Origin of the sequence: Sphingopyxis sp., from assembly GCF_035998905.1 — a bacterium.
Lineage (GTDB): Bacteria > Pseudomonadota > Alphaproteobacteria > Sphingomonadales > Sphingomonadaceae > Sphingopyxis.
The window spans coordinates 1-44,444 of sequence record NZ_DASYHG010000011.1 but is presented as its reverse complement, the minus strand read 5'-3'; the positions used below and the strand labels follow the sequence as shown (position 1 = coordinate 44,444).

The following is a 44,444-nucleotide window of genomic DNA, read 5'->3' as shown; positions in this document are numbered from 1 at the left end:
CGAACCACTGTCTCCACGATCAACATCCCGTTCTCGCCAACTGATCAAAACCAGTCGGCCGACTAAATCCCCGGGATGAAGGGGTCCTTTTTGCACGCCGATCACCCCACGAAGGGGGTGCCTATTGCACGCTGATCCTCACCGAGGAGACGGGAGAGGCGAACGACAGCTTCAGCGCCGCCTTCGACACCGATCTCGAACGCAGCAGGCTTGGGAAAAGCGAGGAGGAACTGACGTGCGATATGCCCGATGCGATGCAGGTGCAGCTTGCCGTCGAACTGATGATCACGACCGTGTTCGACGTGCTGCGCGACACGCGCATCGAAAGCGCGGCCGAACGGATCGCATGGGGGATCGTCCACAGCTTCCACCGCGTCGCAGGACAGTTCGCCGGACAGTCCGACCGGGCGGCGCAGGAGGTGCGCGAGTTGCTGCGCTCGGCCGACGGCAGCGAGATCCACGGCGTCGAACTTGAGGAACAGCAGCAACTCCTGGAATCGCTCGATGAAGCGAGCGATGCCATAGCCTGCATGCGCGATCATGCAGCGGACATCTTCCATGCCGAAACGGGGCGTCCGTGGTCGGCGCCGAAAGCGACGCTGGTATCGTCGAAGCGCACCGCGTCGGTTATCGCGGGGACCGATTATCTCGCGGCGCGCCGCCAGCGCCGCCTCGCGCAGCATTTTCCGGCGGGGCCGCTGGTGGTCTTCTCCGGGGGCGCTCGCTGGGCCGACCATCGCCCGATCTACAAGGCGCTTGAGGAGATGAAAGCGGCGCGCCCCGACATGGTGCTGCTGACCACCGCGCAGGACAGGGGCGCCGATGCCATCGCCGCGGCGTGGGCAGCAAGAACGAAGACGCCGCTGGTCGCGCTGGGGATCGACAAGGCGCGCTGGGGGAACCGGGCGGGGTTCGTCCGCAACGACCAGATCGCGCGGTTGCAGCCGGTGGGTGCCGTGGTCGCCGAGGGTACCGGGGTGCAGGCGCAGCTCGTGCGGGTGCTGCGGGCGGCGGGGGTAGACCCGGTGCTGCTCCCGCATCACGATATGCCGCGCGAACGGGTGCGAGCATAGAAAGGCGAGGGGATCGGTTCGGGCGCAAGCTCGGACCGATCCCCTTTTTTATGTCGAGCGTCCTGTCGCCACCCTCAGGGAACCGGACGCGGGAGCGCCCGGTCCCGTCGGGCGGCGATGCGGTGCGGCGCACCGGCCTCCTGCGCGCGGCTTCGCCGTGCTCGTCGCTGGGACCATCCCTTCGGGATGGGCGTCATTTGTTCGGGGCCATCCCCGAGAGGGCTTTTAGCGCCGCGACAGATGCAGTCCCTCCAGCACGGATCGCAAGATCGACGATCTCCCGAAATTCACGCTCGGTGAGCGTCTCGACAGGGAGCTCGGGCACGATCGCGGCATATTTGCCGCGCAGCGCGCGGCGGGCATTTTCGACATCGTCTGCGACCTTGCGCTGGCGCGCTTCGAGGTCGGCGAGGCGCTCGCGTTCACTCTTCTTGGGCATGTCCATCTTCCTTTCGATGGTCTGCCCGCCACGCACTTTCCTATCGAATGGATACGCCATGAATCAAGTCTCCCGAGAATATGCCCGGCGGGCCGCCGGGAAGGAAGAAATCCCCCTGGCGGGGGAGCCCGCGCGCCTTCCGGCACGAGGCTGCGCAGCGACATGGTCGCTGCGGTGGGCGGACGCACGCCGTTGGCGTTTGTAATGCACCCTACGCACGGGTGCTGCGCCGCGCTCTGGCCCGCAAAATCGAGGATTTTCGCGCGAATTCGCGAGATCCTCGTTGGGCGTCATATGTCGGACATGTCGGACAAGACCGGCGGACTTTGTCCGACAGCGCCGCTAACCCCTTGATCCATAGCGCCATCTTCTGCCCGACGCGTCGGACGCATTAGGCCATTGGAATATTGGAGCTTTGCGGCTATAGTCGAGCCGCTTCACAACCTCATGTCCAAAGGCTCCACTTTTTTGGAGCATCACTTTGGCAAAATTATCTCTCCGGCTCGACGACGCTCTCTATGATCGTCTGCTCGCCTCGGCGGACGCGGCGGGCATGACCCCGTCCGCTTATATCCGCGAGGCACTCGAACAGCTCAATGGCGCCGATCCCTTCGGTTTCCACGCCCGCTTCGATGAACTTCATTCGACCGTCATCCAGATACTCGCGATCCTCGCGTCGGACGTTGGTGCGCGCGACCCCCGGGCGCTCGCCAAGGGGATGGAGGACACCCACCGGCTGCTCCGCGAACGGGGGCTGCCGACCGGCGATGCGCTTGCTCGCCAGGGGGGAGGGCGGATGTCATGAGCATCTTTCGCAACGACACCCTCGGAAGCTGGACGCGCGGCGGCCAAGCTATCGTCCACAATGTCCGCATGACCACCCAGGTCTTCTTCCAGACCGTGATGGCGGGAACCGCGATCTGGATCATCGGCGCCATCTGGTACGCGCTCGAAAAGTCGGGCGATTATCAGCGCTACCTTCTCCTCAAATATGCCGAGGCCCTGTTCAAGTCCGATACGGCGCGAGGGACCACCGACCCGGTGCTGTTCCGCAGCCCCGAGGGGCGTGAATATTGGACCTCGGCCGACCTGCTCATCGGCGCGCCGATCATGAAGGAAGCGCTGAAAACGCTCGAGAGCGACATCATCACCGGGGCGATCCTCTCCGGTTTCTTCGCGCTCGGCGCGCTCCTCGTCGCCTGGTTCTATTTTACCCGGATGGGGCGTGGACTCGGTTCGAACGAATATCTGCGCGGCGCGCGCTTCGGGTCCGTCTGGCAAATCCGCCGCGCGCTCTGGCGCGAACGCAAGGGGAGTTTCGCGATCGGCGGCGTCAAGGTTCCGCTTGCTTTCGAGCCCGAACATATATTGATCTGCGGGGCTCCCGGCACGGGCAAGACCAACATGATCGTCAAGATGCTCGCCGGCATCCGCGCCTCGGGCCGGCGCGCGATCGTCTATGATACCGCCGGCACCTTCGTCGAGAAATTCTACCGGCCCGGGAAGGACATCCTCCTCAATCCGCTCGACAAGCGAACCGCCATCTGGTCGCCCTGGGTCGATGTCCCGCGCGACTATCATTATGACCAGATCGCGGAATCGATGATCCCGGACAAGCATGGCGACCCCTTCTGGTCGAAGGCCGCGCGCGGGACTCTGGTCGCAGTCATGCGCAAGCTCGCGGCCGAGAAGCGCACCTATGTCTCGGCGCTCCTCGAGACCATCGTGCGTTCGCCGCTGAAGACCCTCGGCGCCTATGTCGCGGGGACCGATGCGGCGGCCTTTGTGTCGTCGGAAGGCGAGCGGACCTCGGCGGGGGTGCAGGCCGAGCTTGCCTCGGTAATGCGCAGCTTCGCCTATCTCGACGATACCGACGATGGTCTCTCGATCCGCGACTGGGTGACCACCGAGGGGGATGACAGCTGGCTTTTCATCACCGTCAAGGCCGACCAGCTTCCGTCGCTCCGCCCCCTGATCACCGTCTGGCTCGACATTGCGATCAGCGCGATCATGAGCCTTGAACCCGATCAGGCCCGGCGCCTCTATTGCGTGATCGACGAGCTGCCGAGCCTCCAGAAACTGCCCTCGCTTTCGGATTTTCTCGCCCGCGCCCGCAAATATGGCGGCTGCGGCATTTTGGGGTTCCAGTCCTATCCGCAGCTGAAAGCAACCTATGGCCAGGAGGAAGCCGCCGCCGTGACCGGCTATTGCTCGACCTGGGTCGCACTCCGGGGGAACGACGGCGACACCGCCGATCTCGTCTCGAAGAATCTGGGACAGGTCGAGCAGGTCGAAGCCAATGAGGGGATGAGCTACGGCGTCAATGATATGCGCGACGGGGTCAATCTCTCGCGCATCCAGGTGACGCGGCCGCTCGTCCTCCACACCGAGGTCACGAACCTGCCGAACCTTGCAGGCTTCTTGCGCTTCGGCCGCGGCTTGCCGGTGATCCGGTTCGACGATCGCTACAACCGGACGCCGTCCTCCGCGGAGGCTTTCATCGAGCGGAGCGATCCCCCGCTGCGCACCGTGTCGACCCCTTCGCTGCCTGCTCCCGCTGCTCCATCCAAACCGCCTGCCACGCGCAAGCGCCCGCCGAAACAGGCCGCCGGTTCGGCGGCGCCCGAACTTCCTCTGGGTCCGGTCGCCACCGCTGGCGATGGCGACAAAGGCGACGGAAAGGCACCGATCGATCCTGCCGGTGGTATCGGGGGACATGACCCCGATGCGCCGATTGCACGCCTCGAGATCATCGCCACGCCGTGGACGCACTCGCTTCGCCAGCACGGTCGCCCGGGCGGCCGCCGCAGTCCCGCGAATCCGGCATGATCCATCCGCGCCGCCTCGGGGGCACGCCCGCTAATGTCGCCCGCTATTACACCATCGGCGACTATTATACGAAGGGAGGGAACGAGCCCTCGGCATGGGGCGGGCGGATCGCTACCGAACTCGGGCTCGAAGGTGCGGTCGAGCGCGGGGCGCTCGAGATGCTGCTCGCCGGCAAGGTCGGCGAGCAGCATCTCGGCCGTCGCCGCCATGGCACCATCGAGCATCATCCCGGCTGGGACTTCTCGGTCAACGCGCCGAAATCGGTGTCGATCATGGCGCTGGTCGCGGGCGACGAGCGTATCGTTGCAGCCCATGAGAAAGCGGTGGGTACTGCGATCGGCTGGATCGAGGAAGATGCCGCGCTTCGCCGCCGCATGAACGGCGACATCGTCCACGAGACGACCCGCCAGCTTCTCTACGCGCGCTTCACCGAACATGCCTCCCGCGAGCTCGACCCCCATCTCCACACCCATGTCGTCATTCTCAACATGACCCGGCACGCGGGGGATGAACAAATGGTCAGCCTCGAAACCCGCGCCATGTTCGCCGAGCAGATGACCGCCGGGCAAATCTACCGCAACGATCTCGCGCATCGCCTGCGCGGACTCGGATATGATATCGACTTCGACCCGCGGCGGGGGCTCTTCGAGATACGCGGCGTACCGCAGGACATGATCGCCGACATGTCGCGGCGCGCCGAACAGATCGACGCCCACGCCAAGGATCATGGCCTCGAGGGGCAGGCGGCACGCACGAGATCCTTCTTCGAAACCCGCCGCGCGAAGCAGAAGGTCGGGCTCGAAGGCCTTCATAGCCAATGGTCGGTGCGGTCCGCGGCGCACGCTCCAACTCTCGACGCAATTCGCAGCCGCGCGGACGAGCGCGGCGAACGGGAAATAGGCGTCGATCGGGCGACCGCGAGCCGGGCATCGCTTTACGGACTTCGCCAGTCCGAGACGCGCGAGGCCGTCAACAATCTCGGGCGGCTCATTCGGACCGGGCTCGCCTCGCATGTCGGCGAGGTGCGGCTCGAAGATGTCCGGCCCCTCTTCGAAGCGCATGAAGAAAGGTTCAAGCTGCTGCGGACCAGGGAGCAAACGGGCGACGGCGTACTGACGCGCGGACGGACCTCGCGCCGTACCGCGCGCCTCGAGATCGCGCTTTCGGGCCAGATCTCGCTCAGTCTCGACGACACTATACCCTTAGCTTCACCAGAACGGATCGAGGGATCGCTTCGGGGCAGCATCCTCAATGACGATCAGCGCAAGGTGCTAAGCTGGCTCGCATTGTCGAGTGACCGGGTCGTCAGCGTCGATGGGGTTGCGGGCTCGGGCAAATCGACGCTGGTCCAGCAATTGAAGGCGGCCGCCGATCCCGATTGGACGTTCGTCGGTTTGGCGCCCACCTCGTCGGCAGCGGGCAAGCTCGGCGCCGATGCCGACATTGAATCGCGAACCGTCGCGGCGCTGCTTGCCGGCGGCGGTCATGACGTTACCGACCGCCATGTGCTCGTCCTCGACGAGGCTGGCCAGCTCGGCAGCCGGCAGGCGCTCCGCGTGCTGCAAATCAGCCGCGACACGGGCGCCCGCGTCATCTTGCTCGGCGACAACAAGCAGACCGGGGCGATCGAGCAGGGAAAACCCGCCTGGCTCATGCAGCAGCTCGGTCTTCCGACAGCGCGGCTGAAGGTCGCGGTTCGGCAGGAAACCAAGTCGATGAAGGCTGCCGTCGCAAACGCGCGGCGCGGCGATTATGCCGCGTCGCTCGATGCGCTCGACAAGGTGGTTAGCGGCCAGCGCGCCGACAAGCTTGCGGAATCGTTGGTTGGCGAATGGACGCGGCTCAAACCCGGCACCCGCGAGACGACCAACATTCTCGTTCTCGACAATGCGACGCGGCTGATCGTCAACAGCCGGATTCGCGAGGTGCTGAAACGGGAAGGCGCAATTGGGCTTGAGGATCTGCGGCACTCCGTCCTCACATCGTCGGGCATGACCAACGAGGAGAAACGCTTCGCCCGCTTCTATTCGTGCGGGCAGGTCGTCCGGTTTGCGCGCGATGACGCAGCGCGCGGAATTGCCAAGGACCATGAATATCGCGTCGCCGGCATCGAGCCCGATAGCAAGGGTCGCCAATGGGTACGGCTGGCGGGCGAGAATGGCGGTCAGCTTCTCTGGAACCCGAGGCTGGGACGGGCATCCGAGGTCGCCGTCTTTCTGGAGGACACACGCGACGTGGCAGCGGGCGACCGCATCCAGTGGCGCCTGGCAGCGAAGGAGCTCGATCTTAAAAATGCGGAACGTGGGACCGTGGAGCGGATCGACGGCTCGGTCGCGACAATCCGTTGGGATCGCAAGGCCGAGCCGCAAGCTATTGATTTAGCGCTCCATCGCACCTGGGATCATGGCTATGCCGAGACCGTCTATTCGGCGCAGTCGAAAACCTACGACCGCGCCTATGTGCTGGCGCCGCTCGGATCGGGCCTCGTCAATGCCCAGAATTATTACACCGCGATCACGCGCGCGCGCTTCGGCGTCAAGCTCTGGACCGAGGATCCCGAGCGCCTCGTCCGGAAGCTCGAGGCGAACTCGGGCGAGAAGACATCGGCGCTGGAGGGGCTGGGGCGCCTCGCGCGCGACAGCCACCGAATACGGAGCCTGCGCCACCCGGGCGCAATCGAACGCGAGCGCGCTGCAATGTTGCAGTCACGAACTGAGCGCGCGCAGCGGCGGGCGGACCGAGAACGCGCTTGGGCGGAGATGTTCCGTCCGGCCAGCCTCGCCGAACGGCTTGCCGGGCGCGCCCACCGTGCGGCAGGCCAATTCGATGACTATCTGCACGGGCTATTGGGTGCGGGCAAGCAAGCGGCACCCGAGCCGGTACCCGAACAGCGGCGCCACCAGGAACCCGATCGCGGAGGCCATGATCGATGAAATCCGATGGTCCCGGACCGGACCACGAAGACTGCGGATCAGCGAGCGGAAGTCACGTCGGACCGATGGCGTTCGAACCCATCGACATCGACACCCTTTTATTGTCGGAGCGACGAGCCCCATGATGAAATTCCCTATTGTCTGCCGTTTGCTGACCATCATTGTCGCGGCTTCAACCTTTGCCGGGTACGCAAGCACGGCATCGGCCAAGCCTCCGGACGCGCAGCAGGAAGTCGAACTCGCCACCTGCATTCGCAAGGCCTCAAAAGGCAGGGCCTGGCTTGAGCGCACCCTGTGGGGACTCCGCGATCAGGAGGGCGGCTGGATCGGCGCCGCGGTCGCCAACAGCAATGGCACACATGATCTCGGACCCCTTCAGGTCAACAGCTGGTGGGTTCCGAAAATCGCCAAACTCGTCGGACGTCCCGAGGATCATGTCCGATCATGGTTGCAGAACGATGCCTGCTTCAACGCCGAGGCCGCGCGCTGGATATTTCTGTCCGGGCTGGCCGTCACAGGCGATTATTGGAAAGCGGTCGGCGTCTATCATAGTCCAACGGGGTGGAGGCAGGCGCGATATGCAAACAGCGTCGCAGTCCATTTACGGCGGCGCTTTGGACGATCGATATGGTGACACCGATATTGCGGAGATGACCCGCGCTTGGGTGGCTCAGCGGAACCACGGCCCGCTGAATGGGTCGGCGAGATACTGCTGCGCGGCCTTCACTAGCCGCTGGACGCGCGAGCGGTAGGATGCACTTTCAATTCGCCAACGACGCGCCGTGACACTCTCACCGAACAGGACCTCGGCGATTCTCTTCTGCGATGCGCCCGCGGCCAGCGCATCGGCGGTTCGTAGCTCGAGTATCCAGCGCGCGGCCCGGCTTTCGCGCGGACGCAGCGACGCCGGCATTTCGCCGCGCGCCGTCAATGCCAGAAACTGTTGCAACGCCGCGATCTTTGGGGCCGCTGAATCCACGCCTTCGATCTCATGCACGAGAAGAGTGGATCGGCCGAGCAAGGTGCCATCATGGTGCATAAGCCGGATCAGCCAGCGACCGTCCGAAATGAGCCAATGTTCTCTGTTCGCCTGATCGACCGAGATCGAGACATAGTCGGCGAGCGCGAGGACATCGAAATTATCGCCGGGACCAGGCGCGCGGCGTCCGGCGCGCGTCTGGAGAACTTTGGGGTCGACGTCAGGCGACCAGATGGGGCGAGCTTCGGGTGCGGAAATGGCGGGGTCGATCCAGGCAAGCAGACCGACCCTTATCGGTGCATCGATCGGGAGCCGGTCCCGGGCCGCCCATAGGCGGCGATACCGGGGTGTTCGCCGCAGCCACACGCCGACCGCGCCGTCCTGCATCGCAAGAAAGTGGAAGCCTTTCGAATCCGCGTCCCATATGGGCGCATTCTCGATCAGCGTGCCGGCAAAGCTGAACCTCGCCGCGCCTCCATCCGCGACGCGGCGATGGTCGCCGCCATTGACCCCAACGATATGCCAGCCAAGTGCAACGCGGTTTTCGGCCACCGAAGGCTCGCTCACACGATAGGCAGCCCAGCGGCCGTCGGGCGATATGGTGACGCCGCTGATGTCGCGTGTCGCCACAATATCCTCGACGGTGACGAGCGGCGTGGCGGCGGCCATCGCCGCCGCCAGCATCACCATGTTACGATCCCCTGCAGCGCGATCGTTCGCCCTACAGCGCTCGCCTGCTCGGGGTCATAGCCGAGTACCGAGGTCGCCGTTCTGAAAAGGACATAAGGCGGGTCCCGATCGAAGAGATTGTTGACGTTGAGTGCCAGGCGGAAGGCTCGCCCACCTGGAGCGCCAGCGATGCGCGCGCCGAGCTGGAGGTCGAATGTCGTCCAGCTCTTCACCTTTTCGGCAGGCGTCGCGGTCTGGTTGCGATAACCCGACATATGGAGCAGCGACAGCCCGCCGTCGAAGGGCCCCGCCTCGAAGCCGAGGCGACCGCGCAGGCGGAGCTTCACGGGATTGCCAAGCGTCCCGACCGCGTTGATCGCTGGCGCGGAGCGCGTGACCTGCTGGTCGATGCTGAACAGGCGAGATCCGCCCAGCGAAAGCGTGAGCGCGCCATTCGGAATGGAATGGCGGTAGGAAGCGTCGAAATCCAGGCCGCGGATCGTCACCCGCGACAGGTTGAAAGTTCGCGCATCGGCGATGACCTCGATATCCGAAGCTTGGACACCGAGCGGATTTCTGAGGTTCGGATTTGCGAAATAGGCAGCGACCTCCGCCGGGTCGGGCGTCTCGTCGACAAGCTCGCCATAGACATCCCGCCGTGCGAGGAAGTTGAAAATATCGAAGGAGGCGCTCGCGATACGGTCGCGATAGGCAATGTCGAACCAGGTGGCTGAAAGCCTCAACCCCGGCAGGGCGACGGGTTCGAGGTCGACGCCCGCCGTCCAGCTCGTCGCCTTCTCGGGGCCAAGGTCGGGACGGAAACCAAGTAGCGCGAGCGCCAGCGTCTGGCCGGTCGGCGATTGAGGATCGGGCAGATAGACGGGCTGGTAGGTCGCATTGGCGGCGCCGACCAGTTCGGTGAAGAAGGGTGCCCTGAAGGAATGGCCATAGGAGGCCCGGACCACCACGCCCCGAACGGGCGTCCAGCGCAGACCCAGCTTGGGGTTGCTCGTGCTGCCGACGTCCGAATAATCCTCATGGCGTCCGGCGAGCGACAGCTGCAGCGCACCCGGGAGGCTCGTCCCTGCATCGAAGATGGGAATTACCAACTCGCCATAAAGGGCTCGAACCGTGCGCTTGCCCGGAAGCCCGGGCAGGCGCGAGGTGGTTGTGCTGTTACCGAAGAGGTCAAAGACCGACGTATAGTCGAGGCGTTCGCCGCGAATCTCGGCGCCGGCGGCGAGTTTCACTGTGCCGGCGGGAAGATCGAACAAACTGCCGTCCGCGCGCAGAGCCGCCGTCCAGACTCGCGAGCGCACCCGCGAGACAAGGCCGCCGCGAAGTCTGCCGACAAGCGCCGGATCATTGACCGCGCCGTCTCCGAACACGTTCAGCGCTGTTGCCGGGTCGGATAATACGAGCGCCTCGGAGCGGCGCGTGATGTGGATGATATTGATGTCGTCGGCGCGCTCGCGCTGCAGGCCGTAGCCGCCGCTGATCTCGAGCGACCAGTCGCCAACATTGGCGCGTGCCCCGCCTGAGAGGTTGAGGGCGCGCGCTCTACCGCGCGCGCCCTCGGGACCGAAATCGGCCGACGGGTCGTAGAATACCGTGATCGGCTGACCGGTGCCGATCGGATCGACATAATAGGGATTGGCGCTCGTGACGGTGACGGGAACGGGTCCGAACCGGCGCTGGTTCACACGGTAACGCCTGTCCGCATAGAGACCCCGCGCAAAAAGGGTGATCGCCCCGATCTCCTGTTCGGCTGAGGCATAGAAGCTGAGGCTGCGTTGGCGCGGCAGGATGTCGACGAGCCGCTGCGCGTCGGCGCGATTGAAGCTCCCCTCGATCAGATCGGCCGCGGTGAGGCCCCGCCCGTCCTGTCCAGGGGGAATTGCGAAAACGCGGCCATTGGCGGCAAGGATCGTCCCGGGATTGGCGAAATTCGACCGAAGGTCGGGGCCGCCTACGGGGCGCAGATCTTCGCTGGTGAAGCGCCGCTTCGTTGCGGGCAGGTTGCCGCGGCTGTAATATTCGGCGGCGAGTACGAGGTGACCGCTGTTCCATTTTTTGCCGAGCAGCTGGGCGATCTGCATCTCGCTGAAATCGCCGTCCGCCGTCCCGGCTCGCATGCGCGTCTCCGCACCTTCGAAGCGATTGCGGAAGCGAAGATTGACGACGCCTGCTACCGCGTCCGAACCGTAAATGGCCGACGCCCCGTCGGTCAGTATCTCGATACGGTCGATCGCGGACGAGGGGATCAAGGAGAGATCGGTAAACGCACCCCAGGCACCGCCCATGGCCGGGCGAACGCCGTCGAACAGGGTGAGCGTAGAGGCGCTGCCAAGACCGCGCAAATTGATCCCCGACCCGAAGTTGAGATTTGTGTTCGCATTGCCTCGCGCGGTCGCGCCAAATGTGGCCTCACTGGGGCCGCCCGAGAAATTCTGCGGGATGGTTTGAAGATAGTCGGCGAGCGTCGTGCGCCCGCTCCGGTCAAGCGCATCGCGATCCACGATCGTCACGGGCGAGCCGACCGGGCCGGCTCCGCGAATGCGGGTACCGGTGACAATGATCTGCGCGTCATCACTCTGCGCGGTCCCGCGATTTGCCGAGCTTTCGGCGAACCTGTCGCCCTTTCCCTCGCGGATAACGAGCGTTCCGTCCACGCTTTCGGCGACCAGTTCGGTGCCGGCCAGAAGCTGCGCCAGGGCCGCATCGGCGTTGAAGGTGCCGCTGACCCGGGCGCTTTTCTTGCGCGCGACAACGTCCGAATTGGCGATGACGTCCCGGCCCGAAAGTTCGGAATATTGCCGCAAAGCGTCCGCCAGATCCTGCGGCGCGATGTCATAGCTTTGTTGGCCCGTCTCAGCCGAGGCGGCGGGCACTGGAAGCCCAATCGTCGCAGCCGTCGAAGCCAGGATAGCTGCCAGAAGTCTCACTCTCATCTTTCCCTCCCGCGCGGCCGTGATGGCCGTCTGGAAGGGCGAGACGAGGCCGGCTGAATTATCCCCCCGTTTTTTTTCGGGACAGGATGATGGCGCCGTCACTCTCTTGGGCCGAAAGTCCGAAAACCGCGCTGAGTTTTCGCGCGAGCGACGCGCTGTCGGTGACATCGAACCGGCCCGTGACCTCAAGCGATCCGAGCGCGGGGTCAGCCAGCCGGATTGACTTGCTGTTCACCCGGTTCGCTTGATCGATGACCTCGCTGAGCGGCAACTTGTCGGCGACGACCCGAGATGTCGGTTGGACGTTTGCCACGGGTAGCGTCATTGCCGTGTCGGGCGTCGACCGAGCGGCGTCGCCGCGCGGCAGATGAAGCGGTTCGCCGCCCTGTACCTCGACCGTGTCGCCGGGGTTCAGTCTGACCGTGCGTCCGCCGGGCGCTGTCGCCCGCACATCGACAGAGCCGCTGACCAGCCGGACGCTCGGATTGCGTCGTGTCAGATCGACTTCGAAGATGGTGCCGAGTGCGACAATTTCGGATCCCCCGGCGATGACACGAAAGGGCCGGGAGGCATCGTGCGCTACGGTGAAACGGGCACGGCCGCCGGTCATGACGACCTCCCTGTCACGCTCCGAAAATCTGGTCTCGATCTTCGCTCCGTCGAGGAGTTCAACCAATGTGCCGTCGACCAGCCGAACGGCTTCGCCCTCGACGGACCGGGTCGCGATTTGCGGACCGGTCCCGGCACGCCCGGCATACCAGGCGCCTCCGAGGGCAAGCATGACGACGAGCAGGAAAGCCGTTGCCCAGCGTAGCCGGTTTGATCCGGAAGGGCGCAGCGCACGCGCCCTGATCCGGCCCGCGACATTCACATCGAGAGCCGCCCAGCGCTTTTCCGCCTCGGCATAGGCCGCGGCATTTTCGGGATCGGCCATCCACGCATCGAACTTCGCGCGATCAGCCGCCGCATCGCTCGCGCGCATGCGCGCGAACCATTTTCCCGCTTGTACCTCGCGGCTCATGACCGCGGACCTTTTACGCGAAGGATTGCCGTCATGGCCTTGGCGATTTGCTTTTCCACGCCCTTCTCGCTCATTCCTGTTGCAGCCGCAATTTCGGCATAGGACATACCCTCGAACCGGTGCATCAGGAAGATGTCGCGGGTTTTCGGTTTCAGGCGTTCGAGACGGTCCTCGACACGGCGCATCATGTCCCTTGCTTCGAGCGCGGCGTGGGGGTCGGACCCTGGATGCTCGGTATCGTCATATTCATGATGTGCCGAGGCGAAGCGACGCCGGTCGACATGGGCACGTTCGATGAGCAGGTTGCGTGCCGCTCGTGCCAAATAGGCTCCGGGCTTTTCGATCCGCGACACAATATCCGCGCCGCTTGCGGCAAGGCGTTGGAAGCACTCCTGGACCAGATCCCCGACATCCTGTGAATTCGTCCGTCGGCGCAGGAAACGGGAAAGTTGCGGCTGGTGCTCTTGATACATGGCTTCGATAGCCGCAGACTTATGCTGGTTGCCCCAGTCATCGATTTCGATCTGAAATGCAGGCTCCGCTCGCCGGCGCGCTTCGGCAGCCTCTTCGTCATAATCCATTGTCTCGCCTTCCCGGACGGGAGGAAAGGCGGCCTAAAGCCGGGTGTTGAGAACACACTTGAGGCGCGTGCGCCGTCGCCTTTAGCCCGAAGGCTTGTACATACGCGACGGCCACCCGGACAGGATGGCGAACAGGTGTTTTTGCTCAAAGGGTTCTCAAGCCCCGGCATCGCGCCGCCTGCCAGCCCGATGCCCGTTCAGCATAATCGATTGCTTTCCAAGAGCAAGACTTCCGCCGGACCATGCCTCATCGTGCCCGGACACTCGGAAAAGCAAGGGGATGCGCGCGCTTCTTGTTCGGAATGCAGGGAGTGAAGGGGGGGAGTCAGAAAGGTGGTGGCGGTCGCTCAGGCTGCCGGTCTGGCAGGAGGATCATCATGTCCAGCAACGGGAGCGGGAGTAAGCGGTTGCGGATCGCGCGGCGGGCGATCCGCCGAATGGAGCCGTTCGATCGCGCCGTCTTTCTTGCGATCCGGTTCGAGAACGCGGGCTACGAGGATTTGGCCGAAAGACACGGCATGGGCATTGAAGAGATCGAGAAGGCGTTTGCGCGCGCCGTCCATATCCTGATCACCACGCCGCCCCCGCCGTGGTGGCAGATCTGGCGCTATTGAAGGCCGCGCCCTTGACTTCGAGACGCCACCGCCCTGAAACGGCGTCATGGGAAAATATGATGCGCTTGGCGCCTTCCTCAGGCGGTGGAGGGTTTGCCACGATGCCGATGGCGTCGAGCTCAGCTTTTCGCACATCGAGAGCATCATTGGCGCGGTTCTTCCGCGCGCGGCGTTCGGTGCCGATTGGTGGTCAGCGGCAGAGTTTTCGGAAGTAGAGCCGCCCCATCGACGTGCCTGGCTCGATGCGGGCTTCGAGGCGGTTGCCAAACCGGCTCGCGAATGCGTCTATTTCCGTCGTCGAAGCGGCGGCCAGTAGGTAGAAAGATATCCGACTATGCCGGGGTCAATATGATCAGGATTGATTGTCCATATTATTCCTCTACATTGTGACGGACGCGAGGTTTTTATGAACAAACAAACGACCCTGAATGTCCGTATTGGCGGCGCCCTCAGCGATTTCGTGGCGACCAATGTTGGCGACGACGGCTCCTATGAGAATGTCAGCGAATATGTCCGTGATCTCATTCGGCGCGATAAGGAACGCGCGGAAGCGGAGCAATTCGCCCGCTTGAAGGCGGAGTTGCAAAGGGCCTTCGCAGCGCCTGACTCTGACTTCGTGGCTCTCGATGCCGATGCGGTGATCGGTCGGGCGCGCCGAAACTGACGATGGCTAATTTTCGGGTTTCCGCGATCGCCGGGCAGCGGCTCGACGAAATCTATGCCTATACGCGGGAGAAGTGGGGAGATGCGCAGGCAGAAGCCTATGTGCGGGGCCTTTTCGACTGTTTTGGTCGGATCGCCAGGCGCGAGCTTCTTTGGCGGGCTATTCCGGCTGAATTCGGTGTTGATGGCTATTACGGCAAGTGCGAACATCATTATGTCTATTGGCGTTTGCTCGGCGACGGAACTGCGGGCATCGTTACGATCCTTCACGAACGCATGCATCAGATGGATCGTTTCCGCGACGACACCGCGGCATAAGGGGCTGCGGCAGTTCCGAAGCGCAGGGCGAAAATGAAAACAGAAATCGACCACCTTCCGGCAAAGCAGCAGGGCGAACTCGAACGCATCAAGGCCGTGCTGATGGAGGAGTTCGCGCGATCGATCGAGCGCGCGACACAGCCTGGCAAACGCAACGGCAAGATCCTGAAGATCATCCTGTTCGGCAGCTATGCCCGCGACGATTGGGTCGATGAGCCGGAGAATGGCTATCAGTCCGATTTCGACCTGCTGATCGTTGTCAGCCATGAGGATCTCACCGACATCTCCGACCATTGGTACATCGCCGAGGACAAGATCCTCCGCGACCCCGATGTCGGACGGACGCTGAACATCATTGTCCATACGCTCGCCGACGTGAACCGCGCGCTCAGCCGCGGCGAATATTTCTGGGTCGATATCATCCGCGATGGCGTGATGCTATACGACCTGCCGAACCATCCTTTGGCAACGCCGAAGCCGCTGACGCCAGTTGATGCCTATGAAATGGCCGTGGGGTATTTCTCGGCAAATTTTGCGGAAGCCGGGCGCAGACTGGAAGCGTTCGATTTCGAGTTTGGTAAGGCCATGCTTGACGGGGGATGGCTAAAGGGAGCTGCATTCGCATTGCACCAAGCCGTTGAGCGGCTTTACGGGTGCTATTTGCTTGCAAACACGTTCTATTTTCCACGCTCGCACAATATCAAGTTCCTGCGATCGCTCGCAGAGGACCGCGAGCCGCGCCTGGTTGAAGCCTGGGCTCGCGACAGTAAGATCGACCGCCGCCGCTTCGAATTGCTGAAACGCGCTTATGTTGAGGCTCGATACTCTGCCAGTTACGAAATTAGCGCTGCCGACCTCGAAGCGCTTGCAGCGTCGGCCGAGAAATTGCGCGCGATCGTCGAGGCGATCTGCGGTTCACATATCGCGGACCTGAAGAAAGCTGCCGGCGGCAGCTAAAATCCTGGTTCGTTGCCCGTGATCAGTTTCAGGAATTCTCGTACTGTGACGATCTGTGCTCCGGCATGGCGTTCCAGGCTCAGCAAGTCGGCCCTGTCTCCCGTGATCAGATATCCGGGTTTCGCCGCTTCGATCATTGCCAGCAGATAATTGTCCCACGGATCGCGGCTGACGGAGACGTCCGGCAGGTCCTGTGCCATTATGGCGGCGCCCTTCAACTCGTTGACCATTCGTCCGGCGACTGCAGGATTCAGCCGGGCGCGGATTTTGGGATAACGAGTGACGCGCCGAAGTTCGTCCAATTGTTCGGCAGATGTGACCAGCGCGACCCTGCCCTGACGCCATAGGGCAATCAGCTGGTAGGGCAGCGACCGTTCATGCAACAGGGCGCTCACAAGCACATTGGTATCGATAATGACGCGCATGCGTCAGTTCCGACGCGCGTCGGCAACCGCTTCGTCTATCAGACTATCCATCTCCTCCGGTGACAGGTCATCGAAACCGGCACGGGCCTCCGCCAACGTCAGGTCGAGCAGGCGCCATTTCACCGATTCTTCGATAAAACGCGACAGGTCGCCCTTCTTCATGCCACGCTGGGCAAGATAGGTTCGGACATCGATGTCGGTTTCCGGTGCGACATTCACCGTCCAGCGGGTTACTTCGCCCATCACACATTCCCTCATCGTCGCTAAAGCGGTTATACGCTTATCATCTTATGTGCCGTCTATCAACCGACCAGCCTAAGGGGCGTTGGAATCACCGCAAGCAAACGGGAGGCTCGTTTTTTGTGGTACCAATATTCGAGCCTCTGCAAGACCGGCGCCGGGCCGCAGCTTTCGTCTGCGGCGCCTGCCTATCTGGCTTTTCGCGCCGGAAAGCGCAGAGGCTTGGTTTGGGCGAATGTCGGATGTCGCGGCACATCAAGATGATCCGACTTTCGATGTCGAAGCCAACCGACTGCGTTTCTGCCGCGAGCTGCTCATGGAGCGGCGAATAATGGACCGCTATATCCGGGAAATCAGCCTGAGCCCTGCAAGCTGGATCATCTTGCTCGAGCTTTATTCAGCTGACGCCGCTAGCAAACGATTGTCCGTATCCAGCCTCGGCTATGCGAGCGGCGTTTCGATCGCGACGGCCGTTCGGCTGACCCAAAGTCTAGAAGCGCGCGCGATCGTCGAACGTCAACGAGATCCGCACGATGCGCGCCGAACAAATGTGGCGCTTTCGGCACGCGGGAGAGCATCTCTTCGGTGCATCTTTGACGATTGCGTGGCGAACAGGGCTGCAGCGCCAGCCCTGAAGAATTAGCCCATTGCAACCTGAGGGAAGGGAGGGGGCGTGGCGAGCGTGCAATCGAAATCGGCGAGGGGAGCACATGTCGCTTAGCTCCCGAGGTAATTCGTTCGATTTCGGCACCACTCCGAATTCCCATGCGTTGCCGTCGATGCTACATTTGAACGCGAGGTAAGCCATGCAGAACACGCCTTCTTCAGCGATCCCGGAGCTTGAAATTCCGCAGCCCGCTGCGGCCGATTGGCTGTGGCGCCCGTGGTATGCCAAGCTCTGGTGGGCAGCGATCCCAATATATTGGACGGTGGCGGCGGCGTCGTTGAAGATCCCGGCCCTGCGGGCGTTTTTCGAGAGCGCTTTCGCTGGCTATCTGACCGCCCTCTTCTTCCCGCTCACGGCGCTGCTCGTACTGGGGTTCGGATTCGTGCGCGCGTGGCTCGATAGGCCTTTCGCCGGCGACCCGCTCTCGGATGAGGAAATCGAGGAACTCGAACGTATCAAGATCGAGCAGGAAACTCTGCGGTATCCCCCAGACCATTTGCGTCCCGTAGGCGATATCTACGATCCGTTCTCGGGCACGATCTATATCGGCAATCCGCTCAGTCCCAACAACGGCTCGCGAATCTAGCGCTTCTTGTCGCTGTTATCTCCGTCGAATGGACCGTTGGCGAGATCAGTCGAGAACCGGCCTTTGCTCAAGATCGATGACTGCTCATACGACGTCATCGGGGCCGTGATGTCCGCAGTACCTCGCGCGGAATCGGCCTGACCAAGATAGCGATTCCGTAGCCCTTCCTGTCCAAGCACTTGTCGGTTCAACTCGCGGGTGAACGTCGCTTCGGGAGTTTCTGACCGCGCGGCGGCGCGTTCTGCTGCGGAAATCGCCCCGCGAACTTCATAGTTGACGATATCAAGGGAAGCTTGGGCGTTTTCACTGCTGATCCCGACGTCGCGGCTGGAAAACCCGAGGCTTCCGCCGACATTTCCCGAAGTCGCGGTTTGCGATCGTGAACCGCCTTTTTGCTTACCGCCACGGGAAGCATAATCGCTGCTTTGCGCGCTGCCGCCGATGTTGCCGCCGACAGTCGTTCCCATGGTGATCTGATCCTGTGCCGAGCGCGATATCGAACGCTGCCAACCCGTCTGCGCCATGATTGCCGACACATCGCGCTGCAGCGTATCGGCCACCTGCGGATTAAGCCGCCACTCGCCATTGCGATCCATCTCGAACCCGCCTTTGAGCCAGTTCGCCATCATGGCCTGACCCTGTTCGCTGCTCAGCATATTCTCGATCGTGTCGGGTCCGGCCTGCTTGCCGGCCTCATATTTGGTGCTGGTGTCGCTGCGCGCCGATTGCGAGAATCCCGTGCTGCTCGACACCAGCAGATCATTGTCCGCGAAACTGAACCGTGCGCGGCCGCCTTCGGCGATGGCGCCATATTGGCTGTCGTTGATGAGTCCTGCCGCCCGGAGCTGGCGCGCGACGTCGGGCGATACATTGAGATTGAGGTCGCCATTCTGCGCCATCGCGAGCTCGCGCTTCGTCATGTTGATGCCCTCGCTGCGCAGTAGGCCCTGCATGCGCGTCAGCCGCTCATTGTCGACGATACGCGTCAGCCGCTCGTTGCGTGCGCGATCGGCGATGCCCGCCGCGCCGCCCTCGGCCATGTCGACCTGGTTGCCCGCCGTGCGGCTGAGCGCCCCGATGAAAGCATCGAGCTGCGCCGCCTCGCGCGTCGAGACTCCAGCCGCCGCCGCGCCTTCTGCGAACCCGAAATTATCGCTCTGCCGCCGCTGCTCGCCGATCCGCGCGGCACCGCGCACGCCCGAATGTCCGATCTCGCGCTGCGCATCGAGCTTGCCCGACCGTTCCGCGAAGTCATAGCCCGCGGCCTCGCGGGTGCGGCCATAGACGCTGGTACCCTCGCGCCCCGCCTGTTCGGTCGCGCCGTCGGCCGTGCCGAGCTGGACCGAGGCGTTGTAGGTTTCGAGGGCGCGCATGACCTGCGCCTCGTTGCGGCCCGTGGCGCGGGAGAGGGAGGAGATGGCGGACGAGCGCGCTTCGCCCGAGAGGGTGTTGATGAAGGAGATGCGGCGCGCGGTTTCGTCGACGGGAAGGCCGAGCATCGCTGCGGCATTGCGCTGGCCTTCATTGCTGCCGGTCCGATACGCCTGCTCGGTCGCGACATTGCGCCGCTCGACGGCCGCGACATTATCGCCGGCATAGTCGCGCCGCCCTTCCATCGCGCCGACATTGACCTCAGCCCCGGTCAGATCGTTCCGCAGCATCTGCTCCTGGTCGAAAGTGTTGGCGATGAGCTTCGCGAAGGTCGGATCGGCCGACGCCTGCGCGATCACCGTCGAGGCCTTGAGCTCGGCATCCTTCCCCGCATAGCCGTTGCGCTCGAAGTGCCGCTGCGCGCCCTGGAACATCATGTCATAGGCGCGGGTGTCGCCGAATGCTTTCCACTGGACCATGTTCTGTGCGAAGCGCGCAAAGGCGCGCTCGCCCGCCTGTCCCTCGCCGAAATAGCTCGTGCCGAGCCCGCGCAGCGCGTCCTTCTCGGCAAAATTATGGATCGCCGCCGTCGTCGCATTGGCGCGCACGGCCGCGGCGGTCGCGGGATGAGTGAGGTCGCGGCCGACGAGTGCGGGCGCGAGCCCGCCAAGATCGCGTGCGGCATCGGTCGCGCCGAGTGCGAAGCCCGTCGTTCCGCCTACCCCGGGGGTCCGATCGGCGAGATAGGTTCCGGCGGCGCCGAAGGCGCGGTTGCTGCCGAGCGTCGAGCGCTCCCCGAAATCCCCGAAACTCGATGTGGCGCTGCGCCGTGCCATCGTGCCGGTCGCGGACGATTGCGCCTCGAGCGCCTGCGCGCGGCCTTCGTGCGTCATGATCGGGGTCGCCGCCGCGGTGCCCTGGCCCTGGACGCCGAGCGCGCCGCTGGTGAAGGAGGTGAACACGTTTCCGGAGAATCGGAACACGGTGAACACGAACGCGCCGGCGAGCCCGGCGGCGGCGGTGCGGAACGACCCGAAGATCGCGAGCGCCTTCATCGCCGAGCCGGGGGCGAGCATCCAGGCATTGGCGGCGACATGGTTCGAACGCATCTCGGCAAGCACGTCCATCGCGCGGCCGAGGGTCAGCTGATAGATGCCGGCGTCGATCACCCCCCACATGGCGACGAACACGAAGAGGCCGAGCGCGAAGCTCGCGACGCGCAGGTTGATCGGGGTCAAGATAAAGAGGAGGGCGATCGGCATCATGAACAGCATGATGCCGAAGACGGTCGCGCGGATCGTCGGCATCCATTCGTTCGCGGTCGACATGGTGGCAAGCCCGCTCGAGACGACGGCGCGGTTCGCCATGACGCGCGCCGCGGTCGCGGGGCTGTCTTCGAAGAGCACGTGGCCGACGGCGTTACCGAGGTTGATGTTGGTCATCAGTTGCTGGAGCGTGAGCGGGGTGCCGAGCATCTTGTCGCCGAGCGCGCCAAGGTTCGAGCGGCAGCGCTGGAGCTGGGCGGCGTTCGATATGTCATAGCCGGTGCGTTCGCACACCTGCCGGCTATAATCCTCGAAAAGCGCCGGATCGGAGAGGCGGTCTGAGATATGCGTCCATGCCTCGGTGCAGCTCACCGTGGTGCCGCCCTTGTCGGAGGCGGTGAACACCGTGCTGAAGGTCGCCGGCCCCGCCATCGCGGCGAACGCCTGCGGCAGGTCGGTGGTGGTCCTAAACAGCTGATCGTCGTCGATGCCATAGGCGGGCGACACGCGCGCGACCGGGTAGCATTGGCGGACATAGTCCTTGATCGTCGCGTCGAGAAAGCTGTCGGTCATCGGCCCGCGCGGGGATACGGCATTGAGAAAGAGATCGAAGCTGTGCCCGCCGGCGCCGAACTCGAGCTTGGCATTGGGATCGAGCGTATTGTCGTCGATCGTCTCGGCGATCGCGCGTTCCATCATGTTGGTGACGCCGGCCACGAGCACGATCAGGTTCGGCACGTCGCCGACCGGCTGATAGGCATTGCGGACACGGTCGTAGACATGGACCGTTCCCGTCGTCGCGACGAGGCCGACGAAGAGGCCGATGCCGACGAGCGTCTGGAAGCCGAAGGCGACGATGCCCATGCCGTTGCCGCGCACGCTCGCGAGGAGCGCGCCGAGCGCGATGCCGGCGACGGCGATGATCACCACCAGCGTCTCGTAGCGCGGGTCGGCGAAAATCATCGAGACAAGGCGGAACGCGTCGACCGTCTCGTTGAACCCGTCATAGGTGTGGAAGCTCGTCTCGAGCGCCAGCGCGGGAGCGGGAACGAGCGCGAAGGCGGCGGCGAGCGTGGAAGGGAAGGGCGCGCGCATGGCGGTCAGCGGTTGGCCGCGGCGCCCGCGGCATCACGAGCATCGCGGTCGCGCTGGCGGACGAGACCGGCGTAATTGGCGGAGAGGTTGGCCTGGTTCAGCGCGGCCATATAGGATTGGCGCATCTGGGCGCGCTGGCGGAGGACCTCCTCGCGCAGCCCCTGGAGCTGCTCGATCCCCTTGGTGAGAATGCGCGTCTGGCAGATGTTGGAGTTTCCGGCATCGGCGGCGCCCGCCGCGGTGGTACCGCGCTCGGCGTTCGACAGCGCGAAATCGAGACTGCGCGTGAGGTCGTTGAGCATCTGGTAGGCGAGGGTCAGCGCCACCAGTTCGTCGGTGTCGCCGATCACGCTGTCCTCGACGCCTTCGCGCACGCCCCACTCAAGCATGCGGTAGATCGGCAGCGTCTTCACATTGGCGACGAACTGGCGTTCCTCGGCCGTGAGCGCGGCCCGGGTGCGGATCTTCGTCGCGATCGCCTGCATCCGCTCGCGCGCGAGGATCAGCGCGCCGCGGCCCGGTCCGTCGACGCCGCAATCGGCGCCGGTCGGCGGGATATTGAGCGCGCGGCGCTGGACACGTCCGGTCAGGAAGTCCTCGACGCCTTCGGTCTCCTGCCGCGGGCAGGCGGGGATCGCCGAAAAGAGCGGCACCTTGTCGGTGGCATCCCAGCGCATATAGACGTCGCCGACCCGGGCGCGCATGACCCCGGTCCATTCGCTCGCGCCGACCCGCGCGGCGGCATGGGCGAGGAGCGAGCCGGTGCGGAAGATGTCGGTGACCTCGCGCGGGCAGTTGGCGAGCGCGTCGCGCAGGTCTTCCGTCGGATTGTTCTGGTTCGCCTGGATCTTCTCGCGGCTCTGCTGATAGCTTTTCGCATAGCCTTCCTTGATCGACTTGTAGCCGGTCATCTCCTCGATGATCCCTGACATATTGTCGTCGCCCTTGGCGATCTGGACCATGCGGTTGGCGAGGCGGCAGTCGTTGACCTGGATCGAGTTCAGATAGTTGGTCGCCGCCTCCATCTTTGAGATGATGTTGCCCATCTTCTCGTCGAGGGTTTCGAGGAGATATTGGAAGGCGACGGCGGGCGCGGCCTGCAGGATGCTTTCCAGCTTCTGGACGAGATACTCGGGATCGAGGAAGGACATGCCGCCGAGGAACATGTCGATCCCGCCGCAGCCGGCGCGCACTTTCGGCAACGTCACGCTCATGAGGTAATCGTTGTGGACGTCGACGCGGCCCGAGAAGCCGCCCGCGGTCACATAGCCGCGCGCCTGATCCTCGAAGCTGCCGGGCGAGGTGTAGGTCACATTGTCGAACCAATGCTCGGCCCAGCTTTGGGCATGAGCCGGCGCGGCCATTCCCATAGCTGATAGCGTAGTGAGCGCAGCGATCATCTGGCGGGATTTTGGCATGACTTGCTCCTTTCAATCCTCTCGGGCCGGGTTCGCCATGATCAGCATGTTATGCAAATTAACCTTGCAAAACTGGAATAGAACTCCATAAATGCAAGGATGATTGATCGCCGTATCTCGACGGAACTGGCGGAAAGGTTGGCCGAAGTGCCAGCTGTTGCGCTCATCGGCCCAAGACAGGTCGGCAAGACCACGCTCGCGGTTGAAATCGGCGAATCCAGACCCTCGATCTACCTCGACCTCGAGTCCGATGCGGATCGCGCCAAGCTGGCGGAACCCGAACTTTATCTTGCCGGACATGCGGACAAGCTGGTCATCCTCGACGAAGTCCATCGTTTGCCGGGACTGTTCCAGATCTTGCGCGGGCTGATCGACGCCGGTCGGCGTAGAGGCCAAAGGACAGGCCGCTTCCTGCTCCTCGGCTCGGCATCGATCGATCTTCTGCGCCAGTCGGGAGAGAGTCTCGCCGGACGTATCAGCTACCTCGAAATGCGTCCGCTCGACGGGCTTGAAGTCGGCGATGATCAAATTGACCGGCTTTGGGTACGCGGCGGATTTCCCGATAGCTTCCTTGCGGCGAGCGATCGGGCAAGCCAGCGATGGCGGCAGGATTTTATCCGCACCTATCTCGAACGCGATATTCCAATGTTCGGTCCCCGCATCGCGGCCGAGACACTCCGCCGTTTCTGGACGATGCTCGCACATCATCAATCCGGCCTTCTCAATGCGGCCGAATTTGCCCGGAGCCTCGGCGTCGACGGCAAGACGGTCGCTGGATATCTCGATCTTCTGGTCGATCTTCTCTTGGTCCGACGTCTCGAGCCGTGGCACAGCAACGCAGGCAAGCGTCTCGTCAAATCGCCGCGCATTTATGTCCGCGACAGCGGACTCGTTCACACACTGCTTGGGCTTTCGTCCTACGAAGATATTCTCGGCCATCCCATCGCGGGGGCAAGTTGGGAAGGTTTCGTCATCGAAACGCTGACCGCCGCTGCCCCGGAGGGGACGAAAGCCAATTTCTATCGGACGGCGGCGGGCGCGGAAATCGATTTGCTGCTGACGCTTCCTGGCGGCGAGCTTTGGGCAATCGAGATTAAGAGGAGCCTGCAACCCAAGCTTGAACGCGGCTTTCATCATGCCTGCGACGATCTCTCGCCCGCGAAGCGATTGCTGATCTATCCCGGCCGCGAGCGCTACCCGCTTGCCGATGGCGTCGAAGTGATGCCGGTTGTGGTCGCCGGTCATGCACTTCTCGCGGAGGTATAGGCGGGCAGTGTTCATGGCTTGGCACTGCGCTGCGATGGCGCTCCCGGACTGTTCCCGACGATCCCCGTAAACTTGGAAAGCGCACGCACGCCGACAGCGGGTTTCACCCCAGTCAGCATCTTGGCGGACAGATAAAGATTGCGCGCGAGGTTCGGACTATGGTCGGTGCCGACCGCGATCGGGATGATACGGTTCGCGTCCTTCACCGGGCGTACCCAGGCTACGGGATGCCCGACCCAGGGGAGGCCGACCCGACCCGAGCGCAGCATCGCTTCGTCGGCGCCGAGCGCCCGAACCCGCCAGCCATAACGGCGTCCGAGGTCTTGGAGCTTCGGCCAGAGGTCGGCGCAGGGGAGGCAGCCCGGCGCCGTGCTCATCTCGACGATGAAGGCGCCGCCCGCGCCGCGCAACTCCTCGGCGAAGTTAGGCGGAAAGGACCGCGTTACCGGAACGCGCGCGAGCCAGACGTTCATCTCGGCCGCGCTCGCAACCGGGTGGATCGCGGCGCGCGCCGCCTGCTCGCGCGAAGGGGACTGCGCGAGCGCCGGCAAGGCGAGGCCGACGCAGAGCAGCGAGAGGAGGGCGCGCGCCTTCATGGCCGAGGTTCAAGGCTCGAGGTGACGAGATCGCCGCCGAGTACGCGGGGATCGGTCGCAGAGACCGGCCCCGCCGACAGGGCATCGAAGAAGCCGTCCTCTTCGCCCGCGCCGGTCAGGAATTGCTCGGGCCGGATATCGCCGAGCAGCAGCCGCACCGCCTGGTAAGCGGTCTGCGAAAGGTTCGGATAGGATTCGACGCCGCTCGCGATCACCATGCGCTGGGCGCTGCCGCGGCGGATCACCATCGTCGTCGGCGTGATCTCGACCCCGAACCGCGTGGCGAGTTCGGGCCGCTGGTCGATGTCCATCAGCGTGACCTGCCAACCGGTTTCCTCGCGGAAGCGCTCGATGATCGGCCACTGCACGCGGCAGTATCCGCAGCTCGAGCGCGAGAACATCACGAGCGCGAACTGCCCGGCCTGGCCGCGAAGATAGTGCCGCCGGACCTGCTCCTTCTCGGCCCCCATCGTGGCACGCGCGTCCCCGACCATCGGGTTGGCGGACTTGGCGCTGAGTTCGGGGTGATGAAGCATCGCGACCTGGGTGACGCCGGCGAAGGCGCGGGCCTTTCGCCTCGCAAAGTCCTGCAAGCGCCAGAAATCGGCGACGGCATCGATCGTGAGCACGGTCGCGGCATAGTCGCGCTGCGCCTCGATCAGCTTGCGGATCTTCGGCGGCGTTAGGCGCGCAAGCTCTGCCATCGGCGGAATCCGGGGCTTCGCCAGCGCTTCGGGGTCCGCATCGTCATCCTTAGGCGGCGGGGCCTGATACCACCAATAGCCTTGCTTGGGTTCGGGCTGAGCCGTGCGGGAAAGCTGAGCCGCAGCGGGCACCGCAACGCCGACGGCCAGCGCGACGAGCGAGAGCAGGGAAGCGCGCATCACAACAACTTCTCCATCCGCTTGAGCTCGCCGATCGGCACCGGGCCATAATAGCGGCTGTCGAACCCGCTCGGATGGTGCGAGCCGACATAGATGGTGCCGGGCAGGATCAGCCCGTTGTCGGGACGCCAATGCTCGAGCCGCTGGCCGTTTCGCCCGAACGGTTTGCTGATACCGAGCAGCTTGCCTTCGCAGAAATACCAGCCGTCGAGCGCATTGGGTTCGAAGGTCGAAGGCTTCTCGATCAGGCTGATGCGCTCGCCGGGAAAGCAGAGCGCGAACTTGGTGACATTGACAGGTTTTGGTCCCGCGAGCGGATGCGAGAGCGTGAACATGACGAGGTCGCCTTTCGCGATCGGCCCCGGCGCGGCGCGCACGGCCCAGGCGTCGATCGACGGCGACATGACCCAAGTGACCTGTGCCATCGCCCAGCAGGCGAAAAGGCCCGAGGGAATGACGATCGCGCAGGCCTTCCATAGCCGGTTCGGGCGCGCGGGCTGCCCAAGCCCTTCACTGCCGAGCGCGACCGCCGCGCGGCGCGGCAGTCCTTTCAGCGCGATGGCAAGTCGCTTACCGAGCTTCCAGGCGTGACTGAGCATCGCGCACCTCCTCCTTTCCGCCGAGGCGGGCAATTTCTTCGAGCAGGCCGGAGAGCGCCGCGTCACCGTAAACGACATGGGAAGCGCGCGGACTCTCGTCCTCGCGCTCGCAATAGGGGAGCGCCGGATCGCCCGGGATCATCGCGAGCGCAGGCACGCGGGCGACGCCGTGCTGGCGGAAGACCAGCGGGTCGACGATCACCTGGATGTCGCGCATCACGCAGGCCGGGCCTTCGCAGCCCGGATCGAGCCGCAGCATCTCGGCGGTGAGCTTCGCCATCGGCGCCACCTTGGTCATCCCGCCCGGCATGCCGCGAAATGCGATCACGCCGCGCGCCTTCTCAACCTGCGCGGCATAGGTTCTGAGCGTTGCCGTCGGCATCGACGAGGAGACGAACAGCACGGGCACCCAGCCCTTGGTCGCTTGCGCCGGCCCCGCATCGGCGATGGCCTTCATGTCGGGCGCTTCGAGGCCGAGCGCCTGGCCGAGCCGCTTCGCCATCGCCTCGCGCTCGGCAGCGAAGCGATCCTTGCCGGCCTTGAGCGCGTCGCGCGCACGTGATTCCATTGCCGGAGACTTGGAGTGGCCGCGCAGGGCTTCGAAGGCGCGGCGGCGCTCGGCTTCGGTCGGCTCCGGCAGCTCCGATGGAGCGTGGACAGGCTCGACTTTTGGCCGCGAGATTGCGCCGCGCAGCCGTTCCATCGCGGCATTGCCTTCGCGTTCGATCTCACTGCGCGCCGACGAGGGCTCTTCGGTCCCCGGCGACACCTGCGCTGTCCCGGCGCTGGGCATCCCCGCCCATCCGGCGAGCGCGATCAGCGCGGCAAGGCGCGGCCTAGCGGCCGATGGCCTGCGTATAGGCATCGATGCGATCCTTCATGTCGATCTGGATGTCGGCTTGCGCGCGGGCCTCGATCTCGTTGTAATATTCGGACAGGTCCATCCGGCTGAAGTCGAGCGCCTGGAATTCCTCGGGCGTGAACCCCCGGCAGTTCGGCGTCTTCACCGGCCCCCAGCCATCGGCAAAGGACTTGAGTTGCGGACGGCCCTGTTCCTGGATGATGCGGCCGAGCTTGGTGTTGAAGCAGCAATGGCTGCGCGATTTCTGGACGCAGATGCCGAGGATCTTCGACGAGCAATAGCTGCCGATCTCGACGCACATGCCCGAGCCGCGCAGCATGCCGACTTCCATATCTTGCTGGTCGCAGGAGGTGAGCAGGAAATCGATCATCACGTTGATCGCGAGGCTGATCGCGATCGAGGTCGGATCGATGCCGACGATGATCGCATTGGCGCCCGCGCTCGCCGCCTGGCTCGCTGTCGCCCCGGCTTGGAAGGCGGCATAGGCGGCCTTGGCGCCGGTGAACACGCCCTTGGCGATCGCGATCTTGGTCTGGGTCGATGCGAGCGACGAGCCCATGCCGTCCTTGACGATCTTGCCCTTGTCCTTGCAGCAGCTCTGGAAGCCGGTCTTGAGCCCGGCGGGGCGGCAGCGCAGCGCGCGGCCCGCGAAGATCTCGATATTGCCGAGGCAATTGCCATCGGCATCGACCGGCCCATCGGCGGGCGCGCCGGGATCGTCGATAACGGGCTCATCCTCGATCGGGTTCGCGGCGGTATCGATACAGCTATGCGGCGAGCAGGCCGGAACGCCGCCGCTCGTCGGCGTCTCGCAGCCATATTGGGGTCCAAGCGGGCACGACCAGCCGCCGCCGGGCTCGGCTGCGCACCAGGCGCGCTCGAGCGGACATTGCCATCCGCCGTTTGCTGTTCCGGTGCAGCTTGCTGTTTCGCCGGGGCCGTCGGCCTCGCCGCTGCCGTCGAGATCGGCGGCGCAAATCTGCTGGGCGTGCGCTGGCGCGGCCGCGAGCGCGCTGCCGATAGCCAGCCCCAGGACTAGCAAAAGGATCAGCGCGGCCCGGTGCGGCCAAGGGATGTCGCGCCAGCTCATCGCGCCGTCGCCGTGCAGGCGAGATCGGCGCCGGCGAGCCGGACCGTCTGCATCACCACCACCGCTTCGGGGAAATCGTCGAGACAGCCGCAGGGGCTGACGATCGTCTCGCCGGGACCCGCCGGGCAGACATTGTCGGCGCGGCAGACATGATAGAAGGTGTCGAACCCGGTCGGGTTCGTCTGCCTGGCGCCGACGACGCCATCGGGCGCGGCGTCTGCGTTCGCCTTGGGCGCCCGCGTCTTGCAGATCGCCTCGCAGGCGGGCACCGAGCCGCGGTCGGGGAGCGCGAACGGCCGCGTCAACGACGCCATGCCGCCGTCGGCGGTGCGCACGCGGTCGGCGAGCATCGTCTCGGTCGAATGGTCGATGATCCACGCGCCGCGCCTGAGATCGGGCTCGGGCATGGAGCCCGTGTCGACGACGCATTTATAGCTGCGCTCGCGGCGGAAGAAGTCGCGGGTGAGTTGGATGGTGCACGACCCGGTGCCGAACAGGCGGGTTTGGGTGAGGGGTCTCAGGCCGGCGCTGATGCCATTGCGGAAGGTCTGGACGCCGTCGACATTTTCGCTGTCGAGGCGGCACTTCGTATCGCCGCCTGTGCCCGCGCACAGGTCGACGAGCCGCTCGCTGGGCTCGCAGCCGGGCGAGACGCGGATCTCGACATCGACGAGACCCCATTGGGTCGTGAGCGGCGCGCCGCCGCCCCCGCCCCGCACGCGCGCCGATACGGTTGCGGGACCTGCCCGGAGGTCGGCCGTGAAATCATAAGGCGTATAGTTGCGCGCCGCGCCGCCGTCGGTGCGGCAATCGCCAGAAGGCAATCCAGTGGTCAGCCAGGGGCGCGGTCCGGCCGAGCTGACGATGCGGCCGTTGACGCGGCCCTGGACCCAGTCGTCGGCGCCCATCTCGACGATCTGTGCGGATATAAGCTTCGCGGGGTCGCTGACTTCGAAGCGCGCGGTGAAGATTGGCGGCGATCCGCTGCAATCGCCGTCGCCGATGATGCGATAGCGGCGACATCCCTCGCCGCAGTCGCGAACCGAATAAATGGAGCCCGACGCGGAGACGATATCGTCGTAACCGAGCGGCAGGAAGGTCACTTCGCGCTCGATCGTGCAGGCCCGGACCTGCTCGGCACGGCCCGTGCCGGCAGGTGAGCCAGCGAGCGACTGGAACAGGCTGTTCGACCGCGATGCGGCAAAAGCGTCGCCCTGGATTGCGGTCGGGTTCGCGCGATAGGCCGTCTGGGGCAGGGCGGGATCGGGGCTGCACGCGGTCGATTGCGCGCCGACATATTGAATGACGGGACCGTTCACCCGTGCGTCGGCGACACCGTTGCGCGGATCGTGGCTCGACAGCGCGCCGACCGCACCGCCGCCAAGATCTTTCAGCACCGACGGCAGATTGCCCATGACGAGGTTCGCGCCGCAACTGTTGTTGACGCAATAGCAGCCGGCGAGCGCAGGCATCTCGACTTCGGCGAGCTTGAGGTCGCCGCTGCTGTCGACATCCCATTGGAAGCTGCGGCAGTCGCTCCAGCTCCCGGGGCGGCAGGAGATCACGCCGTTGGCGCAAATCCCCGACACCGGCACGGGCAAGGTCGTCACGCTATCGAATTGGCCGTCGATATCCTTGTCGCGCGCGATGCGGACGGTAGTGATATCGCCGCCCGCGCCAGGCTGGATCAGGATTTCAAGGAAGTTCGCCGTCTTCTGGCAGGCGAGGTTCGGCGTGAAGCTCTTGCTCTTGTCGACCGTCGCGATGGACTGCCCGGCGAGGCCGGGGCTGATGTAATTTTCGAGGATGGCTTCGCTGTCGCTGCTCTTGGAGCGCGAGGCCTCGGCCGCGGTGCGCGCACGGTCCTCGATCGTCTGGGCCAGCGCCACGCCGGGGAGCGCGGCCGAGATAGGCAACAGGGCAAGAAACCGCGGGGTCACGAGCGATTCCCGTCGATGGTGCGCGAGCCATGGGCCACGCGAAACAGGTCTCCCGCCCGGAATTCATCGCATCCGGGCGGGAGGAGCCGAAACGCCGCCTGGCCTTCGAAGACGGTGAGCACGGCCTTCACCTGCGAACGCAGCGGGGTTGAGGCACAGCTTTCCGCCGTCCGAGGTTCGGTGGCCGCCTCGGCTGAAGGTGGAGCGGCGCCCAAGGAGAGGGGGCAGGGCGCCGCCCCCGCCTCGCGCGCCTGCCGGCAGCCACCAGGGCTGTGGCGGGCAGACCGGGCCGATTCCGGGCTGCGCGCAAGGCGATCGGTATGCGCCGGAACCGGCGCCGCATCAGGGCGTCGAGATGCCAGCACAGCAAATCGCTTTCTCGAAGAGCATGAACTGGGCGTTGTCCTTGCCGGGCGCATGCTTGCCCGAGGTCCAGAGTGCGCCCGGGCGGCCGATGTTGACGCACTTGCCGCCCTTCACCGGCTCCATCAGTTGGAGCTTGTATCGGCTCTTGGTCCAGATGGGCTGCGGCTTGAACGAGCAGCCGTCCGCCGAATGAATAGTGAGCGCGCCCATGCGGCCCATCATGAAGGTGCCGCGCGCGGCCAGCCCTGCCCAGGCCTCGACCCGGTCGCCCATGTGGATGTCGCCGGCGACTGGATAGGTCGAGCCCCAGCTTCCCATGCACCAGAAGAGCGGATCGACGACCTTGCCGGCGGCGGCGGCCGCGCTGTCTGCCATGCAAGCGAGACCCGCCGCGGGGTTACCGAAGAGGATGCCTTCGGGCTGGATGATCGCACCCAATGTTCCCGACTGCCAGGTCGGCATAACCTCGGTCATCAGCGCAACGTCGAACCCGTCATCTTCGAGGCAAGGAAGGTCCGTGAACATGTCGAGCATCTTCCAGACCGGCGCCTGGTAATAATGCATCTGTGCAAACAGCTTGGTCGTGTTGGTGCCATCCGAGATCGACGACTGACTGCCCTGCAGGCGCCCGCCGGTCGGCATGATGTCCAGCCCAAGCGCCATCATGCAGCCGGGCTCGGTCACGACGTCGATCATCCGGTTGGGCGTCCAGAAGCTCACCTTCACGCCGAACCAGAAACTCGCGCCCTTGCGGCAGGCGCAAAGCGGCCTGGAGGCCGACTGGGCGTCGAGCGCCTTGTCGAGCTTGTCATAGCTGCCGACGCGCACGCCGCCGATCGTGATCGGGAAGATGCAGTTCCAGCGTACCTTGGTGATCGGGTTGAAGATCGCGTCCGAGGGGCATTTGGAGGCGTGGACGGGCGCTGCAGGTAACGCGATTCCGGCGAGGAGCGCGGCGGCAAGCGCGGCGAACTTCAACCGTCTCGCCCGCTTCGCGCTCGCGCCGCGCGGCTCGGTGCCGGACGGCGCGTCGAAAGGGACGGAGCGAGCGAGCATAGAATCTCCGTTGCGCCGCTCGGGGCGCGTGAAGGTCAGCGAAAGATGGAAAGGCGGTGTTCGATCCTGCGATCTGCCGGTATCTCGGCCCTATCCGCGGGCAGGAATGCAGGTCTGAACGCCCCGCAACAACGGGTGGGGCGCGAACGTGCCGACGAGAGGCGCGGCTGTTCCGCATTTGCCGGCGGAGGCTTCGGGAATCCCCGCGAACTATCCGGACTAATGACGAGTGACGATCCGCTCGAACTGGCGCCTCAGCGGTGATCACCCAGCGCGCATCGATCGTCGGCGGCCTGGAAGCCGCGTCGCTCTGGTTAGTATTTCACGAGATTGGCGTGCCGGCGCAGGAATGTCTTGTTCTCGCGGCTGTCGTCGCAATAGGTGGGAAGGTCATGACCTTCCCGGCGACTCACAAGAACTCCCGCGTCATCCTCGCGAAGCCGCGCGCGATATTTCGCACGATGCTCGACCCTGAGACGATTCCGGCGTGGCGCCTGCCGAGCGGCGTGACGGCCCAGATCGAACATTTCGACTCTCGCCCGGGCGGGGCTTACCGCATCGCATTTCAGCAATCGCGGGAGGGGCCAGAGGAGAGCGAATCGAGCAAGGTTGCCGGTGTCGTCGACGGCAGGTTCGCGGAAATTCTTCCCGACGAGCGGATCGTCGAGAGCGTCCGCTTCGACATCGCAAACCCTCCCTCGCAGGGAGAATTGTCGATCACGACCATACTCGAGCAAGTCAAAGACGGGACAAAGGTTACGATAGCGGCGGCGGATGTTCCGTCCGGGATCAGCGAAGGCGATTGTCGCGCCGGGATGGATATGATGCTCAAGAAGCTCGCCAACTTCGTCGAATAACGATCAAAAAAATGACACCCACCCGGCCGAAGCCGAATGGGTGTCAAGATGAAGATCCCTGTCCTCGTTGCCGAGGGAGAGCTCTCCTGGGTCGCAGTGCCGGGTTATGCGCTCTGTTCGATTCGGGATTGGATGAAAGCGCCAAAAGGCCAGGACGCGAAAGATTGTTCCGCTCTGGGCAGCGAGCAATGGCCAATCGTTGCGAAGGGCGCGCGGTCTATTTAATCGGACGTCGACGTTCGATCTCGAACTCCTGCAGTTCGAGCTTCTGCCCAACCTGCTCCACGATGACGGGCGCGACGGTCAGTCCGAGCCGATCCCTGATACGCTCTTCGAGGATGAAAAGCGGTCGTCCCACCTTCTCACCGAGCGCGATCGGATCGGTCGATGCTGTCTCTCCCCCGGCCAGCAATATCCAGTCGATCGGACGGGCTTGCATGATCGCCCAGCCAATATCACGCGGATGCACGACCACGAGCCGCTGCGGCAACGATACATAGGCAAGGGGATTGAAGGTGTAGCCCTTCGGGTAGAGCAGCTTGCCATCGGGCAAGCGAATTTCGAAATCGAGCGTATGAAAGGGGATGACGGTGCGCCGCCGATCCACCGCCGCGACGCCGAGGGCCGCGGATTTCATAGCGCTCCAGCCTTCTCGTGGCCCGAACCGCTCGGCGATACTCGGCGGCTGCCGCGCCGCGCGCGCCTCAATCTCGGCGAGGGCGTCGGGCTCGGCAATCGGCCAGGTCCGGCCAATGATCGACGTCTGACCATGCGCTGACGCGCCTATGAAGACGGCGGCGGCGACAAGCCCTATCGACATCCCGAACTGCAAGGCCGCGAGCCGGATACGCTGGGCGTCATGGTCCACCGCGATTTCTCCACCTGTCCTTCGGATCGACCGCGCTTTCGCCGATGACCGCGCCGATGAAGCAGCCTAGGGTCAGCAGACCGAGGAGGATGATCAGCGACCGAGGGGAAGGCATGTTCGCAGGCGCAACCAGCAGGATTGCGGCCTGCACCACGCCGAAGAGGAGCCCTGAGACCACGAGCCGGATCACGCCGGGCGACGGCGCATTGGAGAAGATGCCGTTCACCGCTGCCGACGCCCGCGCCACCGGATCATCAACCCGCTCGCGACGTTCGACAGCCAGATCAGCAGCATCCCGCTTGCGAAGCAGGCGATGCCGACCGTCACGGATGCCTGGACGACGATGTCCGTCGGCTGTTCGACAAGCAGGCCGGCGATCAGCACCAGTCCCGACATCATCACCGTCTCGATCGCGACAAGGCGGAAGCGCCAATAGAAGGCACGACGCTCGGCCTCCGCCGCGACAGCTGCCTCGAAGCGCATGCGGTCGGACGGCAGCATGGCGGCCAGATCGAGCCGAAGCTGGTCCGCGTTAGCCGCGCGCCGCGTCATGGCAGGTGCTCATGCGCGGTGGCTGGCAACGACCGCTCGCCGAGAATCTCGCGCGGGTCCACGCCCGCCAGTTCGCACACGGCTTCGAGCGGCGAACGACCGCTGCGTACCAGCGCCTCGAAAGCCGCCACATCCTCGGGCGCCGACGTGTTGATCCAGTACGAGAAGGGATCGACAACGATGCGAGCGATGCCGAGCCCGAGCGGACTGTCGATGAAGACCTCGCTGTAGTTCGGCTTGTTGTTGCGAACCGACTTCAGGAGGTCGAGAACGAACCCCGAATAATCGAGGATCTTGTTTTCGACCGCCTTGTCGTAGGTCGATCCCTGCAACAGGAACCGGGTGGCGGCATTTTCGAGGATCACCTGGCCGATGCCCCCGAACAGCAGAAGGTCGTTCATGCTCTGGAGAATGATACCGAAACTGCCCCGATATTTGCGCGCGCGGCGATAGCCCTGGGCGATGGCTTCGGCGAGGCGGGACAAATCCTGGCCCGGGTTGTTGGGCATGAACTGCGCGGTTTCGTCGCAGATCACGAATCGCGGGCGATCGCGGGCCGAGAGGTAGAGCTCTTGCGTCACCGCGTTGATCACGACCATCACGACCACGTTGAACAGGTCGGGTATGGCTTTCAGGCGTTCGAGTTCGAGCACGACGAACTCGTCCGAGCTGATGTCGAAGGTCGACGGCCCATTGAAGAAATGCCCATAGGCTCCGTCCGACCCAAAATCGCGCAGGTTGAACGCGAGTTCGCGGGCGACTGGCTTCAGATGGTCGACGCGGTCGAGGTCGGCTGCGGCAAATTGCGGATAGGCGCCGAGCCACGCACGGACGGAATCGATGCCTTCGTCGGCATGGCCCTCGTCGATCGTCCACTGGACCGCCGATTTGATAAGGTTCCATTCCGAGGTCGAGACACCCTTGCGCGTCGCGGCATTCGCCATCTCGGCGACGATCGCGACCGCCATCGCGATCGCCGACTGCTTGTCCTCGCCGTCGAGCGCAAGCCCGAGATCGAAGGGGTTGAGAACGAGCCGTTCCTCACCGACGTCGATATAACGGCCCGAACAGAGGGTGCAGAGCTTGCGGTAGCTGCCGCCGATATCGATGATGCGGATCAGCGCGTTCTGCGCGAAATATTGGCGGCAAAGGTCATTGAGCAGGAAGCTCTTGCCGGCGCCGCTTTCGGCCGCGACGATGAAATTATAATTGTTGATGCGCGGGTCGAAGAGATCGAGCGTGATGAGCTGGCCCTTGCGTCCGGTGTAGAGCAGGGCAGGGCGGCCGCCGCCGCGGAAATCGGTCTGGATCGGCGCCATCAGGGCAGTCGCCTTCACCGGCATCTTGAAATCGCGCTCGAGCATCCTGATCGTCCGGCGTTCGGGATAGAGGCCGAACGGCAGGCTCGCGGTGAGCAGGATGGGATTGAGGTAGGATTCTTCCTGCACCATCCAGGGGAGCGGCTCGCTTTCCCAGAGGCGCTTCGCGCGCGCGGCCATCTCGCGCGCCTGGTGGCGGTCGCGGCCGAACACCCAGACGCAGGGCATCACCGAGACGAAGCGGCTGTTGCCTGCCTCGTCGAGTACCCAGCCGATCTCCTCGATCTGCTTGCCGACCTCGACCGCGAAGCTTCCCGCGGCTTTCTGCGCCGAGAGGATCTGCGCGCGCTTGTGAATCTCGAACTGCGAATGGTCGAAGAGGATGTTGAGGCAATAGAGGAAGGGCCCGCCGATCTGGTCGCTGTCCTCGGCACTCCCCCGCATCCCGCCTGTCAACCGGTTGGCGCGCTCCGCGGTGACGCGCCGCGCCGGTGCTTTCGGCGTCAGGCAGCGCGCGACCTGGTTGCCGAGAAAGACTTCCGGACCATCGAACGCGAGATCGGGGCCGGCATCGATGATCTGCTTGCGGATCGGCGGCGCCGCGTGGGCGGCTGCAGCCGTGGCGTAGACGCCGGGCGCGGCGTCGAAGACGCCATTGAAGATGCGCCGATAGAAGGCGACCATTTCTTCGGGCTCGAGGCGGCGGATACCGAGCTTGGCAAGCTGCTCCTCGATCTGGCGGCGAAGGTCGCTGTGCATCGGCGCGCGCGTCTTGACGGCAAGCAAGGTCCGGAAATCGCGCACGGGGATGCCGTGAAGCGCGGCGAGACCATTTCGCCCTTCGTTGAGATAGGCATGGGTTCGCCGCGCCGAAGCCTGGATCAGCGGATCGGGCCGCGTCTTGAGATCGAGATATTGGTCGAGCGCGGGCGCGATCAGCGGGTCGGCGAAGCTGATGAGCTGGACGACGCTGTTCTCGGGGAACTGGATATTGAGCAGACCGAGAAGGGCTTGGTGGACATGCGCGAACATATAGGCCGCGGGCGTCAGTTCCCAGGCATAGCCCCAGCCGTCGTCGATGCAGAGAAAGGCTTCCTCTTCCTCGACCCACGCTACGAGCGGCAGGAAGTCCGAATAACGGTCGCGCGCGACGCCGCGATGGAGGTCGGCAAAGGTGAGGCCGCCGCCCGTTCGCGTCCCGGGCGCCTTCACGGGCGCAGCTCGGCGGGCAGCGATATCGTTGGGGCTGGCTCGGTCCCGGGCGTCTCGCGCACCTGTTCGAGCACCGGCGCGCGCGTAGCGGCCGAGACGGGCGGGACAAGATAGCCGCCGACCACCCAGGAGGGGGTTTCGAGGACCGAGTAGACGAAGCGCGGCATGTAGAGCCGGTCGGGCCGATTGCGATCAGCATAGGGGAGGATCAGCGTCCGCACGGCCTGGGCGGGCCGCAGCATCGGCGTATCGGGTGCGTCGATAAGTCCCTGGAGCTCGCGATAGACGCTGTCGCGATAGCTACCGTAGGCGCCGGTGTCGCCGCGGCCGCGGCCTACCGCGCCGCGCGAGTTCGTTTTGAGCAGAGCTTTGTCGCGGGTGACCGGCGGGTCCGAGTGCGACGCGTGGCCCAGCGCCGCATCTTCATAGGCCTTCTCGGGGTGGATGCATTGGCCGTGATCGTCGTTCTTGCAGCTGAACTTCTCACTGTAGGGCGACATCGCCGATCCGAGCGCCGTGCAGCCCGACAGCAACGTGGGGATGACAGCGAGGGATGACAGCCATGCTTTGCGAATGGGGCGATCGTGTGGGCGGCAATGCATCATGAGTCCTCCTTTGCGCCGGTGGCGCGGGGTGAGAGCGGCCGTGCGAGGGTCGACCAATCATTGTGGATTGGATGCTCGCGAACCGGGGTTAGTAATCTTTGGATGGCCGCGTTTCCGGGTCGCGAACAAGGGCAGGGGCAGGAACCTGCCGGTCGGAGGCAGCGTCGTGCTTCCCTTCCGTCGGCCGAAACTAACCGGTCAGAATTTCTTCTGTTCGCACTTGCAGCATGAAATGAGGATACCCATATCCCTGATGCCTTTCAGGCATCCTCTCCCAAAACTTCGCAGGGTCGGCGTGAGCCGGCCCTTCTTTTTGCTGCCGGCTTAGGAGGGACGGTTATGCAGTGCGTTCAATCGCGCCCGCGCCTTTGCAGCCATGAGCGGATCGACCTCGCAGCCGACATAGCGGCGCCCGGTCAACGCAGCCGCCTCGCCGGCGGCGCCGGAGCCGGCGAAGAAATCGCCGACGAGACCGCCAGTCGGACAGGAGGTGCGCATAAGGATCGCGAGCAACGCCACGGGCTTTTCGGTGCGATGGAGGCCGCTGCGCACGCTGTTTATCTCGATCACCGATTTCATGATCCGCGTGCCGTCGTCATGATAGGCGCCGCCGCCGATTGACCCGGTGTGTTTCGTCCGCGCTCGCCTCAGTTGAACCGATTTGTTTCGCGTTGTCGCTGGTACGCGCTGAACGTCGTTGTAGACGTCTCTCCAAAGCGCGTCGTGACGATAATATTGCACGATGATCTCGTGGACTCGTTTGAAGCGGTCGGCTGCAAATCCGGTTCCGTTGGCTTTGCGCCAGACGATGTCCTGGGCGTAACGCAACCCCACTGCTTCGAAACGGCCAGCGTCGGCGAGCAGATAGCGTAACGAACCGAAGACCCAAAGCGAGCCTACGGGCTTGAGCAATGCCGCGGCGAGCGCATGCCGGCCTTCGACACGCCTGTCCCAGCAGAGGGTAGTGATGCAATAAGGAGGACCGGCAATGATCAGGTCATAGGGACCATGGGCGGCCGCGATCTCGCGGCAGTCGCCGCAAAGGACGGCAGGGCAACCCGCCAAATCAGAATTTGCTTCCGGCCGTCGGCTTGATCTCGAGGGTAACGCCCTCCTGGATAACCACGACAACATCTTTCGCGGCGCCGACTTCGACGATCGGACCGGCCTGGCGCGCGAGATCGAGATAGAAATCCGTCAGCTTGTCCGACGACTTCGAAAGACCTCCGGCGATCCCAGCCTTGGCGGCGTCGCCCGCATCGAGCGTCCGCACCGACCCAAGCGCTGACGTCGAGACGTCGCCGATGGTGTTCTCGACCGTCTGGCTGATGCCGCTGATCGTGCCGGCCAGGAACGCGCGGGCAAGGCTCGCCCCGGCGCGCGTGACAACCTTGCCCGACAGCCCCTTCTTTCCGTCCGTGTCCACGAAGAATCCCTTGATCGGTTGGTCGACCACCGAGCGTTCGTCGAAATCGACGCAGGACAGCGAGACGAGCTGGACCTCGACCCGCTCTTTCGCGAGGCTGCCCGTCGCGTTGCCGATGACGAAGCATCCCGAGAGGTTTGCCTTCACATCATTGGGCAAGACCGCGGGCGCCTGGACGCGGGCAATCAGCGGCTCGGGGTTCGAAGTCGCATCGCGGCTCGCGAGCGCGTCGATCCCGGTCAGCAGCCTCGCCTTCATGAAACCAGGCGGCAAATAGATCGTCCGCGTCTTTTTTTTAGCGCTACCTGGCGCGGCCTTCCCGTCGGCCGCAGCGACCGCTCCTGGCGCCGACACGGCGGCACCGATCGCGCCGATCGTCTTTTCGACGGGTGGTGCGGGCGGGGCAGGGGGAGCGGCAGGCGGCATGGGCGGCGCCGGGATTTCGCCCGCCATGCCTTCGGCTTCGCCGGGCGCCGGCGGGTAATCGGGAATGGCGCCGGGCAGCGCGGGCGGCAGCCCCGGATCGCCATCGGGAGACGAGGCGGGTTTGCTGCCGGGGATGACCTTGCCTTCCTCAATCGCCGCGACGCGCTCGCCGAGCAGCGACTGGCCTTCGAGGATCTTCTGGAGGTCGCCGCGCAGCTTCACCTCGAGGCTGTCGCCGCGGAGCCCCGCACCCATGTCGAGCTTGGTCGCCGCGGGGGCTTCGGGCTTGCTGTCATCACCGCCCGTGCTGGCGGTGTAGAGGCCGGTGCCGAGCAGCGCGACGACGCCGGCGACGCCGAGCTGCTTGGCGCGTAGCTTCTGCTTCGAGTTCATCCTCGCCCAGCGCTCCTTGAGCGCGAGCAGGGCTGGGCCACGCTCGGGCCGCGCGGATTCAGGTGGTAGCGGCTGGCCAATCTCGCCGAGGTCGAGCGCCTCCTGTTCGGGGGCGGCGGTCATTGTCCATCTCCGCGCCGGATGACGACCAGCCGGGCGCTCTCGCCAGCTTTGAGGGAAAGCCGGTCGAGCGTCACCGCAAAGATGTCGGAGCCGAGCGCACGGTCGAGGAACTGCCGTTCCTCCAGAGCCGCATCGCTGTCGCTGGTGATGCGATATTCGGAAGCCGAGAGGCCAGATCCTTCGATCTCTAGCTGGCGGCGTTCGGTGAGTGTCGCCGACGGCATAGCCTGGATCGTGATAAGGCCTGATCGCGGTGCGACTTCGGTGAAGCTCGCCGGCACGCGGTCCTGCAGCATGGCGAGGCTGATCGAGATGGCCCGCTCTTCCTCGACCAGTGGGCCGAGCAAATCCTCGTTGGCCCGCGCGCGTTGCGGACGACCGGGTACGAGAGTCACGGTCTGGGCCGGGATATCCGACGGCTCGGCGTGAAGCGGATAGATGGCGCCATTGCAGGAGATGAAGAACTCGCTCGGTGTCGTCACATAGGTGCGGGTGACCGCCCCCATGTCGTCGATCTCTTTGACGAGGAACTTGATCCAGGCGTCCGAGCCAGCGCGCTCGACGGCGATAGCCTTCTCGGCCGAGAACTTCACATCCTCGATCTCGCCGCCGACGCAGACGATATGATTGACGTCGCGGTTCGAGAGCCGGATCGTGCTGACCTGATCGGGTAACGCGGTAATCGCCTGCGCGAATGCGGAAGTCGGCAGCAGCGACGCGGCGCAAATGAGCGCCACGCCCGTCCTAGCGAGCCTGGACATCAAAACTCTCCTCGGTGAGCGAGACCAGCCAGAAGCGGCCGTTCTCGATGGCGTAGCGAATGCGAAGGTTGCCGCGGAATTTGCGGATGACGCCGCCGATGACCCGCACCTTCTCGATGGGGACGAGGATGTCGCGGTCGGTCCACTGGACTGGCTGGTCGGGGCGGATATAGGTTGCGATCGACAGCGTCGGGTTGCCGGCAAGCTCGTCGAGGATGCTGTTCAGGCTGTCGCGCATGCTGTTGTAGGCCGACGGATGGACGATCGAGAGCAGTTCCTGGAACTGCCGATCGGCCGAATAGGCCGAATAGGTTCCGGCAAGCGCGACGATGTTGCGCGTGATCGTGCGGATATAGGCGGCTGACGGTTTCGAGCCCGTCACATAGAGATCGCCACCGGCGCCGAACGGCACGACCACGGTGCGCTGCTTCTGGTCGGAGCTGTAGATGACAGCGCCGAGCACCGCGGTGATGCCGAACAGCCCGACGATCGCGAACTTGAGCAGCCGGTTCTCCTCGAACAGGTTCGACGAGCCTTGGACATAACGGTGGATGCCGAAGCTCGCCGGCTTGCCAACCAGCGGGTCGACGGGAGCGGTTTTGCGGGAACGCGAAAACATGGGCGCCCTCATTCGTAGAAGCGGGTCTGAGTCGGACCCGGATAATGACGGAAGCGCAGCATTCCCCATCGCCACGCGAGATGCGCGAGGAAGCCGCGCGGCTGCGCGCGCTTCCACGGCAGGAAAAGGAGAAGGGCCGCGATGAACGCCCAGCCGACCAGACCGCCGACGATGACGGCGACGAAGATGGTCGTGACCACCAGCACGAACTCGTCCGATCCGAACCAGAGGATCTGGACCGGCTTGTGCAGATACTGGGGCAGGCGTTCGTCCATCGACCCTTCTCCTCCTGCTTCACAACCCCGCGTCCGCAGGCGCTGGCCACGGGGCTTTTTCCGGGAGCCATCCTCCCGGTGACCGGATTGCAAGCGAACGGTGGAACCGGAACGATCGCCTGCAATCCGATGCCGTCAGATCACCATGCCAAAGGTCTGGAGGATCGAGTCCGCCTTGATCAGGCAGACCGCCGCCACGATCGTCGGGATGCCGATCATGATGTTGGAAAATAGCCGCGACACGCCGAACAGGAAGGCGGCGACGCCGCCGACGAAGCCGAGCGGGCCCTTGACCCCCTGGTTCACGACGATGTCGTAGATGTCGTAACCGAGGTCGCCGGCGACCGGCGCGGTGAACGCATGCGCGCTCGCGGCGATGATCGACAGCAGCAGCACCGGGATGCCGATGTTGGCGACCGAGAGCGCATTGTTTCGGAGATTTTTGATCACATTACTCACTTTCTCAAAAGTCGGGCTGTCCGCTGACCTGCCTGCCGGCATCGACGAGTATCGCTGTCGGCCGACGACTGCGCTGGACGGCCCGATGGGGGCGCCGCCGCCGGCATTCCGGTGCGCCCGGGCAGGGAGCGATGATGCTCCCGGTGCTCGGGCGTCCGCCAAAAAGGGGAAGGCGTCAGCGAGGCGCATGGGCGGTCTTCGCTGAAGAGAGGAACGCCTCGATCTCGGCTTGCTGGAAGCCGGAGATCAGCTTGCCGCCGGCGATCAGTGTCGGCGTGCCGGTGATACCGGCCGAGCCGACAATCCGCGCGTGGGCCTCGACCTTGGTGCGGCCCTCGGCGCAAGTTCGGAGCACCGCGGGCGCGGAGCCGGCGTAGATAGACTTGAATGCAGCCTCCTTGTCCGATGAGCAGAGAATATGCTCGGCCTTCGCGGCCGCCTCGGGATGGATGCCGCTGACGAAGAAGACCAGGCGTCGGACCGGCTTGCCTTCCGCTGCTTTCGCCGCCCAATAGCGGTCGAGCGCGCGGCAATAGGGGCAATCGGGATCGGTGAACTCGATGATGGTCGGCGCGTTCTCGGGGCCGACAGCGAATGCGACCGCAGTGTCGATCGCCTTCAGTCGCTTCGCCGCCCCGGCCTCCTGCGCAAGCGCCGTCAGGTTGACGCCGTTCTTGTCGAAGATCGACGCGAACAGCAGATGCTCGCTCTCGGGGGCATAGTACACGATGCGGCCACCGGCACTTGCCTGGTAGAGCGGTCCTTTCACCGGTGCCGGCCCGAAGTCCTCGAACTGGAGATTGGTGAAGGTCTGGTGGAGCTGTTGCTCCGCGTCGGCAGCAGCTTTTGCCAGTGCCATCCTCTCGCCGATTTCCTGGGAATTGGCGGCGGGGCTGATGCTGAACAACGCCGCAATCAGCGGAAGGCTTGCGACGGACAAAAGGCGCGAAGAGCAATCATCGGCAAAATTGCGTAGCATGTGTCCTCCTCAGCGCGGAGTGCGCCATTCGACATTGACCGGGGCGGAGACTGGGCATGAAGACATCATTGCGCCCTGACCGCTGTTCATGTGGAGGGTGGATCGCGGTTACGGCGCGGCGGGACAAGGCAGGGGGCACCGTGCTGCCCATAGCAGGCAGGAGAGTGCAAAGCGGGTCCGCCGATGAGCGCGCCATTTCTAAACGGAGCGGGATCCGGGTGATCCCAATCTGGCGACAAGCTGAACGAAACTTTCGGTTTGCAAGCAGTTCCCGTTGCCCGGCTCACGATGGCCGATCAGCATTGCACCTGCCGAACGCAGTCAATGCTTGGCCATTTCGGGCAGGAATTAAAATGACAATCGTAACCACCAGTCACGATGCATTGCTGGCGCAACTGAAGGAATCTTCAGGTCGACGGATTGAGGGAGAACGACGACGTCAATTCCTCTCGCAACGACAGTTCGCAGCGCGGGTCGGTATTAGCATTCGGTGGCTGCGCGAAATTGAGAGTGGCAATCCGGCCGTGAAGTTGGAGGATCACTTACGCTGCGGGGCGGCGCTGGGTCTCGCGCCAAGCCACATTTTTTTCCCACTGCTTTTTCACGCGCACGGCAAGCCTTTGTCGGCTGATCCGCCACATCACAATCAGGCTGATCTCGAGTATCGCTGTATCCGTCTGATCGCGCGGCACACACAGGGAAGGCGAACAACACCTTGACAGGACTAATTACCCACGGGTTGCTTTCATTTGAAGGTACGCCCCCAACGGTTTGAAGCGTCCCGGGTTTTCCGGAGGCTCCTATTTGTGAGAAGGAGCTACGATGAGCGCTATAAGGAACAAGTTTTCGCCTGAGTTTCGCGATCGCGCGGTGCGGATGGTGGAGGAGCACCGGGGGGATTACCCGTCGGAGTGGGCGGCGATGTCCTCGATTGCCGGGAAGGTCGGCTGCACGACCGAGACCTTGCGCCGCTGGTGCCGTGAGGAGGCTGGCCGACGAGCGGGACCAGCGGCGCAGGCCGCCAGCGACCGGGACCGGGTCAAGGCGCTGGAACGCGAAGTGAAGGAGTTGCGCCGGGCCAACGAGATCCTGCGCAAGGCGTCCGCATATTTTGCTCAGGCGGAGCTCGACCGCCACGGCAAATGGTGATGTCGTTTATCGACGCTCACCGCGAGGAACTGGGTATCGAGCCGATCTGCCGCGAACTGGCGGTCGCCCCATCCTCCTACCACGAGCATGCCGTCCGTCTTGCCGATCCCGGCAGGCGTCCGGCCCGTGTGCGACGCGATGACGAACTCAAGGAAGACATCAAGCGTGTCCACGAGAACAGCTTTGGCCTCTACGGCTCACGCAAGGTCTGGCACCAGCTGCGCCGCGAGGGCATCGCGGTAGCCAAGTGTACCGTGGAACGGCTGATGCGGACCATGGGGCTGGCAGGCGTGCGGCGCGGCAAGACAACGGTCACCACCGTCAGCAATCCGAAGACGCCATGCCCGCTCGACAAGGCCAATCGCGAGTTCCGCGTCAGTCGGCCCAATGCTCTGTGGGTGGTCGACTTTACCTACGTGCATACCTGGGCGGGGTTCGTCTACGTCGCCTTCGTGATCGATGCCTACGCCCGCAGGATCGTGGGCTGGAAGGTTAGCACCAGCGCCACAGCGAACTTCGTGCTGGATTGAGGATCAGCGTGCAATAGGCACCCCCTTCGTGGGGTGATCGGCGTGCAAAAAGGACCCCTTCATCCCGGGGATTTAGTCGGCCGACTGGTTTTGATCAGTTGGCGAGAACGGGATGTTGATCGTGGAGACAGTGGTTCG

Annotated in this window: 43 protein-coding genes, 1 pseudogene and 1 other annotated feature; of the genes and pseudogenes, 16 read left to right on the top strand and 28 right to left on the bottom strand. The window is 64.3% G+C overall.

Annotation, left to right across the window (positions count from 1 at the left end; all coding sequences use genetic code 11):
* The first annotated feature begins 242 nt into the window (after nt 1-242).
* Complete coding sequence (locus VGN62_RS05390) at nt 243-1,073, top strand: SLOG family protein (protein WP_327451672.1); 831 nt, start codon at nt 243-245, stop codon at nt 1,071-1,073.
* 193 nt (nt 1,074-1,266) lie between these two features.
* Here the strand turns inward: VGN62_RS05390 and VGN62_RS05385 are convergent, their stop codons facing one another.
* On the bottom strand, nt 1,267-1,512 hold the full coding sequence (locus VGN62_RS05385; protein WP_058804246.1) for a hypothetical protein: 246 nt from the start codon (nt 1,510-1,512) through the stop codon (nt 1,267-1,269).
* Nucleotides 1,513-1,993: 481 nt separating this feature from the next.
* On the opposite strand from VGN62_RS05385, the gene VGN62_RS05380 reads away from it, so the two are divergent.
* The 4 genes from VGN62_RS05380 to VGN62_RS05365 all read left to right on the top strand — a co-directional run bounded on the left by VGN62_RS05380 (nt 1,994) and on the right by VGN62_RS05365 (nt 7,908).
* Nucleotides 1,994-2,317 carry a hypothetical protein gene (locus VGN62_RS05380; RefSeq protein ID WP_062769473.1) on the top strand — a complete coding sequence of 108 codons (324 nt, stop codon included), beginning with the start codon at nt 1,994-1,996 and terminating at the stop codon, nt 2,315-2,317.
* Complete coding sequence (locus tag VGN62_RS05375) at nt 2,314-4,341, top strand: type IV secretion system DNA-binding domain-containing protein (RefSeq protein ID WP_082813374.1); 2,028 nt, start codon at nt 2,314-2,316, stop codon at nt 4,339-4,341. Before VGN62_RS05380 ends, VGN62_RS05375 begins: the two co-directional genes overlap by 4 nt.
* Nucleotides 4,338-7,274 carry a MobF family relaxase gene (gene mobF / locus VGN62_RS05370; RefSeq protein WP_062769515.1) on the top strand — a complete coding sequence of 979 codons (2,937 nt, stop codon included), beginning with the start codon at nt 4,338-4,340 and terminating at the stop codon, nt 7,272-7,274. Before VGN62_RS05375 ends, mobF begins: the two co-directional genes overlap by 4 nt.
* A 121-nt stretch (nt 7,275-7,395) precedes the next feature.
* The gene (locus tag VGN62_RS05365) at nt 7,396-7,908 is read left to right on the top strand and encodes a lytic transglycosylase domain-containing protein (protein ID WP_062769476.1); all 513 of its coding nucleotides are present in this window, start codon (nt 7,396-7,398) and stop codon (nt 7,906-7,908) included.
* Between the two features lie 36 nt (nt 7,909-7,944).
* Here VGN62_RS05365 and VGN62_RS05360 read toward each other — a convergent pair whose 3' ends face one another.
* The 4 genes from VGN62_RS05360 to VGN62_RS05345 all read right to left on the bottom strand — a co-directional run bounded on the left by VGN62_RS05360 (nt 7,945) and on the right by VGN62_RS05345 (nt 13,475).
* Complete coding sequence (locus tag VGN62_RS05360) at nt 7,945-8,937, bottom strand: DNA -binding domain-containing protein (protein ID WP_327451671.1); 993 nt, start codon at nt 8,935-8,937, stop codon at nt 7,945-7,947.
* Nucleotides 8,937-11,813 carry a TonB-dependent receptor domain-containing protein gene (locus tag VGN62_RS05355; protein WP_062770303.1) on the bottom strand — a complete coding sequence of 959 codons (2,877 nt, stop codon included), beginning with the start codon at nt 11,811-11,813 and terminating at the stop codon, nt 8,937-8,939. The genes VGN62_RS05360 and VGN62_RS05355 overlap by 1 nt, the downstream gene beginning before the upstream one ends.
* 118 nt (nt 11,814-11,931) lie before the next feature.
* The gene (locus tag VGN62_RS05350; protein WP_120218825.1) at nt 11,932-12,894 is read right to left on the bottom strand and encodes a FecR family protein; all 963 of its coding nucleotides are present in this window, start codon (nt 12,892-12,894) and stop codon (nt 11,932-11,934) included.
* Nucleotides 12,891-13,475 carry an RNA polymerase sigma factor gene (locus VGN62_RS05345; RefSeq protein WP_120218826.1) on the bottom strand — a complete coding sequence of 195 codons (585 nt, stop codon included), beginning with the start codon at nt 13,473-13,475 and terminating at the stop codon, nt 12,891-12,893. The genes VGN62_RS05350 and VGN62_RS05345 overlap by 4 nt, the downstream gene beginning before the upstream one ends.
* Nucleotides 13,476-13,852: 377 nt before the next feature.
* Here VGN62_RS05345 and VGN62_RS05340 point away from each other — a divergent pair, with 377 nt between their 5' ends.
* From VGN62_RS05340 to VGN62_RS05320, 5 genes are all read left to right on the top strand, one after another.
* Complete coding sequence (locus VGN62_RS05340) at nt 13,853-14,089, top strand: hypothetical protein (protein WP_172594964.1); 237 nt, start codon at nt 13,853-13,855, stop codon at nt 14,087-14,089.
* A 46-nt stretch (nt 14,090-14,135) separates the two neighbouring features.
* Nucleotides 14,136-14,405, top strand: coding sequence for a DUF7662 domain-containing protein (locus VGN62_RS05335; RefSeq protein WP_215353387.1), 270 nt, complete (start codon nt 14,136-14,138; stop codon nt 14,403-14,405).
* A 90-nt stretch (nt 14,406-14,495) separates the two neighbouring features.
* Nucleotides 14,496-14,753: a ribbon-helix-helix domain-containing protein gene (locus tag VGN62_RS05330; RefSeq protein WP_215353386.1), complete on the top strand. Its 258-nt coding sequence runs from the start codon at nt 14,496-14,498 to the stop codon at nt 14,751-14,753.
* Nucleotides 14,754-14,755: 2 nt separating this feature from the next.
* A complete protein-coding gene (locus VGN62_RS05325; protein WP_120218830.1) occupies nt 14,756-15,070 on the top strand; it encodes a type II toxin-antitoxin system RelE/ParE family toxin in 315 nt (104 codons plus the stop codon).
* Between the two features lie 33 nt (nt 15,071-15,103).
* Nucleotides 15,104-16,027 carry a HEPN domain-containing protein gene (locus VGN62_RS05320; RefSeq protein ID WP_120218831.1) on the top strand — a complete coding sequence of 308 codons (924 nt, stop codon included), beginning with the start codon at nt 15,104-15,106 and terminating at the stop codon, nt 16,025-16,027.
* Here the strand turns inward: VGN62_RS05320 and VGN62_RS05315 are convergent.
* Both VGN62_RS05315 and VGN62_RS05310 read right to left on the bottom strand, forming a co-directional pair.
* Nucleotides 16,024-16,452 (bottom strand): putative toxin-antitoxin system toxin component, PIN family, encoded by a 429-nt coding sequence (locus tag VGN62_RS05315; RefSeq protein WP_215353385.1) that lies wholly within the window; start codon nt 16,450-16,452, stop codon nt 16,024-16,026. The genes VGN62_RS05320 and VGN62_RS05315 overlap by 4 nt on opposite strands.
* Nucleotides 16,453-16,455: 3 nt before the next feature.
* Nucleotides 16,456-16,695 (bottom strand): ribbon-helix-helix domain-containing protein, encoded by a 240-nt coding sequence (locus tag VGN62_RS05310; protein ID WP_172594965.1) that lies wholly within the window; start codon nt 16,693-16,695, stop codon nt 16,456-16,458.
* Nucleotides 16,696-16,927: 232 nt separating this feature from the next.
* Here VGN62_RS05310 and VGN62_RS05305 point away from each other — a divergent pair, with 232 nt between their 5' ends.
* A complete protein-coding gene (locus VGN62_RS05305) occupies nt 16,928-17,335 on the top strand; it encodes a MarR family winged helix-turn-helix transcriptional regulator (protein WP_120218834.1) in 408 nt (135 codons plus the stop codon).
* Between the two features lie 163 nt (nt 17,336-17,498).
* Nucleotides 17,499-17,945 (top strand): hypothetical protein, encoded by a 447-nt coding sequence (locus VGN62_RS05300; RefSeq protein WP_215353384.1) that lies wholly within the window; start codon nt 17,499-17,501, stop codon nt 17,943-17,945.
* Here the strand turns inward: VGN62_RS05300 and VGN62_RS05295 are convergent.
* On the bottom strand, nt 17,942-21,676 hold the full coding sequence (locus tag VGN62_RS05295; protein ID WP_327451668.1) for a conjugal transfer protein TraG N-terminal domain-containing protein: 3,735 nt from the start codon (nt 21,674-21,676) through the stop codon (nt 17,942-17,944). The genes VGN62_RS05300 and VGN62_RS05295 overlap by 4 nt on opposite strands.
* Nucleotides 21,677-21,681: 5 nt before the next feature.
* Nucleotides 21,682-23,094 (bottom strand): conjugal transfer protein TraH, encoded by a 1,413-nt coding sequence (locus VGN62_RS05290; RefSeq protein ID WP_062770270.1) that lies wholly within the window; start codon nt 23,092-23,094, stop codon nt 21,682-21,684.
* Nucleotides 23,095-23,193: 99 nt separating this feature from the next.
* Here VGN62_RS05290 and VGN62_RS05285 point away from each other — a divergent pair, with 99 nt between their 5' ends.
* Nucleotides 23,194-24,360, top strand: coding sequence for an ATP-binding protein (locus VGN62_RS05285; protein WP_062770267.1), 1,167 nt, complete (start codon nt 23,194-23,196; stop codon nt 24,358-24,360).
* An 11-nt stretch (nt 24,361-24,371) separates the two neighbouring features.
* Here VGN62_RS05285 and VGN62_RS05280 read toward each other — a convergent pair whose 3' ends face one another.
* The 7 genes from VGN62_RS05280 to VGN62_RS05250 form a co-directional block, all read right to left on the bottom strand.
* Nucleotides 24,372-24,956: a hypothetical protein gene (locus VGN62_RS05280; RefSeq protein ID WP_062770264.1), complete on the bottom strand. Its 585-nt coding sequence runs from the start codon at nt 24,954-24,956 to the stop codon at nt 24,372-24,374.
* Nucleotides 24,953-25,840 carry a conjugal transfer protein TraF gene (locus VGN62_RS05275; RefSeq protein WP_062770255.1) on the bottom strand — a complete coding sequence of 296 codons (888 nt, stop codon included), beginning with the start codon at nt 25,838-25,840 and terminating at the stop codon, nt 24,953-24,955. The genes VGN62_RS05280 and VGN62_RS05275 overlap by 4 nt, the downstream gene beginning before the upstream one ends.
* Nucleotides 25,840-26,439, bottom strand: coding sequence for a S26 family signal peptidase (locus VGN62_RS05270; protein ID WP_062770252.1), 600 nt, complete (start codon nt 26,437-26,439; stop codon nt 25,840-25,842). Before VGN62_RS05270 ends, VGN62_RS05275 begins: the two co-directional genes overlap by 1 nt.
* Nucleotides 26,411-27,142: a type-F conjugative transfer system pilin assembly protein TrbC gene (locus VGN62_RS05265; protein ID WP_232003477.1), complete on the bottom strand. Its 732-nt coding sequence runs from the start codon at nt 27,140-27,142 to the stop codon at nt 26,411-26,413. Before VGN62_RS05265 ends, VGN62_RS05270 begins: the two co-directional genes overlap by 29 nt.
* Nucleotides 27,143-27,275: 133 nt before the next feature.
* The gene (gene traN / locus VGN62_RS05260; protein ID WP_062770246.1) at nt 27,276-28,391 is read right to left on the bottom strand and encodes a conjugal transfer protein TraN; all 1,116 of its coding nucleotides are present in this window, start codon (nt 28,389-28,391) and stop codon (nt 27,276-27,278) included.
* Entirely contained in the window at nt 28,388-30,331 is a 1,944-nt protein-coding gene (locus VGN62_RS05255) for a hypothetical protein (protein ID WP_327451665.1), read from the bottom strand. Before VGN62_RS05255 ends, traN begins: the two co-directional genes overlap by 4 nt.
* A gap of 342 nt (nt 30,332-30,673) precedes the next feature.
* The gene (locus VGN62_RS05250; protein WP_082813418.1) at nt 30,674-31,753 is read right to left on the bottom strand and encodes a TraU family protein; all 1,080 of its coding nucleotides are present in this window, start codon (nt 31,751-31,753) and stop codon (nt 30,674-30,676) included.
* A 260-nt stretch (nt 31,754-32,013) separates the two neighbouring features.
* Here VGN62_RS05250 and VGN62_RS05245 point away from each other — a divergent pair, with 260 nt between their 5' ends.
* Nucleotides 32,014-32,610, top strand: a complete 597-nt coding sequence (locus tag VGN62_RS05245) for an SRPBCC domain-containing protein (RefSeq protein WP_062770243.1) — start codon at nt 32,014-32,016, stop codon at nt 32,608-32,610.
* Nucleotides 32,611-32,827: 217 nt separating this feature from the next.
* Here the strand turns inward: VGN62_RS05245 and VGN62_RS05240 are convergent, their stop codons facing one another.
* The 12 genes from VGN62_RS05240 to VGN62_RS05185 form a co-directional block, all read right to left on the bottom strand.
* Nucleotides 32,828-33,430: a hypothetical protein gene (locus VGN62_RS05240; protein WP_062770330.1), complete on the bottom strand. Its 603-nt coding sequence runs from the start codon at nt 33,428-33,430 to the stop codon at nt 32,828-32,830.
* A gap of 37 nt (nt 33,431-33,467) precedes the next feature.
* On the bottom strand, nt 33,468-33,704 hold the full coding sequence (locus VGN62_RS05235) for a hypothetical protein (RefSeq protein WP_162928323.1): 237 nt from the start codon (nt 33,702-33,704) through the stop codon (nt 33,468-33,470).
* Nucleotides 33,701-34,030: a hypothetical protein gene (locus VGN62_RS05230; RefSeq protein WP_062770237.1), complete on the bottom strand. Its 330-nt coding sequence runs from the start codon at nt 34,028-34,030 to the stop codon at nt 33,701-33,703. The genes VGN62_RS05235 and VGN62_RS05230 overlap by 4 nt, the downstream gene beginning before the upstream one ends.
* On the bottom strand, nt 34,027-36,561 hold the full coding sequence (locus VGN62_RS05225) for a TraC family protein (RefSeq protein WP_062770234.1): 2,535 nt from the start codon (nt 36,559-36,561) through the stop codon (nt 34,027-34,029). Before VGN62_RS05225 ends, VGN62_RS05230 begins: the two co-directional genes overlap by 4 nt.
* Complete coding sequence (locus tag VGN62_RS05220) at nt 36,558-37,166, bottom strand: TraV family lipoprotein (RefSeq protein WP_246553339.1); 609 nt, start codon at nt 37,164-37,166, stop codon at nt 36,558-36,560. The genes VGN62_RS05225 and VGN62_RS05220 overlap by 4 nt, the downstream gene beginning before the upstream one ends.
* Nucleotides 37,167-37,490: 324 nt before the next feature.
* Nucleotides 37,491-38,231 (bottom strand): DNA-methyltransferase, encoded by a 741-nt coding sequence (locus VGN62_RS05215; protein WP_062770231.1) that lies wholly within the window; start codon nt 38,229-38,231, stop codon nt 37,491-37,493.
* Nucleotide 38,232: 1 nt separating this feature from the next.
* Complete coding sequence (locus tag VGN62_RS05210) at nt 38,233-39,534, bottom strand: TraB/VirB10 family protein (protein ID WP_082813416.1); 1,302 nt, start codon at nt 39,532-39,534, stop codon at nt 38,233-38,235.
* On the bottom strand, nt 39,531-40,295 hold the full coding sequence (locus VGN62_RS05205) for a type-F conjugative transfer system secretin TraK (RefSeq protein WP_062770228.1): 765 nt from the start codon (nt 40,293-40,295) through the stop codon (nt 39,531-39,533). Before VGN62_RS05205 ends, VGN62_RS05210 begins: the two co-directional genes overlap by 4 nt.
* Nucleotides 40,279-40,914: a TraE/TraK family type IV conjugative transfer system protein gene (locus VGN62_RS05200; protein WP_062770225.1), complete on the bottom strand. Its 636-nt coding sequence runs from the start codon at nt 40,912-40,914 to the stop codon at nt 40,279-40,281. The genes VGN62_RS05205 and VGN62_RS05200 overlap by 17 nt, the downstream gene beginning before the upstream one ends.
* A gap of 8 nt (nt 40,915-40,922) precedes the next feature.
* Nucleotides 40,923-41,189 carry a type IV conjugative transfer system protein TraL gene (locus VGN62_RS05195; protein ID WP_054588706.1) on the bottom strand — a complete coding sequence of 89 codons (267 nt, stop codon included), beginning with the start codon at nt 41,187-41,189 and terminating at the stop codon, nt 40,923-40,925.
* A 135-nt stretch (nt 41,190-41,324) separates the two neighbouring features.
* Nucleotides 41,325-41,639 carry a hypothetical protein gene (locus VGN62_RS05190; protein WP_062770222.1) on the bottom strand — a complete coding sequence of 105 codons (315 nt, stop codon included), beginning with the start codon at nt 41,637-41,639 and terminating at the stop codon, nt 41,325-41,327.
* A 184-nt stretch (nt 41,640-41,823) separates the two neighbouring features.
* Nucleotides 41,824-42,627: a DsbC family protein gene (locus VGN62_RS05185; RefSeq protein ID WP_414713247.1), complete on the bottom strand. Its 804-nt coding sequence runs from the start codon at nt 42,625-42,627 to the stop codon at nt 41,824-41,826.
* Between the two features lie 353 nt (nt 42,628-42,980).
* On the opposite strand from VGN62_RS05185, the gene VGN62_RS05180 reads away from it, so the two are divergent.
* Both VGN62_RS05180 and VGN62_RS05175 read left to right on the top strand, forming a co-directional pair.
* Entirely contained in the window at nt 42,981-43,346 is a 366-nt protein-coding gene (locus tag VGN62_RS05180; RefSeq protein ID WP_120694225.1) for a helix-turn-helix domain-containing protein, read from the top strand.
* A gap of 103 nt (nt 43,347-43,449) precedes the next feature.
* A pseudogene (locus VGN62_RS05175) lies at nt 43,450-44,303 on the top strand (IS3 family transposase); the annotation flags it as partial.
* Nucleotides 43,731-43,845 (top strand) — a sequence feature (AL1L pseudoknot). (Overlaps the previous pseudogene by 115 nt.)
* Nucleotides 44,304-44,444: the final 141 nt, after the last annotated feature.

What these genes read in the sequence shown, in the direction of transcription:
- VGN62_RS05390 (WP_327451672.1), top strand. Translation starts at nt 243, where the DNA reads ATGCCCGATGCGATGCAGGTGCAGCTTGCCGTCGAACTGATGATCACG.
- VGN62_RS05385 (WP_058804246.1), bottom strand. Translation starts at nt 1,512, where the DNA reads ATGCCCAAGAAGAGTGAACGCGAGCGCCTCGCCGACCTCGAAGCGCGC.
- VGN62_RS05375 (WP_082813374.1), top strand. Translation starts at nt 2,314, where the DNA reads ATGAGCATCTTTCGCAACGACACCCTCGGAAGCTGGACGCGCGGCGGC.
- mobF (WP_062769515.1), top strand. Translation starts at nt 4,338, where the DNA reads ATGATCCATCCGCGCCGCCTCGGGGGCACGCCCGCTAATGTCGCCCGC.
- VGN62_RS05365 (WP_062769476.1), top strand. Translation starts at nt 7,396, where the DNA reads ATGATGAAATTCCCTATTGTCTGCCGTTTGCTGACCATCATTGTCGCG.
- VGN62_RS05360 (WP_327451671.1), bottom strand. Translation starts at nt 8,937, where the DNA reads ATGCTGGCGGCGGCGATGGCCGCCGCCACGCCGCTCGTCACCGTCGAG.
- VGN62_RS05350 (WP_120218825.1), bottom strand. Translation starts at nt 12,894, where the DNA reads ATGAGCCGCGAGGTACAAGCGGGAAAATGGTTCGCGCGCATGCGCGCG.
- VGN62_RS05345 (WP_120218826.1), bottom strand. Translation starts at nt 13,475, where the DNA reads ATGGATTATGACGAAGAGGCTGCCGAAGCGCGCCGGCGAGCGGAGCCT.
- VGN62_RS05340 (WP_172594964.1), top strand. Translation starts at nt 13,853, where the DNA reads ATGTCCAGCAACGGGAGCGGGAGTAAGCGGTTGCGGATCGCGCGGCGG.
- VGN62_RS05335 (WP_215353387.1), top strand. Translation starts at nt 14,136, where the DNA reads ATGGGAAAATATGATGCGCTTGGCGCCTTCCTCAGGCGGTGGAGGGTT.
- VGN62_RS05330 (WP_215353386.1), top strand. Translation starts at nt 14,496, where the DNA reads ATGAACAAACAAACGACCCTGAATGTCCGTATTGGCGGCGCCCTCAGC.
- VGN62_RS05325 (WP_120218830.1), top strand. Translation starts at nt 14,756, where the DNA reads ATGGCTAATTTTCGGGTTTCCGCGATCGCCGGGCAGCGGCTCGACGAA.
- VGN62_RS05320 (WP_120218831.1), top strand. Translation starts at nt 15,104, where the DNA reads ATGAAAACAGAAATCGACCACCTTCCGGCAAAGCAGCAGGGCGAACTC.
- VGN62_RS05315 (WP_215353385.1), bottom strand. Translation starts at nt 16,452, where the DNA reads ATGCGCGTCATTATCGATACCAATGTGCTTGTGAGCGCCCTGTTGCAT.
- VGN62_RS05310 (WP_172594965.1), bottom strand. Translation starts at nt 16,695, where the DNA reads ATGGGCGAAGTAACCCGCTGGACGGTGAATGTCGCACCGGAAACCGAC.
- VGN62_RS05305 (WP_120218834.1), top strand. Translation starts at nt 16,928, where the DNA reads ATGTCGGATGTCGCGGCACATCAAGATGATCCGACTTTCGATGTCGAA.
- VGN62_RS05300 (WP_215353384.1), top strand. Translation starts at nt 17,499, where the DNA reads ATGCAGAACACGCCTTCTTCAGCGATCCCGGAGCTTGAAATTCCGCAG.
- VGN62_RS05295 (WP_327451668.1), bottom strand. Translation starts at nt 21,676, where the DNA reads ATGCGCGCGCCCTTCCCTTCCACGCTCGCCGCCGCCTTCGCGCTCGTT.
- VGN62_RS05290 (WP_062770270.1), bottom strand. Translation starts at nt 23,094, where the DNA reads ATGCCAAAATCCCGCCAGATGATCGCTGCGCTCACTACGCTATCAGCT.
- VGN62_RS05285 (WP_062770267.1), top strand. Translation starts at nt 23,194, where the DNA reads ATGATTGATCGCCGTATCTCGACGGAACTGGCGGAAAGGTTGGCCGAA.
- VGN62_RS05280 (WP_062770264.1), bottom strand. Translation starts at nt 24,956, where the DNA reads ATGAAGGCGCGCGCCCTCCTCTCGCTGCTCTGCGTCGGCCTCGCCTTG.
- VGN62_RS05275 (WP_062770255.1), bottom strand. Translation starts at nt 25,840, where the DNA reads ATGCGCGCTTCCCTGCTCTCGCTCGTCGCGCTGGCCGTCGGCGTTGCG.
- VGN62_RS05270 (WP_062770252.1), bottom strand. Translation starts at nt 26,439, where the DNA reads ATGCTCAGTCACGCCTGGAAGCTCGGTAAGCGACTTGCCATCGCGCTG.
- VGN62_RS05265 (WP_232003477.1), bottom strand. Translation starts at nt 27,142, where the DNA reads ATGGAACGGCTGCGCGGCGCAATCTCGCGGCCAAAAGTCGAGCCTGTC.
- traN (WP_062770246.1), bottom strand. Translation starts at nt 28,391, where the DNA reads ATGAGCTGGCGCGACATCCCTTGGCCGCACCGGGCCGCGCTGATCCTT.
- VGN62_RS05250 (WP_082813418.1), bottom strand. Translation starts at nt 31,753, where the DNA reads ATGCTCGCTCGCTCCGTCCCTTTCGACGCGCCGTCCGGCACCGAGCCG.
- VGN62_RS05240 (WP_062770330.1), bottom strand. Translation starts at nt 33,430, where the DNA reads ATGTCGATAGGGCTTGTCGCCGCCGCCGTCTTCATAGGCGCGTCAGCG.
- VGN62_RS05230 (WP_062770237.1), bottom strand. Translation starts at nt 34,030, where the DNA reads ATGACGCGGCGCGCGGCTAACGCGGACCAGCTTCGGCTCGATCTGGCC.
- VGN62_RS05220 (WP_246553339.1), bottom strand. Translation starts at nt 37,166, where the DNA reads ATGATGCATTGCCGCCCACACGATCGCCCCATTCGCAAAGCATGGCTG.
- VGN62_RS05210 (WP_082813416.1), bottom strand. Translation starts at nt 39,534, where the DNA reads ATGACCGCCGCCCCCGAACAGGAGGCGCTCGACCTCGGCGAGATTGGC.
- VGN62_RS05205 (WP_062770228.1), bottom strand. Translation starts at nt 40,295, where the DNA reads ATGTCCAGGCTCGCTAGGACGGGCGTGGCGCTCATTTGCGCCGCGTCG.
- VGN62_RS05200 (WP_062770225.1), bottom strand. Translation starts at nt 40,914, where the DNA reads ATGTTTTCGCGTTCCCGCAAAACCGCTCCCGTCGACCCGCTGGTTGGC.
- VGN62_RS05195 (WP_054588706.1), bottom strand. Translation starts at nt 41,189, where the DNA reads ATGGACGAACGCCTGCCCCAGTATCTGCACAAGCCGGTCCAGATCCTC.
- VGN62_RS05185 (WP_414713247.1), bottom strand. Translation starts at nt 42,627, where the DNA reads ATGCTACGCAATTTTGCCGATGATTGCTCTTCGCGCCTTTTGTCCGTC.
- VGN62_RS05180 (WP_120694225.1), top strand. Translation starts at nt 42,981, where the DNA reads ATGACAATCGTAACCACCAGTCACGATGCATTGCTGGCGCAACTGAAG.